A 56966-nucleotide genomic window follows, 5' to 3' on the forward strand; every position below is an offset into this window, starting at 1 on the left:
GTGACCGACGTCGGGCTGGATGATGTCCACGGCCTGGCTCTCGAAGAGCTCGCGGAACTCGATGCGGTCGTGGATGCGCTCACCGGTCGCGACCGGGATGTCCACCTTGGCGGCGACCTTCTCCAGGGCCTTCAGGTTCTCCGGCGGGACCGGCTCCTCCAGCCACGCGGGCTTGAAGGGCGCGAGCTCGCGGGCGAGCCGGACGGCGGTGGAAGGGGAGAACCGGCCGTGCATCTCCAGCATCAATTCGGCCTCGGGGCCGATCGCGTCGCGCACGGCCTCGATCAGCGAGACGGAGTAGAGCGTCGCCTCGTGGTCGAGCTCGAAGTGCCCGGTCCCGAAGGGGTCGATCTTCAGTGCCTTGTACCCGCGCGCCACGACCTCCTGGGCGGCCTTGTGATAGGCCTCCGGAGTTCGCTCGGTCGTGTACCACCCATTGGCGTAGGCCTTGACCCTGTCGGTGACCTTGCCGCCGAGCAGCTGCCACACGGGGACGCCGAGCGCCTTGCCCTTGATGTCCCAGCAGGCCATCTCGATGACCGCGATGCCGGACATCACGATCTCGCCGGCGCGCCCGTAGTCGCCGTACTTCATCCGTCGGACGAGGTCCTCGACAGCGAACGGGTCGGAGCCGAGAATGTGATTGGCCTCCGCCTCCCGCAGATAGCCGATCAGTGCGTCGGTGTGGCCCAGCATGCGGGTCTCGCCGACTCCGGTCAGGCCCTCGTCGGTGTGCACCTGGACGTAGGTCAGGTTGCGCCAGGGCGTCCCGACCACGTGTGTGCTGATTCCCGTGATGCGCACGGCAGTTGCCCCCTGTGCTCTTGCGGCTCTGTTCGAAATTTCGTCACACGTTCGAAATGCTGGCGTGACAGTAAGGACGTGGCCCCTGGAGTGTCAATGGGTCGAACGGAACGGTCGGCGACGGATTTTGCCGGTATGCCTCGGCTCGTCGCGCGCGCGATGCTGTGAACGGCGAGCGCGGCGCGCCGGAACAGGCAGTTCCCTACATAACTTTCACAGCTGTGACTATGCACGTTACCTGTGAGGAACTTAGTCTTCCGGCGTCATGGACTACTGCGACCCGTGCCGACGGCACCTCAACGGCGCCCTTGCCTGCCCGGGGTGCGGCACCTCAGCCGAACAGCTCCGCACGCATGCGGACCAGACCGACATGCGTGCCGGAACGGGCGCGGGGGCGGTCGATGCTGGTGTCGACTCGTTGTACGAGGGCGACAACGACGACGATGAAGATCCCGACGACGAGGACGAGGGCGAGGACGGCGAGGAGGAGCGGTCCGGACGGGCCGCTGCCCGGCGGCGGAACCGTGGGCGCGGGCGAGGCCGGGGCCGGGACTCGGAGGGGCCCGGCGGTGCGAGCCGGCGGGACCGGAAGGCCGCGGCGCATCGTCGTCGGCGGCGTCGGGTGCTGCTCATCGCCGCGGGGTTCGTGCTGGCGGCGGGTGGGCTGAGCCTCGCCGAGCTCGGCATAGACGGGCCTGGGTTGCTGCCGAAGCCGGCCGCGGCCGAGGGTGAGTCGGCGGACGGGTCGGCGACCTCGGACGCGGGGACGGCGCGGCCGACGGGGGGTTCGTCCGGGGTTACGTCGGCCGCGACGGCCTCTCCGGACGCGTCGGCGTCTCCCTCCGCTTCCGAGTCCGCCAAGGGTGACAAGTCCAAGGACGACAAGAAGAAGGACACGCAGGAGCAGTCGGCGACGGCGGGTACCGGTGTGGTGCCGTCCGCGACGTCCGGCCCCGTGTCCTCCACTCCGCCGAAGTCGTCCCCCAGGCCGACGGCCGCGCCGACCTCGGCCGCGCCGTCGCCATCGCCTTCACCTTCACAGTGCAACCGTTTCCTGTGGTGGTGCACGTAGGGGGTTCCGTGGGTTTGTCGGCTGCGGGTGCGTGAGGGTTGCTCGCGCAGTTCCCCGCGCCCCTGAAAACTCGGGGCGAAGCCCCGTCTTGGGGGCGCGGGGAACTGCGCGGCCGGCCCCCACCGGCCCGCAGCCGAAAACTACGGCGTGAGCATTCTCTGCAGGAGGTCCCGGAGGGACAGGCGCTCCTCGGCGGAGAGGCCCGCCAGGGGCTCGCGGGCGAAGTTGAGGGCGTCGCGGAGGGAGCGCGCGACACGCCGACCCTCCTCCGTCGCCGCGGCCAGCTTCACGCGGCGGTCGGACGGGTCGGGACGCCGCTCGACCAGGCCCCGCGCCTCCAGCCGGTCCACGATCCCGGTCACGTTCGACGGCTCGCACTTCAGCTTCTGGGCGAGTCGCCGCATCGGCAGCGGCTCCAGGGACAGCAGGCTCAGAAGTCGCGCCTGCGCCCCGGTCAGCGCGTGCTCGGCGGCAGCGTCCTCGTACTCCTCGTGATAGCGGGCCACGACCGTGCCGATGAGGTCCACGACCTCGAGGGTCAGCGGGTCGATACGGGTTGTTCTTTGCGTGGCCATGGTCTCCAGACTACTCCGTTACTTGACATCATGAAATATTGAGGAGCATGGTTGTTTCAGGTACTGAAGTATTAGAGCCGTAGTCGCACGTACCCGTGCATGCACGTAGGAAAGGCACCCCCTCATGACCGAGACCCAGCTCCCCGCCGTCAACCGCGAATGGCACCTGGTCAGCCGCCCGGTCGGCTGGCCGAAGCCCGAGGACTTCGCCCTGGTCGAGGCCGAGGTCCCGCAGCCGGGGGAGGGCCAGGTCCTCGTACGGAACGCGTACGTGTCCGTCGACCCGTACATGCGCGGCCGCATGAGCGCCGCCAAGTCCTATGTCGCCCCCTTCGAGCTGGGCAAGGTCATGCAGGGCGGCGCGGTCGGTGAGGTCATCGCCTCCAACGCCGAGGGCGTCGAGGTCGGCGACCACGTCCTGCACTTCTTCGGCTGGCGCGAATTCGCCGTCGTGGACGCCAAGCAGGCCGTCAAGGTGGACCCGCAGGCCGCGCCGCTGTCGACGTACCTCGGCGCCCTCGGCATGACCGGTCTGACCGCCTACGCGGGCCTCCTGCGCACCGCCTCCTTCAAGGAGGGCGACTCCGTCTTCGTCTCCGGCGCCGCCGGCGCGGTCGGCAGCCAGGTCGGGCAGATCGCCAAGCTCAAGGGCGCCTCGCGCGTCATCGGCTCCGCCGGCTCCGACGAGAAGGTCAAGCTGCTCGTCGAGGAGTACGGCTTCGACGCCGCCTTCAACTACAAGAACGGCCCGGTCAGCGAGCAGCTGCGCGCCGCCGCCCCCGACGGCGTCGACGTCTACTTCGACAACGTGGGCGGCGACCACCTGGAGGCGGCCATCGGCTCCCTCAACCGGGACGGCCGCATCGCCGTCTGCGGCATGATCTCCGTCTACAACAGCACCGAGCCCGTCCCTGGCCCGAAGAACCTCGCCCGCCTCATCCAGACCCGCGGCCGCATCGAGGGCTTCCTGGTCGGCGACCACTACGACCTGCAGGCGCAGTTCGTGCAGGAGGTCGGCGCCTGGGTCCGCTCCGGCGAGCTCAAGTACAGCGAGACGGTCGTCGAGGGCATCGAGAACAACCTGGAGGCGTTCTTCGGCGTCCTGCGCGGCGACAACGTCGGCAAGATGATCGTCAAGCTCTGACCCTCCGGTTCTCCGGTTCTCCGGTCCTCCGGCTCTCCGGAGAGGCTGTCGCTGGACTTTCGGCATACGGTAACTTCTTTCCGAAACTGTCGCGATCGTGGGCGCGAGTCGCGGCGGACCAAGGAGGAACGCACCGTATGTCCATCCAGCAGACCGATGTCCTCTACACCGCCGTCGCCACCGCCGAGAACGGTCGCGACGGCCGGGTCGCCACCGACGACGGCAGGCTCGACGTCGTCGTGAACCCGCCCAAGGAGATGGGTGGAAGCGGCGCCGGGACCAACCCGGAGCAGCTCTTCGCCGCCGGGTACAGCGCCTGCTTCCAGGGCGCCCTCGGCGTCGTCGCCCGCCAGGAGAACGCCGACGTCTCCGGCTCGACCGTCACCGCGAAGGTCGGTATCGGCAAGAACGAGGACGGGTTCGGCATCATCGTGGAGATCTCCGCGACGATCCCGAACGTCGACGGGGCCACCGCACGGGACCTTCTCGAAAAGGCCCACCAGGTCTGCCCCTACTCGAAGGCGACCCGCGGCAACATCACCGTGACGCTCGTCTGACGGCGCTCGTTGTACACGGCGGAGGCCGCGCCCTAGGACGTGGGGTGCGGCCTCCGCCCTGTCGTGAAAGACGGACGGCACTGTCCTACGAGACGGTCAGCAGCGCCCTTCCCACCTGCGGGAACTCTCCCTTCGGATGATCACGGAAGAGCGGCTCCGTACCGAAGAGCACGGCATGCGGACCGCTGACGACAGCGGCCTGGCCGCCGGCGGCCGTAGGCCCTCCCGTCCCGTCGGCCAGCGGGCGCCAGTGCCCGGAGACGAGCGGATCGCCCGGCGCGTACGCCTGCTCGACACGCACCCCGGGGCCGAGATCGGTGAACCAGACGGGCGCGTAGACGAAGCCGTGGTCGGGCGCGTTCGCGGTGAGGGGTCCGCCCGAATTCACCACCCGCACCACACCGTTGGCGTCACCGTTGCCCTCCACCGGCCGCACCGCCAGCAGCCCGGCCGCCGAGTTGAGCGCGGCTCCGACGGCTCCGCGGCCGACGAGACCGTGGGTGTGGAGGAAGGCGTCCAGCGCCGCCTGCGCGCCCGCGTTCAAATGGGCGTGGTCGAGCCCCGACGACACGAACAGCACGTCCACCGCGGACCAGTCGAAGCCCGCGTTCAGGACGGCCGTCGACACCGGCACCACGTCGAAGTTCATCTCCCGCAGCGCGAAGAGCTCACCCGGCGTGACGGCCGCGGCGACGCGGACGCGGTGCAGGGGTGTTCCCGGGCTGCCTTCGGTCGTCCTGGTCTGTCCGGTCGCGTCGAACGCCACGTCGTACGTACGGGCGAGAGCGGCGGCCCGCGCCCGCGCCGACCCCGGCACGACGACACTGCCGTCCGCGAGCGGCCGTACCGAAACCCCCTGCTCGAGAAGGGAGTTGAGGGCGGCGATCTCCTGCGGGGTGTCGAGACGCAGACGCAGATCGCCGCGCGGGGCGACGTACCCGACCCGCGCGGCGGCTTCGACCCGGCGGGCGGCCACGGCCGACAGCCCCCCGCTCCGTACGGGCACGACCGTCGCACCCCACAACCGCCCCAGACTCCAGCCCGAGATGTCGTACATCACCGACACCTTGTCACTGATGTCCCGCCCGTCGGCCAGCATCACATTGGCCAGACCGCGTTTGGGCTGGTGCAGGTCGACGACGTACGAGCCCTTCGCGTACGACCGTCCGGCCAGCCGGAAGTCGCGGGTCGTGCGGGTGACGCGGACGTCGTTGGCGAGGAGATGGTCGACGAGGCGGGCGGCGGCCGTCGCCGAACGCTGGGCGCCGCCCGCCGGGATCACGTAGGCACGCGGGAAGTCGGTCGTGTACACGTCCTCGGGACCGATGCCCGGCACCCCCGGCACCGTTTCCGCCGAGACCGGCACCTGGGCCGCGCCCGTCGCGCCGCGCCGGAAGACCTCGATCTGGTCGGCGATGATCGAGGCGCGGTGGGTCCGGGCGTAGGCGAGGGTCGCGCGCATGGCCGCGCCGGCCACGTCCACGTTGATGGCGGACCTGCGCCGGAGTTCGGCCACGGGCAGGGTGTCGTACTCCGAGTTGTTCACCGCCAGCGGGATCTCCACGGTGTGCGCGGCGACCGCGCCGTGGAACGCCTGGTACTGGGGCGTGAAGATCGGCGGCCAGTCGTCCCAGCCCTCCTGCTGGTCGCGGAAGGGGATCTGGACGGGCTCGACCCCGTCCTTCGCGGGGGTGTGGCCGAGGCCGTTGACGGCGGCCTCCATGCCGAGGGCGTTGGCGTAGGTGTTCTTGAGGAAGAGGTCGTACTCGTAGTTCTCGCCGTGCGGCGGGGTCGTCGGCTCGATGAGGGTGCCGTTGACGTACCCGTGCAGGTCGAGCATCACGGCCGGCTGCTTGTCGATGGCGATCTGGCGGATCGCGCGCGCCTCGGGCTGCGAGGCGGTGATGAAGTCCCGGTTCAGATCGAAGCCGTTGGCGTTGGCGCGGGTGCCCGCGATCCGGCCGTCCGGGTTCGCCGTGATGTTGAAGTAGAGACGGCTGTGGGCGAGGAGGTCGGTCGTCTGCGCGTCCTTCGCGCGCGCGAGCCGCTCGACGAGCTCGAGGGCGGCGTCGGTGCCCTCCCACTCGTTGCCGTGGATGTTGTTGTCGAAGAAGACCGGCGTCTTGTACGACGCCTTGACGGCGGGGTCCTTCGCCGCCGCCTGCGGCGCGTTCTCGATCAGCTCGCGCATCCGCTCCTGGTCGAGGGACTCGCGGGCGGACTCCGGGGCGGTGACGGTGACCAGATAGAGCCGGTGACCGCCGGCCGAGCGGCCCGCGACCTCCACGCTGACACGGTCGCCGAGCCGTTGGAGGGCGTTCAGCTTCGGGGCGATGGCGTGGTACGGGGTGAGGCCCAGCTTGATGGACTTGTCCGCCGGGTTCTCCGGGTCGGGGGAGAGGACCTGCTCACGCGGATAGCCACGGCGGGGGGCGGCGAGGCCGGAGTCGGACAGGTCGGTGACGGGGCTGGTGAGGGCATTGCGGGCGGCGTTCGCCGGGGTCCTGGCGGCACCCGTGGGCTGGTCCGTCCCTTCACGGCCCGCCCCTTCACGGACAGGGGGTTCGCGGTCCGCGGTGGCGCTGTGCGGGGCGAGGAGAAGCGATCCGGTCGCGGCGGTGAGGACAGTGGCGATCAGGACGGGTCTCGGTAGGCGCACGCGTCGTACCTCCGGTGGGGGGCCTGAGATCGGTACGGGTGGGTGGGGCACGGGTCGGTGGGGCACGGTTCGGTAGGGCGTACAGGTCGGTAGGGCGAGGTGTACCTGTTCGACTCTTCCTCAACAAGAGGGCCTGGGGGCCTCGGTGGCCCCCCTGCACGCCATGGATGCCACGGATGGTGCATCGCCGACGGGCTGAAGGGGGCATGCTGAGGCCATAAGACGCCGTAGGGGGCCAGCGGACGGGTCCATGTGGCGAGGTGCCGTGCGTGGCGAGGAGGGCTCATGTCCCCGATTCCGTCGCTCCCCAGCATCCCCAGCAGGGATGACGTGCTGCGTATGGCGCGCAGCACGACCGACATCACCGGCCAACTCCTCGACACGGCCGGGAACATCACCAGAATCGCCCTCAACACCTTCGACCCCCGGGACGGGTCGGGGGCGGAGGCGCTGCGTGTGCTCCGGGAGACGACGGCGGGGCTGGCCGAGGCGAGTGCGTCTCCGCAGGCGCAGGAGGCGTTCTACCGGATCGTGGACACGCTGACGCGGCTCGGGACGACCGGGGCGCCGCTCGCGGTGCATCCCGTGAGCGGGCCTGCGCAGGCGTTGCTGGCCGCGCTGGGGGACAGTCTGCTGCCGATCCTCGACGCGGTGGAGCCCGCGGTGCAGGAGGCGGCGGACGCGTTGGGGGACTTGCTGGAGGCGGGGTCGCCGTTGCTGCCCGCGGTGGCCGGGGTGGCGGCGGGGGCGTTGCTCGCTTTGACGCCGGTGATACGGGCGGCGGCGGATGTGTTGCGCGACTCGTCGCCCGAACTCCGGCGTATCGCTGACGCGTTGACTTCGGCGCTGGCTCCGTTGCTGCCGCTTCAGCTGGCGCTGGCCGAGCGGGCGGCCGCGGCGGGGGTGGGGGTGGTGCGGGCCGCGCTGCCGCCGCTCGCCGACCTCACGGAGGCGGCGGCGGCCACGACGAACGCAGTCCGGCCGGTGCTGATCGCCGGCGAGGAGTTCCTTGTCTCCGGCCTCGAACACCTACAGCCCCTGCTCCTGGCGTCGGCGTCGCGGACGGGGCGGGTGGCTCGGGCGGTGGCGGTACGGGTCTCCGCGGCGGTGTCGCCTACGGCGGAACGGGGGCTTGTGGTGGCGGTGACGCCGACCTAGCCGAGTCTCCGCCTCCCGCCTCCCGCCTCCGGCCACGGACCGGTGAGGGCGGGGGCTGCGCCCCCGCATCCCCCGCCCGCCCGAATTCGTTCGACTGCGGACCGGTGGGGGCTGGTCGCGCAGTTCCCCGCGCCCCTAAAGGCCTCGGGGCGTCCGGGGTTCGAGGCCAACGCCGAAGACGGCACCGCACCCACCCCGTCCCGCACCATTCAGCCCGTCCGGCGTTTGAGGGCGGGGTCGGAGGCCGAGCCTCGGCCACGCCACGTCCATCCCACCCACCCCGGCCCGTATCACTCAGCCCGTCCGGCGTTTGAGGACGAGGCCGTTCAGGCCGATGGGGGTCCGGGGCGCAGCCCCGGTGGGGTGCAGGGGCGGAGCCCCGCGGGGGTGCAGGGGCGGAGCCCCCTGGCGGGGTTGAAGGGGCGGAGCCCCTGGGGATGGGGCGGGTAGGGGCGGCGGGGGCAAGGGGAAAGGGGCGAGCCCCGGTAAAGTTCGGGCCATGCGTGATCTCGGGGCGGGGTTCGGTTATCTCATACAGGGCCAGCGATGGGCCGCACGGCACGGGAAGCAGTACGGGTTCGGACTGCTGCCGGGCCTGATCACCCTCGTGCTGTACGCGGCAGCGCTCGTCACCCTCGCCCTGTACGGCGAGGACTTCGTCACCTGGTCCACCCCCTTCGCCGACGACTGGTCCAGCCCCTGGCTGGGCCTCTTCCGCGGCTTCCTCACCGCCGTACTCTTCGCCCTCGCCCTCCTCCTCGCCGTCCTCACCTTCACCGCCGTCACCCTCCTCATCGGCCAGCCCTTCTACGAGTCCCTCTCGGAGAAGGTCGACAGGGACGTCTCCCCGGACGGCACGGCCCCGGAGTCCGGCCTCCCGCTCTGGCGCGAGCTGTGGATCTCCGCGCGAGACAGCCTCCGCATCCTCGTGCGGGCCGTCGTCTGGGGCGTCCTCCTCTTCGCCCTCGGCTTCCTCCCGTTCATCGGCCAGACCGTCGTCCCCGTGATCGGCTTCTTCGTCACCGGCTTCTTCCTCACGGAGGAACTGACCGCGGTAGCCCTCCAGCGCCGGGGTGTCGACCTCCGCGACCGCCTCACCCTGCTCCGCTCCCGCAAGACGCTGGTCTGGGGCTTCGGCACCCCGCTGGGCCTCGCCTTCCTGGTCCCGTTCGTCGCCGTCTTCCTGATGCCGGGCGCGGTCGCGGGCGCCACACTGATGGCCCGCGACCTGCTGGACGAGGAAACGGACGAGCCGGACGACGACCACGGCGACCACGGCGGTCACGACAACCACGACGACCACGGACAACGCGCCGCCGCGTGACCGAGACCCTCGCCGTGGCCGTCGTCACGGTCCTCGCCGCTATCGCCCCGTCCCGCTGACGGCCACCGTCACGATCGCCCGCACCTGGGCGATGATGTCCAGCCGGTTCTGAACGAACTCGGGGTCCGTGACCGTCCCCGTCGCCGGGTCAGTGTTGCCGGTGCCGAACTGCAGTACGGGTGTGTGGACATGCCCGCCGGGCAGGCTGTCGTGCAGACCGAGGCGGTCGCGCAGCAGCGTCGCGCGGTAGGCGATCTCATTGGAGAGGTAGTCCCCGCCGCCCCCGGCACGCGCCGTCGAACCCGGGGTCGGCCCGTCGGGGCGTACGACCGGATCGGTACCGCCCGCCGGGATCTCGGTCACCGAGGTGTGGTCGTACACGGGGAAGCGGCCCGTGGGCGCGGCCACGATCCGCGCGTACGGGAGCGTCGTCGACGTCCATTGCGGCTGCGAGGCCGGGTCGGTGACGGGGACCGTCTCGGTGCGGGAGACGTTCTCGTTGTCCGGGAAGCCGCCCCGCCAGGCCCCGTTGGTCCGCTCCACGTCGAAACGGCCGACGCGGCCCTGGCTCACCGTGGTGAACAGATCCACGCGCGGGAGCTGGCGGCGCAGCGTCCGCTCCACCGTGCCCTGGGCGAAGTCCTGCCAGCGGACCGGGAACACGGCCGTCTCGATGCGCGCCGGGCCATCCGCGGTCCGGATCGTCGTGCCGTCCAGGGCCAGGGCGGTGGCTCCGGACGGGTTGGATATCCGGACGTCCCGGTCCAGCGTGAACGGGTCGAACCCGGTGAGCAGGATCCGCTTCACGCCCTTGGCGTGCGGATAGCGGATGGTGTTCTCGCCGCGCGAGTTCTCCTCCAACTCGTCGAGCAGTTTGGCGCGTTGCGTGTCCGTGAGACCGAACTCCGGCTCCCACTGCCGCACTTCGCGCGTCATCCCCAGCCGCGCCCAGTACAGCGGCCGGTCGTCGTCCCGGCTCAGGTCGCCGCCCGCCGGGCCCCGTCCCTGCGCCCGGTCGACGGCCCGCTGCCACAGCCGCGCCCCCTGCCGTACGACGACACGCTCGGCCTGCCCGAACGAGCCCGCCCGCTCCAGCGCCCGCGCGAACCCGGGGGCCACCGTGTCGAATCCGGAGCGCCGCAGGATCTCCTGGGGAGCGGCCTGGTCGAGGCGCTGCTCCTCGACGGTGGCGGGGGCCGCCGCTGCCGCCGACGCGGTGGGCGCCGCGGCCAGGCCGCCCACCAGGGCCAGTCCGAGTACGCCTGCTCCGAGCCGAACGCGTATGTGAGTCAAGGGAGTTCATGCCTTCCGTCGCCGTGGGGTGCTGCCGGACGGCCGCAGTATCGCGTGACGGAGGGGACGTACGCCATGAGGTGTGGCACCGGCAGCCGAAGAGGCCGGGGTGGCGCGGGCGGCGGGTCGCTCAGGTGGGCAGGTGGGTCGCCGCCTCCCGCAGTGCCCCCAGGAACGCCCGCGCCGCCGGTCCCAGTGACCGGCCCCGCACCGTCGCCGCGTACACCGCCCGCGCCGGCGCCTCCTCGTCGCGCACCGCGAGCAGCGCGATGTCCGGGCGTACGGACTCGGCGGCGAGCGCCGGGACCAGGGTCACCCCGAGCCCGGCGGCGACGTACCCCTGCTTGGCCGTCCACTCGGCCACGACATGCGCGACGCGCGGCCGGAAGCCGTGCCGCAGGGCCGCGTCCAGCAGGGTGCCCTCGGGGCGGGCGGAGCCGGATATCCAGTCGGCGTCGGCGAGTTGGGGGAGGCGGACGGAGGGCTCGGCGGCGAGCGGATGGTCAGCGGGGACGGCGACGTACAGGGACTCGTCGAGGAGGTGGTGCAGGGTGTACGGGTCCAGCGGGGCGCGGCCCGTCGTGGAGACGATCGCCAGGTCGAGGCCGCCCGCGGAGAGCCGCTCCAGGAGCACGGGCGTCAGGCCTTCTTCACGGGTGAGCCGCACCCCCGGATGGCGCACGCGGAACGCGGCGATGGCGCGGGGGACGAGCGCGGCGTCGGCCGTGGCGAACGCGCCGAAGCGCAGCCGGCCGCCCGCGACCCGCCGCAGCGCGGCCAGTTCGCGGTTCGCGTCGTGCAGCCGCTCGACCATCGCCTCGGCGTGCGGCACGAGGACCCGCCCGGCCTCCGTCAGCCGTACGCCCCGGGGCAGCCGGTCGAAGAGCGGGGCTCCGCCGAGCGCCGACTCCAGCGAGGCGATCTGCCGCGACACCGCGGACTGCGTCCAGCCGAGGGTCCGCGCGGCCACCGTGAACGAACCGTGCCGGGCGACCTCCAGGAAGACCCGCAGCCAGGTGCTGGAGAGGTCGGGTACGGCATGCGGGTTGAGCATGAGAGCCATGCTAGACATTCGCTTGTCGCATCACGTGGGCCCGCCTAGCGTCGAAGGCATGGAAAAGATCGCATTCCTCGGGCTCGGGCACATGGGCACCGCGATGGCACGCCGACTTCTCGCCGCGGGATTCCCGATGACCGTCTGGAACCGCACCGCCGAGAAGGCCGAGCCGCTGGTCACCGAGGGCGCCACCCTCGCCGCGTCCCCGGCCGAGGCCGTGAGGGACGCGGACGTGGTGATCACCATGCTCGCCAACCCGGCCGCGCTCGACGCGGTCGCGGACGCCATCGTGCCGGAGCTGCGCCCGGGTACCACCTGGGTGGAGATGTCGACCGTCGGGCCCGACGTGGTCAAGGAACTCGCCGCCCGGCTCGGGGAGGGCGTGACGTTCCTCGACGCGCCCGTGGCGGGCAGCACCGACAAGGCGGCCGCCGGGCAGCTCGGCATCCTCGCGGGCGGCGACGCGTCGGGCGTCGAGCAGGTGCTCGCCCACCTCGGCACCGTCACCCGCACCGGCCCGCTGGGCTCCGGCGCCGCGCTCAAGCTCATCGTCAACACGGCCCTGCTCGGCGGGGTCGCCCTCGTCGCCGAGACCATGGCCCTCGCGGACCGGCTCGGCATCGACGAGAACGTGGCGCGCACCGCGCTCGCGGGCGGCCCGCTCGGCGGCGCCGTCGGCCGCGCCTTCGCCGAGAACGTGTACTTCGCCACCGCGCTCGCCGCCAAGGACGTCGCCCTCGCCACGAAGGTCGCCGAACTCCCCGTGCTCGAAGCGGTGTCGGAGCGCTACAAGAGCGCCGCCGCCGATCCCGTCGTCGCCGGCGCGGACATCGCGAAGGCCGTCGAACACATCCGCCGCTCCGCCTGAGAGGGCCTCCCATGCAGATCACGCTCGACAACCCGCCCTCGGCGCCGGGGCCCGCCAACGGCTACTACTCCCAGGTCGCCCGGGTCGAACTGCCGGGTGCGGGCGCCCTGTTGTACCTCTCCGGACAGGTCGCGGACGGTGCCGACCTCACCGAACAGAGCCGCGGGGTCTTCGAGACCATCGACGCCCTGCTGAGGGCGCACGGGGCGGGCCTGGCGGACATCATCAACATCCGTACGTATCTGACGGACATCACCCAACTCCCCACCTACGGTGCCGTACGCGCCCAGTACCTCACCGGTGCCCCGCCCACCAGCATGACCTTCGAGGTCTCCCGCCTCTTCAAGCCGGAGGCCCTGATCGAGATCGAGGTCGTGGCCGCCGTACCGGCCCCGCGTGACGCACACGGGCCGGAGTGATCCCTTCCGGGTGATACTGCCGCCCATGAAGGCAGCGAACCTGGGCGTCCTCTTCCTCATCGAACTCGGCGCCCTCGCGGCCGTCGGGTACTGGGGCTTCACCCGCGCCGCGGCGACGCCGCTGATCTGGCTCCTCGGCCTGGGCGCCCCGGCCGTACTCGTCACGCTGTGGGCGCTGTTCGGCTCGCAGAAGGCGTCGTACAAGACGCGCGGCGCGGTCCGCGTCGGTTTCGAACTGCTCTGGTTCGGGGCCGGCGTGGCCGCGCTGGCCTTCGCCGGGGCCTACGGGTGGGCGATCGCCTTCGCCGCCGTCTGCGCGGTGAGCAAGACGCTGGCCGTGATCTGGCACCAGTAGCGCGGGCGGTGGCAGGGGCGGTGGTGGTCGGGTTCAGTCCTCGCCGAGCAGCGCGAGGAAGTCCCGGAACGCGCCCGGCATGTCCACCGACTCCGGGTCCAGGAGCCACTGGAACTGGAGGCCGTCCATCACCGCCACCAGCAGCGGAGCGGTGCGCTCCGGCGTGAGCCCGTTCGGCAGCCGCTCCCCGTACTCGGCGCGCAGCACCGCCGCCATGCTCGCGCGCACCCGCGCGTACCGCTCGGTGAAGTACTCGCGCGCCGGGTGCCCCTCGGTGACGCTCTCGCCGAGCAGCGCCGAGAACGTCTGGATGATCCCGGGCCGCATGGCGTTGTACTCGACCAGTGAGGCGAGCAGGTCGACCCGCCACTGGGTGTCGGGCACGGCGTCCCACTGGTCCCGCTCCTTGAGCACCGCGACGAGCAGCGCGTCCTTCGTCGGGAAGTAGTGCAGCAGCCCCTGCTGGGTCAGCCCCACACGTTCCGCGACCGACGCCATGCTCGCGCCCCGGTAGCCGCGCTCGGCGATCACCTCCAGGGCCGCCCGGACGATCTCGGCGCGCCGCTCCTCGCTTCTGGCCCTGGTGCTCATGGCGTCACCGTACGGCATGCGTACCCATGGAATGTAACGAAGAAATAACGAAACCTACTGCTCTACAGGTATCGGATGCAGGATGGACGCGCAGAGCGGATTCAAGGGCTCACGGATTCCCGGGCTCACGGATTCGCGGATTCACGGACTCAATGAGGAGGCACCGCGATGGCGGGAACGCGCACACCGGCCGACGAGGCCCGCGAGGCGGTCGTCGAGGCGGCCCTCGGCAAGCTGGACCTGGACGCGAAGACGAGGCTGCTCGCCGGGCAGGACATGTGGTCGCTGCCCGCGCTGCCCGAGATCGGCCTCAAGTCCCTCGTCATGTCCGACGGCCCGATCGGCGTACGCGGTGTCCACTGGACCGCCGACGACCCGTCGATCGCGCTCCCCTCGCCGACCGCGCTCGCCGCCACCTGGGACCCGGCCCTCGCCCGCCGGGCGGGCACCCTGCTCGCCCAGGAGGCCCGCCGCAAGCAGGTCCACGTCCTCCTCGCGCCCACCGTCAACCTGCACCGCTCCCCGCTCGGCGGCCGCCACTTCGAGGCGTACAGCGAGGACCCGTACCTGACCGGAGAGATCGGCTCCGGCTATGTCCAGGGCGTCCAGTCGGGCGGCGTCGGCACCACCGTCAAGCACTTCGTCGCCAACGATGCCGAGACCGACCGCTTCACGGTGAACAACCTGCTCTCCGAACGCGCCCTGCGCGAGCTGTACCTGGCCCCCTTCGAGGCCATCGTCGCCCATGCCCACCCCTGGGGCATCATGACCGCCTACAACACGGTCAACGGCACCACGATGACCGAGCACCACCACCTCGTGAACGAGATCCTGCGCGGCGAGTGGGGCTTCGACGGCTTCAACGTCTCCGACTGGACCGCCGCCCGCGCCACGGTCGGCGCCATCGAGGGCGGTCTCGACGTCGCCATGCCCGGCCCCCGGACCGTGTACGGGGAGGCGCTCGCCGCCGCCGTCCGCGCGGGCGAGGTCGAGGAGGCCAAGGTCGACGAGGCCGTCCGCAACGTCCTGCGGCTCGCCGCCCGCGTCGGCATCCTGGAGGGCGCCGAGCCGGTCGTCACCGAGCTGCCCGCCACCGTGGACGGCGAGGCCCTGGCCCGTGAGATCGCCCGCCGCTCCTTCGTCCTCGTGCGCAACCAAGGGGCTCTTCCGCTCGGGGGAGGGCACGGGGAAGGGCACGGGCAAGGGCGAGGCGAAGGGCACAAGGTCGCCCTGATCGGCGCCGCCGCCCGCGACGCCCGTGTCCTCGGCGGCGGCTCCGCCACCGTCTTCCCCTCCCGGGTCGTCCCGCCCCTCGACGGCCTCACCGCCGCCCTCCCCGAGGGCAGCCTCACGTACGCCGTCGGCGCCGACCCGAACGAGGAACTCGCCGTCGCCGACCGGGGGTTCACCCTGCGGGCCGTCTGCCGCGACCGGGACGGCGCGGTCATCGGCACCGGCTCGGCCCCCAACGGCCAGATCCAGTGGATGGGTGACGACCTCCCCGAGGGCGTCACCCACGCCACCCTCCACAGCGTCGAACTGACCGGCACCTTCACCCCGCGCGAGAGCGGCACCCACACCCTCGGCATCAAGGGCCTCGGCGCGTTCACGCTCACCGTCGACGGCACGGTCCACTTCGACGACATCCAGCGCAGCACGAAGGACGACCCCTTCGAGGCGTTCTTCGGCGCCCCCGTCGAGCGCGCCCAGGTGGATCTCGTCGCCGGTGAGACCTACGAGGTGGCGCTGCGGCACGTCATCGTCGTCCCCGAGGGCGCGCCGCTGAAGGTGGTCGGCTTCGCGCTCGCCCACCTGGACCCGCGCCGCGACCCCGACGAACTCATCGCCGAGGCCGTCGAAGCCGCCCGCGCCGCCGACACCGCCGTCGTCGTGGTCGCCACCACCGACCGCGTCGAGTCCGAGGGCTTCGACCGTAAGGACCTCCAGCTGCCCGGCCGTCAGGACGAGTTGGTGCACGCCGTCGCCGCCGCCAACCCGAACACCGTCGTGGTCGTCAACGCCGGCTCCCCGGTCGAGCTGCCGTGGCGCGAGGAGGTCGCGGCCGTACTGCTCAGCTGGTTCCCCGGCCAGGAGGGCGGCGCCGCCCTCGCCGACGTCCTCACCGGCGCCCACGAGCCCGGCGGCCGGCTGCCCACCACCTGGGGCTCCCTCACGGCCGCCCCGGTCACCCAGGTGGTCCCGGACGACGGCGAACTCCCGTATACCGAGGGCGTGTTCATCGGCTACCGCGCCTGGGAGAAGGAGGGCAGGACCCCCTCGTACGCCTTCGGACACGGCCTCGGCTACACCGACTGGACGTACGAGTCGATCGAGCTCGGCGGCGACGGCGGTGCCGGTTCCGGTTCCGGTGCCGGTTCGGGTACGACGGTCACGGTCCGCGTCCGCAACTCCGGTACGCGGGCCGGGCGCGAGGTCGTCCAGGTCTATCTGGCGCCCGTCGAGGCCGACGCCGAGCGTCCGGCCCGGTGGCTCGCCGCCTTCGCGGGCGTCGAGGCGGGCCCCGGCGAGAGTGTCGACGTCGTCCTCGTACTCCCGCGCCGGGCCTTCGAGGTCTGGGACGAGAGCACCGGAGCCTGGGTGTTTGTGAAGGGTTCGTACGAGATTGCTGCGGGTCGCTCGATCGTCGACCGTCGGGTCGCGGCGACGATTAACGTCTGACGTGGGACGAGTCCACCCCGAGCAGCCCCGGTCCGGAACCTGACATCCGGATCGGGGCTCGTCGGTTCTCGGCCACCTGAGGCAGACTCGCGGGCCGGAACACGCCGGTTCGGGGGAGAACAACGCATGTACCCAGGTCAGCAGCCAGGCCCGTACCCGCCGCAGGGGCCGTATCAGGGGCAGCAGCCCTATTACCCGCCTCCGCAGCAGGTCCCGTACCCGCCTCAGTACCAGCAGCAGCCCCAGGCCCCCCAACAGCACCTGGGCGAGGGCGAGATGCGGCTGGATCCCCACCTCACCCCCGACCAGCGACAGCTGGTGCTGCGCATCCAGCAGCAGGCGAAGACGTACGCGTACGGCTTCGTCCTCGGCATCCCGCTGACCTTCGGCGGCGCCCACTACGGCATCACGCGGACACCGATCGGCTTCGCGGCCACGGCCGTCGGACTGGTCGCCGTGGCCGTCGGCCTCTTCGCCATGACACGGATGCGGGCCCTCAAGCAGCAGCTGCGCCTGATCACCCCGGACGCCTGGCGCTCCCCGGCCGCGCATCTGCCGGGCGCCCGCAAGGCCGCCACCCTTGCCGCGTACCTCAACGGCGTACTCGTCCTGCTGTCCCTCGGCGCCGCGGGCTATCTGCTCTACAAGGGCGCCGGATGGGGCGCGTACGGCAACTCGTTCGGCTTCGGCGCCCTGGTGCTCGGCGCGTTCATCCCGTTCGGCATGGGCATCGCCGCCGCCACGACCATCCCGCAGCTGCTGCGGGTGATCCCGGCCGGCGCCAAGGTCGGCCGGAGCCTGTACTCGATCATCATGGTGCTGGCCACCACCGTGCTCGTGGAGGGGATCAAGGGCAAGTCCCCGCTCCCCGCGCTGATCGGCGCCGTGGTGGTCGCGGTCTGCCTCGGCGCGATGACCCTGCTGGGCAGGGCCGCCAAGCGGATGCGCGGCGAGAGCGTCTGACGGTCGGTCGTCCGTCGTCGGTCGCCGGTCGTCGGCTACTGGCCGCGGACGCCGAACCCGTACACGGTCTCCGACCGGTACACCCCGCCCGGCCGCAGTTCCGTGCTCGGGAACTCGGGCCGGTTGGGGGAGTCGGGGAAGTGCTGGGTCTCCAGCGCGACGCCGTCCCCGGGGGCGAAGGGGTCGCTCAGATGCTCCGCGGTGTACAGCTGGAGCCCGGGTTCGGTGGTCGCGACCGTCAGTGTCCGCCCGGAGGACGGGTCGTGCAGCTCGGCGACCTCGACCGCGGTCTCCGTGAGCCCCTTGTCGAGGACGAGGTTGTGGTCGTAGCCGGCGCCGACCTTCCGCGCCGTACGGAAGTCGAACCGCGTCCCGTCGACGGCGTCCAGCGCCCCGGTGGGGATCAGATCGGCGTCCACCGGCGTCAGCCGCGAGGCGTCCAGCCGGAGTTCGTGGCCGCCGGCGTTGCCCGTACCGGCCAGGTTCCAGTACGTGTGGTTCGTCAGGTTCACCACGGTCGGCGCGTCCGTGACCGCCTCGTACGCGATCCCCAGCGCGCCCGCCTCGTCCAGCGTGTACGTCGCCGAGACCTCCAGACGGCCCGGGAAGCCCTCCTCGCCGTGCGGGGAGACCCGGGTCAGGCGCAGCCCGTGATCGACCGGCTCCGCGTCCCACACCCGCTTGTCGAAGCCGCGCTCCCCGCCGTGCAGGGAGTTGGGCGGGTTGTTCTGCGCCAGGTGACAGGTGAGGCCGTCGAGGAGGAAGCGGCCCCCGGCGATCCGGTTCGCGTACCGCCCGACCAGCGCCCCGAAGTACGGCCCCGTGTGCGTCAGATAGCCGTCGAGGTCGGAGAACCCCAGCACCACGTCCGCGCGCGCCCCGTCCCGGTCCGGGACCTCGACCGACTGGACGATCCCGCCGTACGTCAGGATCCGCACCCGCACCCCGGCGCGCTCCAGCGTCCAGCGGTGGACCGGGGTGCCGTCGGGAAGAGTGCCGAAGAATTCGCAGTGCATGATCGAAAGCCTAGGCCAAGGATCCCAACGGCAGGTCCTAGCTCACCGGCTTCGTCGCCGTCACCACCCGATAGGCCATCTCCGCGAGCCGCGCCTGCCCGTCCCTGCTCGGGTGGAACCAGTCCCAGTGGCTCAGCTGGTCCGTGCCGAAGCGGTAGTCGAAGACCGCGCCCCCGTCGAAGCGGCAGTGCTGGTCCTTGGCGCACACTTCCTTCAGGACCTGGTTGTACGCCTCCACCCGGTCCTGCACCGTCGTGCGCCGCCGCATCGCCGCCGTGGTCAGGGAGTCCGCGTCGCCCAGCATCGAGGGGCAGATGCCCAGCTTCCAGATCTGCTTGCCCAGCGGGTTGCTCCGCCCCTCGGACCACAGCCGCTTCAGATCCGGCACGCTCGACACGTACACCTGGGTCTTGGGCAGCGCCTTGCGCAGCGTGTCCATGGCGTCCTCGAACTCGGCGCGGAACTCGGCGACGGGGGTCATCGCCGATACCGACGAGCGGCAGGCGTCGTTCGCGCCCGCCATCACGGTCACCAGCTCCGGCTTCTTCGTGACGGCCTGTGCCATCTGGTCGGGGAGATCCACCATCCGGGCCCCGGTCACCGCGTAGTTCCAGCTGCGCTCGGCGGCCCCGGCCTGCCCGAGCAGCCGTACGGCGAGGCTCTTGACCTTCGTGTCGCTGCCGGTCGCCCAGGACACCTCCGGACAGTCGGACAGCACGGTGCACGCGTCGAAGCCGCGGGTGATGGAGTCCCCGACGGCGGCCATCGACGTCGGGCTGCGGTCCCAGGTGGGGGTCGGCTTCGGGAACGCCTTGGCCGTCGTGCCCCGGGGCGCCGGGGAGTTGTCACCGACGGCGTCGCAGCCGGCGACGGCGACGCCCAGGAGAGCCGCCGACGCGATGGCGAGGGCGGCCCGAGAACGGTGACTCCTGTGACGCATCCCCTGGTCCCCTCGTTCGTCAAGCACGATTGCTCAGCACCATTGCTCAGCACCCATGCGACACGGTTGGCCGACACCCCGCAGTACACGACCGGTCGCACCGCGTCCCCTTGGGTGAAACCTCAATGTTTCTGGGCGCTGGGACCGACGGTACGTCACACTCCTTGCGCCGCCGCACGGTAGCCTCGCCACGTGGCCGCCCTGCCACTGCCTTTCCGCTAAGTTACAAGATGTCTCGCTCTGTCCGGAGGCCCCAGTGACGACACGTGGAGTTCTCTACGTGCACTCCGCGCCCCGCGCGCTGTGCCCGCACGTCGAGTGGGCGGTCGCGGGCGTGCTCGGTACCCGCGTCAACCTCGACTGGATCCGGCAGCCCGCCGCGCCGGGCACCTGGAGATCCGAGTTCTCCTGGAAGGGCGAGGTGGGCACCGCCTCCAAGCTGGCCTCCGCGCTGCGCGGCTGGCAGATGCTGCGCTTCGAGGTCACCGCCGAGCCCTGCCCCACGGCCGAGGGCGAGCGCTACAGCTGCACCCCCGAACTGGGCATCTTCCACGCCGTCACCGGAATCCACGGCGACATCCTGATCCCCGAGGACCGCCTGCGCGCCGCCCTCCTGCGCTCCCAGCGCGGCGAGAGCGACCTGGAGTCCGACCTCGCCAAACTCCTGGGCAAGCCCTGGGACGACGAACTGGAACCCTTCCGCTACGCGGGAGAGGGCGCCCCGGTCCGCTGGCTCCATCAGGTGGTCTGACCTGACAAACGGGCGTGAGGGGAAGCTTTTAGGGGCGCGGGGAACTGCGCGCCCAGCCCCCACCGTCCCGCACCCGACGAACAAGCAAATGTGGCCCGGACTCCGACAGGGAGTCCGGGCCACACGCCGGTTCAGTACACCTACGGCCGAATTCAGATCGTACGGAACGCCAGCACCACGTTGTGCCCACCGAACCCGAACGAGTCGTTCAGCGCGGCAATGCGGCCCTCGACAGGCAGCTTGCGAGCCTCCCCGCGCACGATGTCGGCGTTCGCCTCGGCCTCGGGGTCGAGGTTCTCGACGTTGATGGTCGGCGGAGCGATCCGGTTGTACAGCGCCAGCACCGACGCCACCGACTCCACACCCCCCGCGCCACCGAGGAGATGACCGGTCATCGACTTGGTCGCGGAGACCGCCATGTGGTCGGCGTCGTCGCCGAACACCTTGCGCAGCGCCTTCAGTTCCGCCACGTCACCGGCGGGCGTCGAGGTCGCGTGCGCGTTCACGTGCACGATCTCGGCCGGGTCCAGGTCGGTGTTGTCGAGCAGGTTCTGCAGGGCGTGGGAGATGCCACGCCCCTCCGGCTCCGGCTGCACGATGTCGTGGCCGTCGGCGGAGATGCCCTGGCCGACCGCCTCCGCGTACACCCGGGCCCCGCGCTTGGCGGCGTGCTCGGCGGACTCCAGGACGAGGACGCCGGCGCCCTCACCGAGGACGAAGCCGTCACGGGCGACGTCGTAGGGGCGCGAGGCACCCTGCGGGTCGTCGTTGTTCTTGGACATCGCCATCATGTTGCCGAACGCGGCGATGGGCAGCGGGTGGATCGCCGCCTCCGTACCACCGGCGACGACGACGTCGGCGCGCCCGGTGCGGATCATCTCGATGGCGTAGCCGATGGCCTCGGCGCCCGAGGCGCAGGCGGAGACGGGGGTGTGCACGCCGGCGCGGGCGCCGACGAGCAGGCCCACGTTGGCGGACGGGCCGTTCGGCATGAGCATGGGAACGGTGTGCGGGGAGACGCGGCGGACGCCCTTCTCCTTCAGCACGTCGTACTGGTCGAGCAGCGTCGTCACGCCACCGATGCCGGAGGCGATGACGGTGCCGAGCCGGTCCGGGTCGACGGAGGCGTCGTCGCCGGCCTTGTCGGTGAAACCGGCGTCCGCCCAGGCTTCCTTGGCGGCGATCAGGGCGAACTGCGCCGAGCGGTCGAGACGGCGGGCCTGCGGGCGGGGGATGACCTCGCCCGGCTCCACGGCGATCTGCGCCGCGATTCGGACCGCCTGGTCGGCGGCCCAGTCCTGCTCCAGGGCGCGGACACCGGACTTGCCGGCGACGAGGCCCTCCCAGGTAGAGGCTGCGTCGCCACCCAGCGGTGTGGTTGCGCCGATACCGGTGACGACCACGGTGCGATTGGTCGAGCTCACGGGAATTCTTTCTCCAAATACGAGGATTCAGCGGCGCCACCGCCGGGTGGCGGGGCAACGGACTGATCGGTGGACCGGGCCGGGCGAACCGGGCCCGATCGCTGGATCAGGCCTGGTGCTTGAGGATGTAGTCGGTCGCGTCGCCGACGGTCTTGAGGTTCTTGACGTCGTCGTCCGGGATCTTGACGTCGAAGCGCTCTTCGGCGGCGACGACGACCTCGACCATGGACAGCGAGTCGACGTCCAGGTCGTCGGTGAAGGACTTGTCCAGCTGGACGTCCTCGGTGGGGATCCCGGCGATCTCGTTCACGATCTCGGCGAGACCTTCGACGATCTCTTCCTGAGTGGCGGCCATGTCAGGCGCTCCTTCGGTGTGTATCCAGAGAGGGTTGGCGGTATTCCGTACGGACCGGATGATCCGGCACGGAGTGCCTAGGGGAGAGTAACGACCGTCGCGGCGTACACGAGACCCGCCCCGAAGCCGATGACGAGCGCGGTGTCGCCGCTCTTCGCCTCGCCGGTCGCCAGAAGCCGCTCCATCGCGAGCGGGATCGAGGCGGCCGAGGTGTTGCCGGTGGTGCGTACGTCACGCGCGACCGTGACGTGCTGCGGCAGTTTCAACGTCTTCACCATCGAGTCGATGATCCGCTCGTTGGCCTGGTGGGGAATGAAGACGTCCAGGTCGTCCGCGGTGATTCCGGCCGCGTCCAGCGCCTGCTGGGCGACCTTCGCCATCTCGAACACGGCCCAGCGGAACACCGCCTGGCCCTCCTGCGTGATCGCAGGGAACTTGATCTCGCCCTTGGAGTCGAGCGGAAGCTCCGACACGTCGCCGATGCGGAAACGGTCCCACGGCACGGTCTGCTTGATCGTGCCGGCCTTGTCGCCCTCGCTGCCCCACACGGTCGGGCCGATGTGCGGCTCCTCGGAGGGGCCCACGACGACCGCGCCCGCGCCGTCACCGAACAGGAAGGCCGTCGCACGGTCCTCCAGGTCGGTCAGGTCGGACAGCCGCTCCACGCCGATGACGAGGACGTACTCCGCCGAACCCTCGACGATCATGCCCTTGGCGAGCGTGAGGCCGTAGCCGAAGCCCGCGCAGCCGGCCGAGATGTCGAAGGCGGCGGCCTTCTTCGTGCCGAGCTTGTCGGCGATCTCCGTCGCGACGGCCGGAGTCTGGCTGAAGTGCGAGACGGTCGAGACGACCACGGCGCCGATCTGGTCGGCGTTGATCCCGGCGTCGGCGATGGCCTTGCCGGACGCCTCGATCGACATCGCGGCGACGGTCTCCTCGTCGGAGGCCCAGTGCCGGGTCTCGATGCCGGAGCGCGAGCGGATCCACTCGTCGGAGGAGTCGATCGTCTCGAGGATCACCTCGTTCGGCACGACCCGGACAGGACGGTAGCCGCCCACACCCAGGATCCGCGCGTACGGGGCGCCCTTGCTGGGCCTGATCTTCGACATGCTCTGTCGGCTCCTTTAGGCGGAGGCGTGCTCGGCGATGAGCTCGCGAGCCGCGTCGAGGTCGTCGGGGGTCTTCAGCGCCAGGGTCTTCACACCCGGCAGCGCACGCTTGGCGAGCCCGGTCAGGGTGCCGCCCGGGCAGACCTCGATCAGCGCGGTCGCGCCGAGCTCCTGGAAGGTCTCCATGCATAGGTCCCAGCGGACCGGGTTCGCGACCTGGCCGACCAGTCGCTGCACGACCTCGGCGCCGGTCGTGACGGCCTTGCCGTCCTTGTTCGAGACGTACGCGATCTTCGGGTCCACGGGGCTCAGGGCCTCGGCGGCTCGTGCCAGCGTCTCGACCGCGGGCGCCATGTGGTGCGTGTGGAACGCGCCGGCGACCTTCAGGGCCACCACGCGGCGGACGCCCTCGGGCTTGTCCGCCTCCAGGGCGGCCAGCTGCTCCAGCGTGCCGGCGGCCACGATCTGGCCCCCGCCGTTCACGTTCGCCGGGGTCAGACCGAGCTTCTCCAGGTGCGGGACCGTGGTCTCGGGGTCCCCGCCGAGCAGCGCCGACATACCGGTCTCGGTGATCGCGGCGGCCTCGGCCATCGCCAGACCCCGGGTGCGCACGAGCTTCAGCGCGGCCGTGGCGTCGAGCACGCCCGCGAACGCGGCGGCGGTGATCTCACCGACGCTGTGACCGGCGACGGCACCGGGGCCGAGCTCGGCGACGTCACCGAGTGCGGCGGCGGAGAGGAGACCGGCGGCGACCAGGAGCGGCTGCGCGACAGCCGTGTCCCGGATCTCGTCCGCGTCTGCCTGGGTGCCGTAGCGGGCAAGGTCGAGCCCGATGGCGTCCGACCACGCGGCGAGGCGGTCGGCGGCACCGGGGAGATCGAGCCAAGGGGTCAGGAAGCCAGGCGTCTGAGCGCCCTGGCCGGGAGCGACGAGTACGAGCACTCTCACACTCTCTCTTGTGGACGGCCACGGCCGCCCGTGGGGACAGGGACGAAGAACACGAAGGGGAATTGTAGAGCCCCGACAAAAGCCTAGGCTTGAGGATCCCCATCGGCCAGACGCCCCAGGATCAGCGCGATCCGTAGTGTGAACGCGGATCGTACATCCGAAGGCGACCAACCGGTGACGTCAGTCACACGTCGGAGCCGGTAGCGCACGGTGTTGGGGTGAACGAAGAGCATCCGGGCCGCGCCTTCGAGACTGCTCGCCTGTTCCAGATAGACACTGAGCGTTTCCAGCAGCGCGGAGCCGGCTTCTTCAAGCGGTCTGTAGATCTCCTCCACCAGTTGCTCGCGGGCCGAGGGGTCTCCGGCGATCGCGCGCTCCGGCAGCAGATCGTCCGCCAGAACCGGGCGCGGGGCGTCCTGCCAGGCGAAACACGCCTTCAGTCCGGCGGCGGCGGCCTGCGCGGAGCGGGTCGCGGCGAGCAGATCGGGCACGATCGGCCCCGCGACGACGGGCCCGGCGGCATACGGCCCGATCAACGACTTCGCGACCCCGAGCGGATTGTTGTTACCCCCCGCGATGACCACGAGCCGGTCCCCGAGCACACCGGTGAGCACCTGGAGCTTGGCGTGCCGGGCCGCCCGCCGGATCGCCTCGACCGTCAGCTCGCTGTCACCGTCGGGCGCCGTACCCAGCACCACGCAGACATGTTCGGGCGAGTTCCACCCGAGGGCGGCGGCCCGGCTGACGGCACCCTCGTCGGCTTCGCCGGAGAGCACGGCGTTCACGACGAGCGATTCGAGGCGGGCGTCCCAGGCGCCCCGGGCCTCGGCGGCCTGCGCGTACACCTGGGCGGTGGCGAAGGCGATCTCCCGGGCGTACACGAGCAGCGCCTCGCGCAGTACGGACTCGTCGCCCGGGGCGGCGACCTCGTCGATCGCGCTCTCCATGACCTCGATGGTCGTGCGCACCATCTCCACGGTCTGCCGCAGGGTGATCGCCCTGGTCAGCTCGCGTGGCGCGGTCCCGAACACATCGGTGGAGATGGCCTGCGGGGCGTTCGGGTGCCGGAACCACTCGGTGAAGGCCGCGATACCGGCCTGAGCGACGAGCCCGATCCAGGAACGGTTTTCCGGTGGCATGGCCCGGTACCACGGCAGCGTCTCGTCCATCCGCGCGATGGCCTGGGCGGCGAGACTGCCGGAGGACTTCTCCAGCCGCTTCAGGGTCGCGGAGTGCGCGTGGATGTCGTGCGCTGGGCGCTCGGTGTTGCTGGATTCGGGTTCGGGCACGGGACAAGACTGCCTTATCAGGACGGAGGCGTGCGGCGGCGGGTCGCAAGTAGGCGGGGGGAGGGCCTGGGGCGGGGCTACGGTGTCCGTTGTGACGGACGTACGGCGACGACGGCGGAACGAGCGGATCTGATGGACGTACGGCGCGCGGACGAGCGCTACCACGGAGGTGACCCGGACGCCGGGATCACCTCCTTCCACGCCTTCTCCTTCGGACCGCACTACGACCCCGACAACCTTCGCTTCGGTGCGGTGATCGCCTGCAACGAGGAGTGGCTCGCGCCCGGCGCAGGCTTCGACGAGCACCCGCACAGTCACACCGAGATCGTCACGTGGGTGGTGGAGGGGGAGCTGACCCATCGCGACTCGGCGGGCCACGAGTCGGTGGTCCGCCCCGGAGACGTCCAGCGCCTCAGCTCCGCGGGCGGCGTCCGCCACGTGGAACGCAACGACGGCTCGGTCCCCCTCGCCTTCGTCCAGATGTGGCTGGCCCCGCTGTCACCCGGCGGCGAACCGTCCTACGAAGTCGTCCACGGCATCGCCGACTCCACGCCGTACGCCGTCCCCGAGGCCGGGGCGATGCTTCATGTGCGGAGGCTGGCGGCGGGGGAGCGGACGGCGGTGCCGGACGCCGGGTTCGTGTACGTCCATGTCGTCCGCGGCGAAGTACTCCTGGACGGCGAGGAGTTGGGCCCCGGCGACGCGGCCCGCATCACCGAGGCCAAGGACCTGGAAGCGGTGGCGGGAGCCCCCGCGGAGCTATTGCTGTGGGAGATGACCCCCTCGACCTGAAACTCCGGCCGGCCCGAGGCTTTCAGGGGCGCGGCGAACTGCGCGACCAGCCCCCACCCACCCACAGCCGAAGAACCGGTGGGATCAGGCTCGTAGGGCTGTCAGTACGGCATCCGTGAACGGGGGCCAGGACTCGACCGCCCAGGGGCCGAACGCGCGGTCCGTGAGGGCGACGCACGCCGCGCCCGCCACCGGGTCGATCCACAGGAACGTACCGGACTGCCCGAAGTGACCGAAGGTCCGCGGGGAGGAGGAAACCCCCGTCCAGTGGGGGGACTTGGAGTCGCGGATCTCGAAGCCGAGCCCCCAGTCGTTGGGGTTCTGGTGGCCGTACCCCGGCAGCACCCCCTTCGTACCGGGGTACTGGACGGTCATGGCCTCCAGGACCGTACGCGGATCGAGCAGCCGCGGCGCCTGCACCTCGGCCGCGAAACGCACCAGGTCCGCCACCGTCGACACCCCGTCCCTCGCGGGCGAGCCGTCCAGCGACGTCCTCGTCATCCCCAGCGGCTCCAGCACCGCCTGCCGCAGATACTCCCCGAAGGGGATGTCGGTCGCCTTGGCGACATGGTCCCCGAGCACCTCGAACCCGGCGTTGGAGTACAACCGCCGCTCCCCGGGCGCGGCCGTCACCCGGTGCTCGTCGAACGCGAGCCCGGAGGTGTGCGCGAGGAGATGACGAACCGTCGACCCGGCCGGCCCGGCAGGCTCGTCGAGCTCGATCGCCCCCTCCTCGTACGCGACGAGCGCGGCGTACGCGGCCAGCGGCTTGGTGACCGACGCGAGGGCGAAACTCTGATCGACAAGGCCGTGGGACCCGAGCACCGCCCCGTCCGCGCGGACGACGGCCGCGGCCGCCGTGGGAACGGGCCAGTTCTCGATCGACGCCAGGACGCTCTGCAAAGACATGCCTACGAGCCTAAGCGGCTCACAGCTCCAGCCGCATCGACGGGTCGGCCTTGCGGACGAATCCGAGCGAGGCGTACAGCGGCTCGGCCGCGGCGGACGCGTTGAGGTCGACCTGGAGGACGTTCCGTTCGCGGAACCAGTCGAGGAGCGTCTCCATGCACGCCCGCGCGTACCCCCGCCGCCGTGCGTCCGGATCGGTCGCGACGCTGAAGACGTGCCCGACCGCGCCGTGCGGATTGCCCGCGCGCCCGATCCGGTACTCGATGGTCCCCGCGACGAGCGCCGCGAGAGCGCCGGGCCGGTCGGGGTGGTCCGGGTGGTCCACGACGAAGGCCACGAAGTCCCCGTCGGGGTCGGCGAGCCTGCCGCGTACGGTCGGGAGGGATTGGACGTGCCACTCGGTGGACGAGGGGCCGGCGGAGGCGAAGACCGAGTCGATCATCACCTGGCGCAGTCGCAGTACTTCCTCGGCGTCCTCGGGCACGGCACGGCGTACGAGACTCATGATCCGCACGGTAGTCAGGGTGCCCCGCGCACGTCTCCCTATTTTCGGCGGGCGCCCGTCAGACGTCGCCGGGCGGGTTCTCACCCGAATTTGCTTGCTTCGAGTGCACTCGAAGGTTTTAGCGTGGAGGTCATGACGGTGATGGAGACCACGGCCGAGGCCGCCGAGACCGGCACCAGTACGCGCACCGGGGACTGCGCCGCCCCGCCCCATCGGCACCGGCGCCCGGACGGCCAGGACAACTACACGATCAGCGAGGTCGTCGCCTTCACCGGCCTCACCGCGCACACCTTGCGCTGGTACGAGCGGATCGGGCTGATGCCGCACATCGACCGCTCGCACACCGGCCAGCGCCGCTACAGCAACCGCGACCTGGACTGGCTCGACCTCGTCGGCAAGCTCCGACTGACCGGTATGCCGGTCGCCGACATGGTCCGGTACGCGGAGCTGGTGCGCGAGGGGGACGACACCTACATCGCGCGCTTCGAGCTCCTGGAGGCGACCCGCCGCGACGTCAAGGCGCGGATCGCCGAGCTCCAGGACACCCTGGCGGTTCTCGACCACAAGATCAGTTTCTACGCGGACGCCGGGCGTGCCCTGGCGTCGGAGAGGTCCCGATGACGGACAGCAGGATCGCGAACGTGGAGCTGGGCACCGGCGGCCCCGAGGTCGGCGTACAGGGCCTCGGCTGCATGGGCATGAGCGCCGCGTACGGGCCCACGGACGCCGACGAGGCCCGGGCCACCCTGGAACGGGCGCTGGAACTCGGCGTCACGCTCTTCGACACGGCCGACGTGTACGGCCTGGGGGAGAACGAGAAGTTCATCTCGCCCTTCGTCAAGGCGCACCGCGACGAAGTCGTCCTCGCCACGAAGTTCGGCATCTTCCGTGATCCCGCCGAGCCGACGAAGCGGACCATCCGCAACGGCACGCCGTACATCCGCCAGGCCGTCGAGGGGAGCCTGCGGCGGCTGGACGTCGAGGTCATCGACCTCTACTACATGCACCGCCGTGACGTGAACATCCCCATCGAGGAGACCGTCGCCGCGATGGCCGAGCTGGTGCGCGAGGGCAAGGTCAAGCACCTCGGGCTGAGCGAGGTCACCGGCGGGGAGCTGCGCGCCGCGCACGCCGTGCACCCGATCGCGGCCGTGCAGTCGGAGTGGTCGCTGTTCAGCCGGGACATCGAGGCGGGCGTGGTGCCGGCGGTCCGTGAGCTGGGCGTCGCTCTGGTGCCGTACTCGCCGCTCGGGCGCGGATTCCTCACCGGTTCGTTCGTCCACGCCGAGGATCTGACCTCGGACGACTTCCGCCGTACGATGCCGCGTTTCACCGGCGACAACGCGGCCGCCAACGCCGCGCTGCTGGAGCCGGTGCGTGCGGTCGCCGAGGCGCACGGGGCGTCGCCGGGGCAGATCGCGCTGGCCTGGGTGCAGCAGCAGGCGTCGTTGCTCGGGTTGCCGGTGGTGCCGATTCCGGGCACGCAGAGGCGTAGCCGGGTCGAGGAGAACACCGCGGCCACGCGGATCGTCCTGACGGAGGACGAGTTGGCGGTGCTGGAGCCGATCGCCTCGAAGGTGGCCGGGGAGCGGTACGCGGACATGTCGTTCTCGTCGGCGGGGCGGGAGTAGAGCTCTGCGGGGCGGGAGCAGAGCCGCGCCCGCAGACGACATCAGAGCTCGGCCAGCAGTTCCGCCTTCTTCGTCGTGAACTCCTCGTCCGTGACCAGGCCCGCCTGGTGGAGTTCGCCGAGGTGGCGGATGCGGTCGGCGATGTCGGCCGGGTCGCGGCGGGGAGCCGCGGTCACCGGGGTGGGACTCGAGGCTCGTACGGCCGCGAGGACCGAGGCGGCGAACGGGAGGGACTCGTGGACGGGGCCGTAACCGAGACCGAAGACGACCGCCGCCGGGTCCTGGTCCGCCTGGGCGGGCTGTGCGGTGGCGGGCTCGCGCCGCAGGAGCCGCAGATGGCCCTCGAAGGCCTCGGGGGAGCGCCACTCGACCCCGCTGAGGCCGGTGACGGGGAAGCTCTGGTCGCCGGCCTTCCACTTGGCGGAGGACGCGCCCGTCCAGAACCAGCGGAAGGACACCGCCTTGCCGTCGAAGGAGGCCTTCCCGTCGTACGCCTTGAAGTGGAGCGGCGCCTCGGGCGGCGCGACGAGGTAGCGCTCGGGCGGTTCGGCGTCCTCGGTGAGCGCGGCGCGCAGTTCGTCCGCGTAGTACTCGGCGAGGGTCTCCCGGTCGGCCGGCATCACCAGCCGATAGGGGTCGCCCCCTTCCTTCAGCTGTCCCGCGGCGGCCTCCATCAGCGGATCCGCGCCCGCTCGCGGCACGGCGTGCAGGACGACCGTTCCGCGCTTGCCCGGCGTCAGTGTGACCCCCGCTATCGCCTCCAGGGGGATACGCCGTTCGCCGAGCGCCTGGAACAGCTTCGGCGTACGGATCCCCCGTTCGAAGCGGATGAGCACGGAGTCGGACTCGAACTCCCAGGCGGCATGAAATCCGGCCAGTACGTCACCCATGCGGGCCATCGTAAGCGGCTCGCACGTCTGCGTCGCCTCCCTGGGCGAACCGCAGTTCTTCGTCCTCTACGCGCGTCCCGCCGCCGGGGCGTCGGACAAACCTTGTCGGCACGCGTCATCCTCGTGTGCGCACTGCACCGCCTGGTACGCGCCAATGCCGATCTCGGCGAAGTTGCGCAGGCTCTCGGTGCCCGGCTCGAAATAGCCTCCGTGGCCGTTCGCGCCCCGCGCGGACAGCACCCGGGCCCCGAACGCCTTCGACACCGGGTCGGCGCCGTGTCCGAGCCCGCCGAATTCGAGGTAGGGCACGTCCTGGATCCAGTCGCCGGAGTCCCGCATCGCCCAGACCCGGGCGGTGGTGTGCAGCGAGGACGCCTTCTGGGCCCGCATGCCGGGGCTGCCGGCGACCGCTATGTCGGAGACCCGGGAGGGCATGGTGCGGGCGGCGAGGCCGCACAGCACGGAGCCGTAGCTGTGGCAGTAGAGCGCGACGGGCGCACGGCCGGGCAGGGCGCGCAGCAGCGCGTTCAACCGGATCGCGCCCTCCTCGGCGCGGCTGCCGGTGGCGGCGTCCATGCCGAGTCCGCTGGGCGTGGTGTAGTCGGCCCAGGCGATCACGGCCGTACGGGCCTGGGGGGCGGCGGCGTGCTCGGCCCCGTACAGGGCCTGTGCCATGCCGACCGGCGCCGAGTACTTCTTGTTGGTGCGCTGGAACGTGAGCAGATCGGTGTCGACGCCCGGCACCACGATGGAGATCCGCTCGGCCCGGTCGAGGCTTCCGAAGACCTCGGCGACCCGGCCCGAACCCATGGGGTCGAAGGCGAGGAAGTCGCGCCCCTTCTGCAGCATCGCCTCGTAGCGGTGCATACGGCGCCCGGCCTGCTGCTGTCCCAGGGCCGAGAGCCGGTTGTCGTGCATGCGCTTCTTCTCGACCTTGCGCTGCTGGTCGATGGCGACGCGGTTGGCCTCGTAGCGCAGGGTCACGGGCGCGCCGTTCATGTTGCCGACCGCGAGCGGATAGCGGTGGGCGAGACGGGTGCGCTCGTGGACGTCGAGGGACGCGAAGAAGCGGGCGAGGCGGCTCGGCGTGGTGTCCGGGTCAGGCAGTCGCTGTCCGGCGACGCTGCCGTGCTCCCACGCGGAGCGGGACGCCTGGAGAGGGGTTGCCCCTCGATGGCCCTGGAGTGCGGTCCAGCCACTGGTGGCCAGCATCACGAACACCACGGCCAGCGCGAGCAGTGCGCGCCAGACGTTCAGTTGGGGGGATGAGTCGAAGGAAGTCACTGAGAAGACACCCTAGGAGAAGGTTGGCGCCTCCCGTTAAACGAGTGACTGGTATCACGTTTCTCGCAGGGTAATTGGGGCAAACCGGGTTCAGTTTCAGATAAATAGTGACGCTGTGTGCGCGGAGTTGATCGTTCCGTGCGTCGCTCCAGGCGTCATTCCGCACGCCGTTGCGTGCGTCACTCCACACGTCATTCCGTGCGCCATTTCTCCGCCAACGCGGGCCCCACCTGGTCGAGGTAAGCGGTGGTCAACTCGCGGATCGCCGGGATGCTGTGGTCGGCCCCCTCGCTCCACAGGCGGCCCGTGATCCGCATCACTCCGCCGAACACGGCCACCGCGACGCGCGGTCTCGGGTCCGCGTCCACGTCGAGTCCCTCGCGCTCGGCGATGACCCGCGCGATCTCCTCCTCCAGTTCCGCCGAGCGGCGCAGATAGGCGGCGAGGAGGGCGGGTGTCGACTCGATCAACTGGTAGGCGCGCATGTGCAGTTCGAGCGGCACGACGGACTCGATCGACTCGCCGATGGTGTCCCAGCCCTCCAGGACGGCGCGGCGCAGCGCCTCCAACGGGGCTTCCTGGGGCGGGCGTTCGCGTACGGCGTCGAGGAAGCGCGCCTCCGCGACCCCCTGGGTGAACAGGGCGACCTCCTCCTTGCCCGCGAAGTACCGGAAGAAGGTGCGCTGCGAGACGTCGACGGCCTCGGCGATCTCGTCGACGGTCGTCCACTCGTAACCCTGGGTGGTGAACAGTTCGAGGGCGGCCCGCAGCAGCGCCTCCCGGGTGCGCTGCTTCTTGCGCTCGCGCAGGCTCGCCGGGGGCGACGTCTGGGCGGCTGTCGTCTCCATGAGGTCCTCTTCTGTTCTTTCAGCCCAGCTCAGCGTACTGGTGGGTGACGTGACAGTTACCGACTTGTGAATTGGTTTGTCAACTGTCAGTGGCTGTCACTAGCCTCGAAGGTATGACTAGTCAGACCACCATCGACACGACGGGTTCGGGGGACAAGGCTCCGGTCACTCCGTCGGACAAGGCGCCGTCCGACGGACTGCGCGGCCATCCGTGGTTCACCCTGTTCACCGTTGCCGTCGGCGTCATGATGGTCGCCCTGGACGGCACCATCGTGGCCATCGCCAACCCGGCCATCCAGAAGGACCTGGACGCGAGCTTCGCCGACGTCCAGTGGATCACCAACGGCTACTTCCTCGCGCTCGCGGTCACCCTGATCACCGCGGGCAAGCTCGGTGACCGCTTCGGCCACCGCCAGACCTTCCTCATAGGCGTGGTCGGTTTCGCCGCGGCCTCCGGCGCGATCGGCTTCTCCAGCAGCATCGCCCTGGTCGTCACCTTCCGCGTCTTCCAGGGCCTGTTCGGCGCGCTGCTGATGCCGGCCGCGCTCGGCCTGCTGCGGGCCACCTTCCCGGCCGAGAAGCTGAACATGGCGATCGGCATCTGGGGCATGGTCATCGGCGCCTCCACCGCGGGCGGTCCGATCCTCGGCGGTCTGCTGGTCCAGCACGTCAGCTGGCAGTCGGTGTTCTTCATCAACGTGCCGGTGGGCATCATCGCGCTGGTCCTCGGCCTGATGATCCTCCTCGACCACCGCGCCGAGAACGCCCCCCGCTCCTTCGACGTCCTGGGCATCGCGCTGCTCTCCGGCGCCATGTTCTGCCTGGTCTGGGCGCTCATCAAGGCCCCGACCTGGGGCTGGGGCGACGGCCTGACCTGGACGTTCCTGGCTGCCTCGGTGCTCGGCTTCGTGCTCTTCGCCCTGTGGGAGAAGCGGGTCGAGGAGCCGCTGATCCCGCTGGGGCTGTTCCGCTCCGTGCCGCTGTCGGCCGGTGTGGTCCTCATGGTGCTGATGGCCATCGCCTTCCTGGGCGGCCTCTTCTTCGTCACGTTCTACTTGCAGAACGTGCACGGCATGAGCCCGGTCGACGCCGGTCTGCACCTTCTCCCGCTCACCGGAATGATGATCGTGGGCTCACCGCTGGCCGGCGCCCTGATCACCAAGACGGGCCCGCGCATCCCGCTGGCGGGCGGCATGGCCCTCACCGCGATCTCCATGTACGGCATGTCCACGCTGGACACGGGCACCAGCGGCGCCGTCATGTCGCTCTGGTTCGCCGGTCTCGGTCTCGGCCTCGCGCCGGTCATGGTCGGCGCCACCGAGGTCATCGTGGGCAACGCGCCGATGGAGCTCTCCGGTGTGGCCGGCGGCCTCCAGCAGGCCGCGATGCAGATCGGCGGCAGCCTCGGTACGGCCGTGCTGGGCGCCGTGATGGCCTCCAAGGTCGACGGCGACCTCGCGGGCAACTGGGCCGACGCCAAGCTGCCGCCGCTCACCCCGGCCCAGCTCGACCAGGCCTCCGAAGCCGTCCAGGTCGGCGCCGCGCCGGTCGCCCCGGGCACCTCGGCCGCACTCGTCGAGAAGATCACGACCGTCGCCCACGACACGTTCATCTCCGGCATGAGCCTGGCCTGCCTGGTCGCCGCCGGGGTCGCCGTCGTGGCGGTCTTCGTCGCGCTTCTCACCAAGCGGGGCGACAACGCCGAGGCGGCGGGGGCGGGCGCGGGCCATATCTGAGTCTGCGCGTCTGACCAGCCCTGTTTTGCGCAGGTTTCACCTATCCGGGTGACACCGCTGAAGATCCCTCCCACCCGGCAGCCGTCGCACCTCACAGTGGGTCAAGTCCTCCGCACGACATGGGAGGACGACCGGAGCTGCGGCGCGCTGCCGGAGGGGGGCAGCGCGCCCGCAGCCCGAAGGGGCGGGTGGGGCGCCCCGCCAGGGCGCCCCTTCAGGGGCGCGGGGAACTGCGCGCCCAGCCCCCACACTCCCGCACCCGAAGAACACCCCCGTTAGCGCGAACGCTCCTCCGCACCCCCTGGCACCGGGTGCCGAACCCCACCAGCCAGCGCAGCCACCTCCGCCCGGAGCGCCCGCACCTCCTCCGTGAGCGACTCGATCGCCGCCGTCTGCCGCCGCTCCTCCACGTCGTCCTTCTCGAACCGCGAGATGAACCACGCGGCGATGTTCGCGGTCACGACACCGAGCAGCGCGATCCCGGAGAGCATCAGCCCGACCGCGATCATCCGCCCGAGACCGGTGGTCGGCGCGTGATCCCCGTACCCCACCGTCGTCATCGTGGTGAACGACCACCACACGGCGTCACCCAGCGTCTTGATGTTCCCGTTCGGCGACTCCCGCTCCACCGACAGCACCGCGAGCGAGCCGAACATCAGCAGTCCGACGACCGCGCCCCCGACGTAGGTCGTCAGCCGGATCTGCTGATCCATCCGGGCCCGCCGCCCGACCAGCGTGAGCGTCGCGACGAGCCGCAGCAGTCGCAGCGGCTGGAGGATCGGCAGGATCACCGCGCACAGGTCCATCCAGTGCGTACGGACGAAGTCCTTGCGGTCCCGGACGAGTATGAGGCGCACCAGATAGTCGGCGGCGAACGCGCCCCAGACCGTCCACTCCACGGCCGTGCACGCGCCGGTCAGGCCACGGCTCGCGTCGCTGTCCACGATCGGCACGGCGTAGGCGACGGCGAAGGCCACCGCGAGTCCCAGCAGGGGCCGCTGCGTGCGCTGCTCCCAACGGACCTGCACCGATTGCTCGTTCATGTCCGCATCGTAGGTGCACACAGCACACGCAAGGGGCGCGGAAATCTGGGTGTCCCAGCTCCCCGCGCCCCTAGGGCCACCGGCGCTCGCGCCGAGCGCCTACGCGTCGCCGCCCGCGGCTCCCGGGTCGGCCGATGACACGTCGAGCAGCTGATAGCGGTCGATCGCCTGCTTCAGCACGGACCGGTCGACCTTGCCCTCACGGGCCAGTTCGGTCAGCACCGCGACCACGATCGACTGCGCGTCGATGTGGAAGAAGCGCCGGGCCGCGCCGCGCGTGTCCGCGAAGCCGAAGCCGTCCGCGCCCAGCGACTGGTACGTGCCCGGCACCCACCGCGAGATCTGGTCCGGAACCGATCGCATCCAGTCGGAGACCGCCACGAACGGACCCTCGGCGCCGCTCAGTTTCTGCGTCACGTACGGGACGCGCTGCTCCTCCTCGGGGTGCAGCAGATTGTGCCGCTCCACGTCGACGGCCTCGCGCCGCAGCTCGTTCCAGGAGGTCGCCGACCAGACGTCGGCGCGCACGTTCCACTCCTCGGCGAGGATCCGCTGCGCCTCGACCGCCCACGGCACGGCGACGCCGGACGCCAGGATCTGCGCCGGGACGGAACCCGAAGTTCCTTCCGCGTAGCGGTGGATGCCCTTGAGGATGCCGTCCACGTCGACGTCCGCGGGCTCGGCCGGGTGCTGGATCGGCTCGTTGTAGACGGTGAGGTAGTAGAAGACGTCCTCGCCGTGGGGGTGTTCGTCGGACGAGCCGTACATCCGGCGCAGACCGTCCTTGACGATGTGCGCGATCTCGAACCCGAACGCCGGGTCGTACGCGACACAGCCCGGGTTGGTCGAGGCGAGCAGCTGCGAGTGGCCGTCCGCGTGCTGAAGGCCCTCACCGGTCAGAGTCGTACGCCCGGCGGTCGCACCGAGGACGAAACCGCGCGCCAACTGGTCGGCCATCTGCCAGAACTGGTCACCGGTGCGCTGGAAACCGAACATCGAGTAGAAGACGTAGACCGGGATCAGCGGCTCGCCGTGCGTGGCGTACGCCGAACCCGCGGCGATCAGCGAGGCCGTGCAGCCCGCCTCGGAGATGCCGTCGTGCAGCATCTGACCGGTCGGCGACTCCTTGTAGGCCAGGAGCAGATCCCGGTCCACGGACTCGTACTGCTGACCGAGCGGGTTGTAGATCTTCGCGCTCGGGAAGAACGAGTCCATGCCGAACGTGCGGTACTCGTCGGGCGCGATCAGCACGAACCGCTTGCCGATCTCCTTGTCCCGCATGAGGTCCTTCAGCAGTCGTACGAACGCCATGGTCGTGGCGATCGACTGCTGACCGGAGCCCTTCTTCACACCCGCGTACGCCTTGTCGTCCGGCAGGGCCAGCGGCTGCGACCGTACGACGCGCGTGGGGACGTATCCGCCGAGTCCCTTGCGGCGGTCGTGCATGTACTGGATCTCTTCCGAGTTCCGGCCCGGGTGGTAGTACGGCGGCGCGCCGGACTCCAGCTCCTTGTCGGAGATCGGCAGGTGCAGACGGTCCCGGAAGCCCTTGAGGTCGGCGACCGTCAGCTTCTTCATCTGGTGCGTGGCGTTGCGGCCCTCGAAGTTCGGGCCGAGCGTCCAGCCCTTGACCGTCTGCGCCAGGATCACCGTCGGCTGGCCCGCGTGCGCCTTGGCCGCCGAGAACGCCGCGAAGATCTTCTTGTGGTCGTGACCGCCGCGCCCCAGGTGCAGGATCTGGTCGTCGGTCATGTTCTCGACCATCGCCCGCAGCCGGTGGTCGTCACCGAAGAAGTGCCGGCGGATGTAGTCGCCCGTCTCGGTGGCGTACGTCTGGAACTGGCCGTCCGGGGTGGTGTTCAGCTTGTTGACCAGCACGCCGTCGCGGTCCTGCGCGAGCAGCGGGTCCCAGGTGCGGTCCCAGACCAGCTTGATGACGTTCCAGCCGGCGCCCCGGAACTGGGACTCCAGCTCCTGGATGATCTTTCCGTTGCCGCGTACCGGGCCGTCGAGGCGCTGGAGGTTGCAGTTGACGACGAAGGTCAGGTTGTCCAGGCCCTCTCGAGCGGCGATGGACAGCTGTCCGAGCGATTCCGGCTCGTCCATCTCGCCGTCCCCGAGGAACGCCCAGACGTGTGACTTAGAGGTGTCCGCGATGCCGCGCGCCTCCATGTAGCGGTTCATCCGCGCCTGGAAGATCGCGCCGAGCGGACCGAGGCCCATGGAGACGGTCGGGAACTCCCAGAATCCCGGCATCAGGCGGGGGTGCGGGTACGAGGACAGACCGTACGGAGCCTTCGACTTCTCCTGCCGGAACGCGTCGAGCTGCTGCTCGGAGAGCCGGTCGAGGAGGAAGGCGCGGGCGTAGATACCGGGGGAGGCGTGCCCCTGGAAGAAGATCTGGTCGCCGCCGTCGCCCTCGTCCTTGCCACGGAAGAAGTGGTTGAAGCCGACGTCGTAGAGCGAGGCGGAGGAGGCGAAGGTGGCGATGTGACCGCCGACGCCGATGCCGGGACGCTGGGCGCGCGAGACCATCACGGCGGCGTTCCAACGGGTGGCGTTGAGGATCTTGCGCTCGATCTCCTCGTTGCCGGGGAAGAAGGGCTCGTCCTTGGTGGCGATCGTGTTGACGTAGTCCGTGCTGCGCATCTCGGGCACGGCCACGCGCTTCTCGCGGGCCCTTTCGATCAGCCGCAGCATCAGATAGCGGGCGCGCTCACGGCCGCGCTCGTCGACGGCGGCGTCGAGGGAGTCGAGCCACTCCTGGGTCTCTTCGGGGTCGAAGTCCGGGACCTGACTGGGAAGGCCGCCAATGATGATCGGATTGCGATCGGATCCGGAAACCACGCTGTTCCTTCACTGTCAGAGGGGCGTGTGAGGGCTGCCCGAGGGGTTGTCTGGGAGGCTGTCTGAGGCGGTTTTTCGGTCTGTCTGCACCGTTCCCCATCGTGTACCTCGGGAACGGAATCGTCATCTCTACCGAGAGGTAACCAACACATTCCTGCAGTTCGTTGGGACGTGCCCGACCAAAACGCAACGATACGCTCACTCCGTGACGCGTTCCGCAAAGTCGTTCGGGTCTCGTACGCTCCAAGGGTTCCGAAATTCATAAATGGGGCAGAAGGGTGTGGTGTGCGTCACTTGTGGCCTTGAATCCACGCCTGGGGTTGCGCCGACACCGCCGGGATCGTCACCGTTTCGGCGGTCTCGACGGCCGGGTACTTGCGCGATCCGCCCCGCCCGTGTGGACTACGGCCAATGCTTCGCGTACGCGCGTGGCTGAGACATCTACCGAAACATGATCAGGAGGCAAGCCGTGAGCGCGACCGCGGACCACGCGGAGGAGCGGACCAACCCGGCCGGCAGGCTGGGGTTCGAGCCCGGACAGGTGGTCCAGGAGATCGGCTTCGACGACGACGTTGACCACGAGCTCCGTGAAGGTATCGAATCGTTGATCGGCCAGGACCTGGTCGATGAGGACTACGACGACGTCGCTGACGTCGTGTTGCTGTGGTTCCGCGACGAGGACGGCGACCTTACGGACGCTCTGGTGGACGCCATCGGTCTCCTTGAGGACGGCGGCATGATCTGGCTGCTGACCCCGAAGACCGGCCGGGACGGCTACGTCGAGCCCAGCGACATCAGTGACGCCGCCCAGACTGCCGGCCTCTCCCAGACGAAGAGCATCTCGGTCGGGAAGGAGTGGTCGGGCACGCGTCTGGCCACGCCCAAGTCGAAGCGCTGAGCTCTCGCTCCGTCTGCCGCACCAAACCACCCAAGAGGCCCCCTTCGGCGTCCCGCCGTCGGGGGCCTCCCCCATGCCCCGGCCGTCCCAGGCGGCCGCCGGGGGCTCCGCGACCGGGCCTGTGGCGGCGCGCGAGCACCACCCACGCCGCACCACCGCACCGCCACACCCCACCCGGGCCCGGACCCCGAGGCGGGCCGGCACCCACCCGGATGGCGGCAGCCCCCCACGAGACGTTGCACCCCGGGCGTGCGCCGCGTCGGGATGGGGGGCGCGTGGGACGCGTGGTCGGGGTGCGGCCGGTGGGGTGGGGGTGCTGCGTAGGGTGGGGTTCACCCGAACAGACCCTTGGAAGGGGAGCGTGTGACTATGGCGATCGAGGTCGGCACCGAGGCACCGGACTTCGAGCTCAAGGACAACCACGGCGCCACCGTGAAGCTGTCCGACTTCCGCGGTGAGAAGAACGTGGTGCTGCTCTTCTACCCGTTCGCCTTCACCGGCGTGTGCACCGGCGAGCTGTGTGCCCTGCGCGACGAACTGCCGAAGTTCGTCAACGACGACGTCCAGCTGCTGGCCGTCTCCAACGACTCCATCCACACCCTGCGCGTCTTCGGCGAGCAGGAGAGCCTGGAGTACCCGCTGCTCTCCGATTTCTGGCCGCACGGCAACACTTCGCGCGCGTACGGCGTCTTCGACGAGGACAAGGGTTGTGCCGTTCGCGGCACCTTCATCATCGACAAGGCGGGCGTCGTCCGCTGGACCGTCGTCAACGGTCTGCCGGACGCGCGTGACCTGAACGAGTACGTGAAGGCGCTCGACACTCTGTGAGCCCGACACCCTGTGATTGTTCGGTCGCAGGGCCTGCAGGGTGCGGGAACCCGTCACTAGGATCGACACGTTGATCCGATACCAACGCACGACGGGGCTCCCCGCCCCTGGACACCATTGGGAGGACTCGTGGGAGTCAGCCTCAGCAAGGGCGGCAACGTATCGCTGACCAAGGAGGCCCCGGGACTGACCGCGGTCATCGTCGGTCTGGGATGGGACGCCCGAACCACCACCGGCGTCGACTTCGACCTCGACGCCAGCGCCATCCTCACGAATGCGGACGGCAAGGTGAGCACCGACCAGAACTTCGTGTTCTTCAACAACCTGAAGAGCCCGGACGGTTCGGTCGAACACACCGGGGACAACATCACCGGTGAGGGCGAGGGCGACGACGAGCAGATCAAGGTCAACCTCGCCGCCGTGCCCGCCGACGTCCAGAAGATCGTGTTCCCGGTCTCCATCTACGACGCCGAGAACCGCCAGCAGTCCTTCGGCCAGGTCCGCAACGCGTTCATCCGCGTGGTGAACCAGGCCGGCGAGGCGGAGATCGCGCGCTACGACCTCTCCGAGGACGCCTCGACGGAGACCGCCATGGTCTTCGGCGAGCTGTACCGCAACGGCCCGGAGTGGAAGTTCCGCGCCATCGGCCAGGGCTACGCCTCGGGCCTGCGCGGCATCGCGCAGGACTTCGGCGTCAACGTCTGACACGACCGTCGGACGGGCCCGCGTCGGACGCGAACGTTTGATCTGAACGCTTGACGCGACCGTCCGACGTGAACGTCTGAGCCGTACGGCCTTCGGCTCCAGGCCCGGCGCCGCACGCTTCATGTGCGGCGCCGGACCCGCTGGACCACCGCGCGCAGGCCGCGCGGAACAACTGAAAGTTTGACCTCGGGGAGGACCAGCATCATGGGCGTCACGCTCGCCAAGGGAGGCAATGTCTCCCTCTCCAAGGCCGCACCCAACCTCACGCACGTGATGATCGGGCTCGGCTGGGACGCGCGCTCCACCACCGGAGCCGATTTCGACCTCGACGCCAGCGCCCTGCTGTGCAATTCCGGCCGGGTGCTCGGCGACGAGTGGTTCATCTTCTACAACCAGCTCAAGAGCCCGGACGGCTCCGTGGAGCACACCGGTGACAACCTCACGGGTGAGGGCGAGGGCGACGACGAGTCGATCCTGATCGACCTCTCCAAGGTGCCGGCCAACGTCGACAAGATCGTGTTCCCGGTCTCCATCCACGACGCCGACAACCGCGGTCAGACCTTCGGCCAGGTCAGCAACGCGTTCATCCGCGTGGTCAACCAAGCCGACGGCCAGGAGCTCGCGCGCTACGACCTCTCCGAGGACGCCTCGACGGAAACAGCGATGATCTTCGGCGAGGTCTACCGCTACAACCAGGAGTGGAAGTTCCGAGCGGTCGGACAGGGGTACGCGTCCGGTCTGCGCGGCATCGCGCTCGACTTCGGAGTCAATGTTTCCTAGGGCCCGCCCGAGTCAGCCGAAGGGGCGGCCCTCTAGACTTCGTGGTCAACAGTAGGTAAAGCCGAGTACGGCGCGGGGGAGACCCGTACATACACGATGATTGGGTAGCCAGTGCTTCTGAAAACCTTCGGCTGGTCGTTTGCGGTCACCGCGCTCGGCTTGGTCGCAGCGGTGATCTACGGGGGGTGGACCGCCTTTGGCATCGTGGCGATCCTGGCCATCCTGGAGATCTCGCTGTCCTTCGACAACGCGGTGGTCAACGCCGGGATCCTGAAGAAGATGAATGCCTTCTGGCAGAAGATCTTCCTCACGGTGGGTGTGCTGATCGCCGTCTTCGGCATGCGACTGGTCTTCCCCGTCGTGATCGTGGCGGTCACGGCCAAGAAGGGCCCGATCGAGGCGGTCAACCTCGCGCTGACCGACAAGGACCAGTACCAGCAGCTGGTCACGGACGCCCACCCGGCGATCGCCGCCTTCGGTGGCATGTTCCTTCTGATGATCTTCCTCGACTTCATCTTCGAGGACCGGGACATCCAGTGGCTGCGCTGGATCGAGCGCCCGCTCGCCAAGCTCGGCAAGGTCGACATGCTGTCGGTCTGCATCGCCCTGGTCGTGCTGCTGGTCTCCTCCATGACCTTCGCGGTCCACGCCCACCAGCACGGCGGCGCGCACATCGACAAGGCGCAGACGGTGCTGATCGCCGGCATCGCGGGCCTGATCACGTACATGGTCGTCGGCGGACTCTCCGGCTACTTCGAGGACAAGCTCGAGGAAGAGGAGGAGCGGGAGCACGAGGAAGAGGAGGAGGCCGCGCGGACCGGCAAGAAGAAGCCGGCCGTCGTCCTCGCAGGTCAGGCCGCGTTCTTCATGTTCCTCTACCTCGAGGTCCTGGACGCGTCCTTCTCCTTCGACGGTGTCATCGGCGCCTTCGCCATCACCAACGACATCGTGCTGATGGCGCTCGGCCTCGGCATCGGCGCCATGTACGTCCGCTCGCTCACGGTCTACCTGGTCCGCCAGGGCACCCTCGACGACTACGTCTACCTGGAGCACGGCGCGCACTACGCCATCGGCGCCCTCGCCGTGATCCTCCTGGTCACCATCCAGTACCAGATCCACGAGGTCATCACCGGTCTCGTCGGTGTCGTCCTGATCGGCTGGTCCTTCTGGTCCTCGGTGCGTCGCAACAGGGCGCTCGCGGCGGCCGAGGGAAAAGCGACGGCCTCGGACGACAAGACTGAGGTCTCGTCCGGGGTGTGAGTCCGGGAGCGTGATTCCGGGAACGCTCTGAGCGGGGCGGCCGTCGAGGACGAGTCCTCGTGGCCGCCCCGTCGCATATCCAGGCAACGTGGGGGCGGGACAAGGCAATGGGCTTCTGGGACGACCTGTGGCGCGGACGCTCGACGGACTTCGACTCCGGCAGTGCCGCCACCAATTCCATAGAACTGACCAAGCGGAACCACACGGTCTCGCTCACCAAACAGGGCGCGGCCACCGGCAACCTGCGCATCAACCTGTCATGGCGCATGCGCACGTCGGACATCGGCGGCGGCCAGCAGCGGGGCAGCCTGCTGCGGCACCCCTTCAAGACCTTCAAGCCGGACGTGGTCCAGGCGCACACCCAGAGCATGGTGAACGTCGACCTCGACCTGGGCGTCATGTACGAGCTCGCGGACGGCTCCAAGGGCGTGGTGCAGCCCCTGGGCAACTTCCTCGGCGACATCAACGACCCGCCGTACGTGAAGCTCAGCGGTGACGACCGGTTCGGTTCCGCGTCCGGCGAGACGGCCTACGTCAACCTCGACCACCGCGACGACATCAAACGGCTCCTGGTCTTCGTGTACATCTACGACCAGACGCCCGCCTTCGACCGTACGCACGCCATCATCACGCTCTACCCGAGCAACGGGCCCCGGATCGAGATCGGCCTCGACGAGCGGCATCCGCAGGCCCGCTCCTGCGCGGTGGTGATGATCGAGAACAACAAGGGCGAGATCACCGTGCGGCGTGAGGTGAAGTTCGTGTACGGGTTCCAGGCGGAGCTGGACCGGTTGTACGGGTGGGGGTTGCAGTGGGGGCGGGGGTACAAGTCCAAGGCCGACCGTTGACGGTTCGCTTTCCTAGCGTCCGACGAACTGTGGCCCCTGTGGCGGCAGCCTGAAGTCCGGGTCGGGGAGGGAGCCGACCGCCTGCGGGAAGCCGTAGGCCGGCTGGACGGCCGGGGCCGTCTGGGGCTGCGGGTAGCCGTAGGCGGGCTGGCTGGTCGGCTGGGGGTAGCCGTACGCGGGCTGGGCGGGGGCCGTCTGCGCGGGCCCCGGATAGCCGTACGCGGGCTGCTGGGGCACCGGGGCGGCCTGCTCGGGCGGGAGTGGCACCGAGGTCTCCGGGGAGGCCGCGGGGTCCGCCCAGGCGGTGGCGTCGGGTACGGGCGCGACGGCCTCGGGCTCGGATTCGTCCACCGTGATCCCGAAGTCGGAGGCGAGCCCCTCCAGGCCGTTCGGATAGCCCTCGCCGAGCGCCCGGAACTTCCAGCCCTGACCGCGCCGGTACAGTTCGCCGCAGATCAGCGCGGTCTCCGTGCCGGTCTCCGGTTTGATGTCGAAGTAGGCCAGCGGCTCACCGTCGGACCCCGTCGTGCCGGTCGTGGCGGACGCGTCGTACAGCAGAATGCGTAGGGCGCGTACCTGGTCGAAGGTGACGCCGTCCGCCGATGCGACCAGCAGAATCTGTCCGACACTGGACTCGACACCCGCCAGATCCGTCTGGATGGTGTCGGTGAGGCCCTCGGCGACGCGTTTCTTGCCAAGTCGCCACACCTTGCCCGAGGGATGGCGTGGCTGGTTGTAGAAGACGAAGTCCTCGTCGGATCGCACACGACCGTCGGGACCGAGGAGCAGCGCCGAGACATCGACATCGGGGACACCCTGCCCGGGCGTCCAGCGCAGCACGGCACGTACCGCTGTGGCGTCCAGCGGGACGTTAGACCCCTTCAGCATCGCGTGCGTCATGCGGTCATCCTGCCCTCTCGGTCCTGGTCACGACAACGCGGGGGTAAGGATTCCCCCTCGGGATGTGCGGGCAACCGACATGGCCGAGTTACCTGAACTTCACGCCTGGTGGGAACGACTGACATGGATTTGTACGTACTATTACCGGCCACATCACGTAGGTCCGCCTAGCCGCAACGGGGGAGTTTCATGCGTCATTTCGGGCATATCGCCCCTGAAGAGCGGCAGCGTCTCTTCTACCGGGAGCCGTGCGTCTTCACCGCCGACTCGCCCGCCCGCGTGCTCGCGGCGGCCCTCGGCGCCACCCTGTACAGCCCCGCGACCAGACCCCACCTCGCCGACGACGTCGTCAAGCAGGCCGGACGCGGCGTGGTCTCCATGGTCCTGTGCCTGGAGGACTCGATCGACGACGCCGAGGTCGTGGGCGCCGAGGAGAACCTGGTCCGCCAGTTCGCCGACCTCGCCGGACGGCCGGAGACCGACGGGCTCCCGCTGCTGTTCGTACGGGTCCGTGAGCCCGGGCAGATCCCGGACCTCGTCCGGCGGCTCGGCGCGTCCGTACGGCTGCTGTCCGGGTTCGTCCTGCCGAAGTTCACCGAGGAGCGGGGCGTCCCGTTCATGGAGGCGCTCGCCGCGGCCGAGTCCGCGAGCGGCCGGCGGCTGTTCGCGATGCCTGTCCTGGAATCGCCCGGGCTGCTGTACCTGGAGAGCCGCCGGGAGACCCTGGAGGGCATCTCCCGGGTCGTCGACAAGTACCGCGACCGCGTCCTCGCGCTGCGCCTGGGCGTCACCGACTTCTGCTCGGCGTACGGGCTGCGCAGGGCGCCCGACATGACCGCCTACGACGTCCAGATCGTCGCCTCCGTGATCGCGGACGTGGTGAACATGCTGGGGCGCTCGGACGGCACCGGGTTCACGGTCACCGGGCCCGTGTGGGAGTACTTCCGGGTCCAGGAGCGCATGTTCAAGCCGCAGCTGCGCCGCAGCCCCTTCCAGGAGGGTGAGGTCGAGGAGCTGCGCCAGGCGCTGATCGAGCACGACCTGGACGGGCTGCTGCGCGAAATAGCCCTAGACCGGGCCAACGGCCTGCTCGGCAAGACCTGCATCCACCCCTCGCACGTCCCGGCGGTGCACGCGCTGTCCGTGGTCAGCCACGAGGAGTACAGCGACGCGCAGGACATCCTCAGGCCCGAGCGGGGCGGCGGGGGCGTGCTGAGGTCGGCGTATACGAACAAAATGAATGAAGTGAAGCCGCACCGCGCCTGGGCCGAGCGCACCCTCCAGCGCGCCGAGGTGTTCGGTGTGGCGAACGAGGACATCGGCTTCGTGGAACTGCTCGCGGCCGCCCTGCCTGCGTGAACCGCGCCGGCCCGACCGACCGACCAACAAGGAATCGATGAAGAACGTGGTGTGGACGGGGACCTGGGTCGCCGAGCGACTGGGTGTCGAACTCGTCGGTGACGAGAAGCTGAGCGACCTGCTGGGGCTCGCGCTGCGGCGCAACCCCCGCCGGGCGCATCTGCTCGTGTCGAACGTGCTCGGCAAGCACGTCCCGCAGTCGCCGTCCGTGGTGTACGGACACGGGTTCGCGCTCGGCCGGCGGGTGCGGGAGCTGCTCGGCGCCGAGGGCGCCCGCGCGGCCGTCGTCCTCGGGTACGCGGAGACGGCCACCGGCCTCGGCCACTGCGTCGCCGACGGCGTGGGCCTCGCGCCCTACCTCCACTCGACCCGCCGCCCCGTCCCCGGCGTCGACACGGCGGGCGGCTTCGAGGAGTCCCACTCCCACGCCACCTCCCACCTCCTGCTGCCGGAGAACCCCGCTCTGCTGGCGGGGGCGGGCCCCCTGGTCCTCGTCGACGACGAGTTCTCCACCGGCAACACGGTCCTCAACACCATCCGCGACCTCCACGCCCGCTATCCGCGCGACCGCTATGTGGTCGTGGCCCTCGTCGACATGCGCTCGGCCGCGGACCTGGGCCGTCTGGCGGAGTTCGCGACGGAGATCGGCGCACGGGTGGACCTGGTCGCCGCGGCGAGGGGCAGCGTGAACCTCCCGGAGGGTGTCCTGGAGAAGGGCCAGGCACTGGTGGCGGAACACGAGACCACCGATGCCACCGAGATCACCAAGACCACCGAGCGCGCCGAGGCCGCCGACAGCCGTCGCGGGTACGCCGGTGCCGCCCGGGTCGAGCTCGGCTGGCCCCGGGGTCTGCCCGACGGGGGGCGGCACGGCTTCACGCCCGGGCAACGAATACGGCTGGACGCGGCGCTGCCCGCGATGGCCGCGCGGATCGCCGTAGCGCTGCCGGAGGGGGCGCGGCGCGTCCTCGTGCTCGGCTTCGAGGAGCTGATGTACGCGCCGCTCAGGCTGGCCAGGGAGCTGGAGCAGGTGGTGTCCGCCGAGGTGCGGTACTCCACGACCACCCGCTCCCCGGTGCTCGCCCTCGACGACCCCGGTTACGCCATACGGACGCGCCTCGTCTTCCCGGCCCACGACGACCCGGACGACGGACCGGGTGAGCGGTACGCCTACAACGTCGCGGGTGCCGGTTTCGACGCGGTCGTGGCCGTGGTCGACTCCGCCGCCGACACACCCGCCCTGCACGCCCCCGACGGCCTGCTGGCCCAGCTCGCGGAGCACACCCCGAGCGTTCTGCTCGCCGTCGTTCCGTCGTACGTCCCCGCACGGCCGTCCACCGAAAGGCCCTCCATGCTCCCCGAGCCCCTCCGCGGCCCCGCCTTCTCCTCGTACGCGCCCGACGAGGTCGGCTGGCTGCTGCAGGACCTCTCGGACGTGACGCTGGAGGCGCCGACCGAGGAGCGCGAGGAGGCGATCCAGAGCGGCGGCGCCCACTACGCGGAGTCGCTGCCGGTCGAGTACCAGCCGAGCCCCCAGTACCAGGAGCTGTTCCAGGCGGCCCTCGGCACCTCGGCCGCCCGGATCGCCCAGGCCGTCGGCGCCGTCACCGAGCTGGTGCTCGCCGAACGCTCTCCGCACCCCGTACTCGTCTCGCTGGCCCGCGCGGGCACCCCCGTCGGCGTCCTGATGCGCCGCTGGGCCCAGCACCGGCACGGCCTCGACCTGCCGCACTACGCCGTCTCCATCGTCCGTGGCCGCGGCATCGACGCCAACGCGCTGCGCTGGCTGGCCGCCCACCACGACCCGGCCGACGTCGTGTTCGTCGACGGCTGGACCGGCAAGGGCGCCATCACCCGCGAACTCACCGAAGCCATCAGGGAGTTCGAGTCCGCCGAGGGCATCACCGGCTTCGACCCGGAGATCGCGGTCCTCGCCGACCCGGGCTCGTGCGTACGGACGTACGGCACCCGCGAGGACTTCCTCATCCCCTCCGCCTGCCTCAACTCGACGGTCTCAGGGCTGATTTCGCGCACGGTCCTGCGCTCGGACCTGGTCGGCGAGTACGACTTCCACGGCGCGAAGTTCTACCGCGAGCTCGCCGGCTCCGACGTCTCCGTCGACTTCCTGGACGCCGTCGCCGCCCACTTCCCCGACGTCGCCGACGAGGCCTGCGCCCAGGCCAAGGAGCTCCTCGCCACCGACCGCACCCCCACCTGGGAGGGCTGGGCGGCCGTCGAGCGGATCAGCGAGGAGTACGAGATCCACGACGTGAACCTCGTCAAGCCGGGCGTCGGCGAGACCACCCGCGTGCTGCTGCGCCGCGTCCCCTGGAAGATCCTGGCGCGCGCCGGAGCAGGCACCGACCTCGACCACGTACGCCTGCTCGCCCAGCAGCGCGGGGTGCCCGTCGAGGAGGTCGACGAACTCCCTTACACCTGCGTGGGGTTGATCCACCCGAAGTACACGCGCGGCGCGACCGGCGCCGACGGCAAGGCGGTGACGGTCTGATGTCCGCGCCCAAGGTGCTCGTCGCCAGCGATCTCGACCGTACGCTGATCTACTCCTCCGCCGCCCTCGCGCTGACCATGCCCGACGCGCGGGCGCCCCGGCTGCTCTGCGTCGAGGTGCACGAGGCCAGGCCGCTGTCGTACATGACCGAGACGGCCGCCGCGCTGCTCACCGAGCTCGGCGACACGGCCCACTTCGTGCCCACCACGACCCGCACCCGCAAGCAGTACCAGCGCATCAACCTGCCGGGGCCCGCCCCCGAGTACGCGATCTGTGCCAACGGCGGGCATCTGCTCGTCGACGGTGTCTCCGACCCCGACTGGCACGCGGCCGTGACCGCGCGGCTCGCCGACGAGTGCGCGCCGCTGGCCGAGGTGCGGGACCACCTCGCGACCACCGCCGATCCGGTCTGGGTCCGCAAGCACCGGGTCGCCGAGGACCTGTTCGCCTATCTGGTGGTGGAGCGCGAGCTGCTGCCCGAGGAGTGGGTGAAGGAGCTCGCCGTCTGGGCGGAGAGCCGCGGCTGGACGGTGTCGCTGCAGGGCCGCAAGATCTACGCCGTGCCGAAGCCGCTCACCAAGAGCGCGGCGGTGCGCGAGGTCGCCCGCCGCACCGGCGCCCTCCTCACGCTCGCCGCCGGTGACTCCCTTCTCGACGCCGACCTGCTGCTCGCCGCCGACCGCGGCTGGCGGCCCGGCCACGGGGAACTGGCCGAGGCCGACTGGACGGCGCCGGCGATCACCGCCCTCCCGGAGCGAGGGGTCGCGGCGGGGGAGCGGATCCTGCGGGAGTTCACGCACGCCTGCCGACCGGGCGCGGTCTGAGGGCGAGCCGGGCGCGGTCTCAGCGGGAGCCGTGCCCGGCCTGTGCGGGGGCCACGTACGGCCTGAGAGCGCGACACGCCCGGGCCGCACGGAGGATTCGGGCGAAGAAAAGCTGAAGACTTCCTGAAAAATCCTGGTCGATCAGCCGCAGCACCCGCCGCCGCAGCACCCGCCTCCGCCCCCTGCGGACGGGCCCGGGGCGGGCGCGGACGCCGACCCGCCGGTGGCGACCGCGACGGTCGACAGGAGTTTCACCGTGTCGTCGTGCCCGGCGGGACAGTCCGCCGGAGCGGCGGATTCCGCCATCGGGCGGCTCAGTTCGAAGGTGTCGCCGCAGGTCCGGCAGCGGTACTCGTAGCGAGGCATACGCACAGGTTAGCGGCCGGGAGCCGACGATCGAAGCCTTCCGCGGCCCGGTCGCGCACCGGGTCGCGCCGTGATCCGGAACCCGGACCTCCTCGATTCCTCCCCGATTCCCGCCCGGTGCCTTCAGAGGGCCGACTTGACCTGCTGAACATTTCTGTCTGGTTCCTGGGCGAGGAGATCGTATTAGTCGCTGATAATTTAAGGGGGCCGCGACGAGCCGCAAGGTCGGGGAGGGGGGCTCGCAGCCGCATGTGCGGCAGCTGCATCTACCCGCGCGCGCAATTCCGAAGTGCGGAGGGAGACGCAGTCGTGACCGAGGCATGGCATCGAACAGATGCCCCGCATCCCCTGGGCCGTCCACGCGCCGGAGCCCGCCGTGGCTAGCGGGGAGGGCGACGACCGCCGGAATCGGCGCGGGCTCGGTCCGCAACGGCCCGCGAGCCGTCGCACGGAAGACCCTGCGAGCCGTCGTGGGGAAGACTCCGCGAGCCGTCGTGCGGAAGACACGGAGAACGAGACTCCCGCCGAGCGAACCACTCAGCTCCGCCTCCCGCCCGGCATCGAGGAGACCACTCAGCTCCGCCTCCCGCCCCGCGCCGAGGAGACCACTCAGCTTCGCCTCCCGCCCGGCGCCGAACGTCCCGCCGAGAAGACCACTCAGCTTCGCGTACCGACTCCTGCCGAGATCGAGGCGCGCTCAGGCGCGGAGGACCCCGCACGACGCGCCGATCGAGGGACGGCTTCCGGCCATCGCGGCACCCGTCGTAAACCGGCCATGCCCTCCGCGCTCGCCGGACGCTGGGCGCGCATCGCCCGCCGTGTGAAACCGGCGTACCCGCGCCCCGGCCGCACCGGCTGGCGACGCTGGATGCCCTCCTGGCGCCAGTGGCTGGGAGCCTGGGGCCTGGCCATCGGGCTGAGCGGAACGTTTCTGGTGATCGCCTACGCCGCGACAGACATACCCCAGAACCTCAACACGTACGCCACCCAGCAGGACAACGTCTACTTCTGGTCCGACGGGACGCCCATGGCCCGTACCGGATGGGTGCGGCGGCAGGCGATGCCGCTGAAGGACATACCCCAGGACGTGCGCTGGGCGGTGCTGGCCGCGGAGAACCAGAGCTTCTACTCCGACCCGGGCATCTCCTTCAAGGGCATCACCCGCGCCCTGGTGCGCACGATCGGCGAGGGCAACACCGAGGGCGGCTCGACGATCACCCAGCAGTACGTCAAGAACGTCTACCTGAACCAGAACCGCTCGGTGAGCCGCAAGTTCACCGAGGCGATGATCTCCCTCAAGCTCGACCAGAAGATGAGCAAGGACAAGATCCTCGAGGGCTACCTCAACACCAGCTGGTTCGGCCGCGGCACGTACGGCATCCAGCGCGCCGCCCAGGCGTACTACGGCAAGGACGTCGGCGAACTCAACGCCAGCGAGGCCGCGATGCTCGCGTCCCTGCTGAAGGGCGCGGGCCTGTACGACCCCACCCTGAGCCAGGCGAACCACAAGCGCGCCGTGGAGCGCTGGTCCTGGATCCTCGACCGCATGGTCAAGATCGGGAAGCTGTCGCCGGCCGAGCGGGCCAAGTACACGAAGTTCCCCGAGCCGACCACGCAGTCCCAGACCTTCGACACCGGCAAGCAGAGCGACTACCTGGTGGAGCTCGCGACCCAGTACGCCAAGAAGGCCGCGCACATCTCGGACCAGCAGTTCGACCTGGGCGGCTACCAGATCTACACGACCTTCGACCGGAAGCGGGAGACGGCGCTCGCCGACGCCGTGGCCAAGGCCCGCAAAAAGGCCCTGAAGGACGACCCCAAGACGGCGAAGACCGCCCACTACGGGGCCTCCTCGGTGGCCGCCGACGGCAAGATCCTCGCCGTCTACGGCGGCCCCGACCACCGTACGCAGGGCTACAACGAGTCCAACGCGACCACCGTCCCGGCCGGTTCGGCGTTCCTGCCGTTCGTCTACGCGGCCGGGCTGGAACACGGCGTCCACAAGACCCGCGACAGTACGGCGACACCGGTCACGCCGGAGACGCTCTACAACGGTGACGACAACATCCCTGTCACCACCCCCGAAGGGCCTTACTGGGACCGCGCCAACAAGAAGGTCGCCGCCCACAACGACGGCAACAAGTCCTGGGGGCAGATCAGCCTGCGCAAGGCGCTGGCCGAGTCCGTGAACGTGCCGTTCATGCAGCTCGGCATGGACACGGGCCTGGACAAGGTGCGGCAGACCGCCGAAGCGGCCGGGCTGCTCTCGTCGACCATGGGTCCCCAGGTGCCCGCGCTGTCCCTGGGCAACTCCACGCCCAGCGCGATCCGGATGGCCAACGCCTACGCCACCTTCGCCGCGGGCGGGTCGCACACCGAGCCGTACTCCGTGCGACGCATCACCCGCAACGGCTCCCAGGTCGCCCTGGACACCCCCCGTCCCAAGCGTGCGGTGAGCCCCGAGGTGGCTCGCGAGGTCACCGAGGGGCTCACGGACGCCTTCGGCACAGCGCACCCCACCGCGGCCCAGAGCGCACCGGACACGGCCGGGAAGGCCGGTACCACGGCGGACGACACCGCCGCCTGGTACGTCGGAACGAACCGTTCCGTGTCGACCGCGATCGTCCTCTACCGCATCGACCTGACCAAGAGCCTCGAACCACTGCCGCTCAAGGGACTCGCCGGCGCGTCCGCCGACGACGTCCCGTACGGCATCTGGGCCGGCGCCATGAGTCCGCTCGGCTGACCGCGACGGCCACGAGGCCGCCCACCCCGACGGCCGAGAGGCCACCGCGCATCCCGATGGCCGAAAGGCCCCCGCCCGCTCCTTCCACCCCCCTCGCAGAATGTGCCCCGTATGAACTCGAAGCACAGCGGTCACCGCCGCCGCGAACCCGCGCCCGCTCCCGGTTCCGCCCGCCAGGGTTTCGTGGCCATGGCGGCCTTCCTCGTCGTGACGTCGACGACCGCCACCTACCTGGCCCTGAACCACTCGGACAACACCACACCGGCCGCCTCGGCCGGCGGTCCCCGCTCCGGGGCCAGCGCCACCAAGACGACCAAAGAACCCCCGTGGGACGGTAAGACGAAGGTGCTCGGGGACGGCTCCACGTCCTACACCGGGCCGCAGAAGGGCCAGTTGAAGCCCGTCCCGCTCAAGCCGGGTGAGAAGCCGCCCCAGTTCGTCGTCTTCTCCTGGGACGGCGCCCTCCAGGGCGACGACAAACTCTTCACGCACTACCAGGAGTTGGCGAAGCAGTACAACGCCCACATGACGTTCTTCCTGACCGGCATCTATCTGCTGCCCAAGGACAAGAAGACGCTCTACAAACCGCCGATGCACGCGCCGGGCGCCGCGGCGATCAGCTACGCCACCGACCAGCACATCCGCGACACGCTGGAGGAACTCGGCAAGGCGTACAAGGAGGGCAACGAGATAGGCACCCACTTCAACGGTCACTTCTGCGAGGACAAGGGCGGCGGGGACTGGAGCGTGGAGGAGTGGGAGAGCGAGATCAACCAGTTCTTCTCGTTCGTCGAGAAGTGGAAGACCAACACCGGCTACACCGACCTGCCGGCCCTGCCGTTCGACCCCACGAAGGAGGTCAACGGCGGGCGCGCGCCCTGCCTGGAGGGTCAGAAGAACCTGCTCAAGGCCATGAAGGCGACCGCCAAGGACTACGACTGGCGCTACGACGCGAGCTCCTCGGGCAACCTCCAGATATGGCCCAACAAGAAGGAGGGCGTCTGGGACTTCCCGCTGCAGCTGCTCCCCTACGAGGGCGGCAAGTTCCAAGGTCTGTCCATGGACTTCAACTTCCTCGCCAACCAGTCCGGCGACTCGACCGAGGGCGACCCGGCCAAGTACCCCGAGTGGGAGCAGGAGACCGTCGCGTCGTACATGGACGGTTTCAACCGCGTGTACTACGGCAGCCGCGCACCGCTGTTCATCGGCAACCACTTCGAGAACTGGAACGGTGGCATCTACATGAAGTCCATCGACCAGGTCGTCAAGAACGTGTGCACGAAGAAGGGCGTTCGCTGTGTGTCCTTCCGTGAACTGGCCGACTGGCTCGACGTGCAGAAGCCCGAGACCCTGGAGCGCCTGCGCAGTCTGGATCCCGCGCAGTCCCCGGACTGGTCGACGGTGGTGAAGTAGCCGTGAACGGCACCCTGACTTTCGGTGCGTCAACTTACCCTTTTCTCAAGGGAGTTGACCTGGGCGTGCATGAAATCCCCCCGGGTTCACCACAGTTGAGGAGGACGTGTAAAGATTCCCTCCCCGGCATCTGATCGGGTGTAAGGAGATCATCAGTGAGATCGAAGATGTTGAGCCGATGCTCGACCCTGACGGCGATCGCCGTCTCCGCAGTCCTGCTGCCCCTTTCCTCCGCCCACGCGGCGACCGCTTCCGGCACCGTGAACCGGGCGACGGCCGACGCGTTCGGCCGGATGGCGGACGCCGTGCTCACCGACCGCACGGCGGCCCTCCTCGACAAGAGTCAGGCGGCACCCCGCACGGCCCTCGCGTCGAAGTCGACGGGAGGCGTCAAGCTGACCGCCGCGCTGACGAAGACGGAGGACACCGCGGTGACCTCCCTGCGCGGCACCCGCTCCCGCCTCGCGGCGCTGGGTGAGGCCTACACCGCCGCCGACACCAAGGTCACCGTCGACAGGACGCGCAGGTGGGGCAAGGTGGCCACCGCCTGGGTCACCGAGACCACCGTCCTCACGTACAAGAAGATCCGCGGCGACGAACCCGACACCACGGGCTTCAACGCGCACCACGTGCTGACCTTCGCCGCCCAGCCGGACGGCACCTGGAAGCTCTCGGGCCTGCGTACGACCGACAAGGGCGCCCGCCAGGTCAACGAACCCGTCACCGCCGCCCCCGCGCGCAGGACCCCGATGGCCGTTGTCGACGCCCCCCCGGCAGCGACCACGTATCCCGCGCCCGCCAACCCCAAGAAGCTCACCGGAGGCGCGTACGACTACGCGGCGATGGCGACCTACGCCGAGAAGTACTGGAAGAACTACAACGCGGCCTACCGGAAGTTCAACGGGGTCGGCGGCGACTGCACCAACTTCGTGAGCCAGAGTCTGCTGGCGGGCGGCTGGCAGCCGATCAGCACCGTGACCCCGGAGGAGTACGACACCTGGTACTACGTCGCCAACGGTCAGTCCGACTCCTGGGCGGGCGTGAACGAGTGGTCCTGGTTCACCCAGACCGCCAAGCGCACCACGCCGCTGGCGAACGTTTACCAGATGGACGTCGGTGACGTCATGCAGATGGACTTCGACAGGGACGGGGCCAAGGACCACACCATGATCACGTCCTACCGCAGCTCCAGCGGCATGCCGTACCTGACGTACCACGACGCCGACACCTACCGCCGGTCGCTGTCGAGCATCATCGCGTCGTACCCGACCTCGGCGTACTACGCGTACCGCACCTGATCACCTGATCACTGAGGTGACCTAGGGGTCCGTGGTCCTGGGCGGCTCGGCGGTCTTGGTCTCCGATGCGTTGGTCTCCGGGGCCTTGGATTCCGCTGTCTTGGTGGTTTCCGATGCCTCGGTGGCTTCCGCTGCCTTGGTCTCCGTGCCGCCCACGGCCTTGGGCGTCGGCGCGGTCCTGTGCGACTGCTGCAGGGCCGTTGCCGAGGCCGACTCCCGCAGCGCCCGGATCCGCTCCGCCCGTTCGGCCTCCTCGGGGTGGCGGGCTTTGTAGTACGGGTTGTCGTGCGGCAGGGCCGAGCCGACCCTCCCGTACATCCCGAAGAACATCAGCAGGACGCCGACCACGAAGCTGAACAGCACGTTCTGGATGTGGAAGGCGAGGAAGTTGTAGCGGCCGTCCAGCAGCGCCAGGTTCAGGAAGCCGTTGAGGATGAACAGGACGCCGAAGACCATGTTGAGCGTCGAGGCGAAGTTCCCGCCGATCACCATGCCCACGAACAGCAACAGCCCCACGCAGATGGACAGCACGCTGAGCGAGCCGTTGGTGTTCAGCCCTATGACCGTGTCCCCGTGGGTGGTGAAGAAGCCGACCTTGTTGGTCAGGCCCAGGATGCCGAAGGCGAGCAGGAAGAGGCCCATCAGGCCCGCGCCGATCCGGTAGAACGTGTTCAGCCGGTGATCGACCGGCAGATGGTCGTCGAAGGCGATGCGTCGTCGGGTTCCGGGACGAACTACGTGCGTGGCCATGTCCGCCTCCCTCTTCCGCTAGCGGAGGCCGTACGTACATCCCAGCATCCGCCCGGAGGCCGGGGACCGCCAACACCGGGGACCGGGATCGCCGGTACTCGGGGACTGGGACCGCCGGTACCGGAGGCAGGGACGACCGGTACCGGAGGCAGGGACGACCGGTACCGGAGGCAGGGACGACCGGTACCGGAGAAGCTCAGACCGGGCCGCCGCGCTCCTCGCGGATCTGGGAGACCACCCGGGCGGCCGTCGCCCGTACCGCCTCCGTCTCGGTCAGGAAGTGCCAGTAGTCGGGGTGGCGCCCCTCCAGCGCGGCGATGGCACGCTCCAGCCGGGCGACGGAGTCGTCGAGCGGGCGGGCGTGCCGCGGATCCGGGGTGTTGCGGCCGGCCATGGCCAGGCGCTGAGCGTCCCGGATGGCGAAGCGGGTGCGGTCGATCTCCTGCTGGGGGTCCTTGGACACGGCGTTCAGCCGTCGCAGCCGGTCGCCGGCCGCCGACACGGCCTCGTCGGTACCGTTCAGCAGCGCGCGCACCGTGGACAGCAGCGAGGTGGCGTCCGGCCAGCGCTGCGCGTCGCGCGCGGCCTGCGCCTCCTTCAGCTTCAGCTCGGCCTGCCGTACGTTCTCGGTGGCCTGCTCCGGTACGTGCTGCAGGTCCTGCCAGCACGCGGCCGAGAACCGGCGCCGCAGCTCGCTCAGTACCGGCTCCACCTGCCCGGCGCGGGTGGTCAGCGCCTGGGCGCGGGTGCGCAGCGACACCAGCCGGTGGTCGATCTCCGCGGCCCGCTCCGGCAGCCGCTCGGCCTCCGCGCGCACCGCTCCGGCCTCCCGGGAGACCCGCTCGGCGCGCTCCAGCGTCTCCGGTACGCCGTGCTGTCCGGCCCCCTGGTTGAGCTTGGTCAGCTCGGGCCCGAGCGCGGCGAGCCGGCCGGCCAGATCATCGGCTCTGAGCCCTGTCTTGCGTACGTCATCAAGGGCGTTCGAGGCGGCGAGCAGGGCCTGACGGGCGCGTTCGACGGCGGGCGCGAGCCGGGCGAGCTGCGTCTCGGCCTTCCCGAGCAGCGGCGCGAGTCCCTGGCCGAACCGGTCCAGGTCCTGTTTGACCCGCCCCAGCTGGTCCTTGGCGGCGGTGAGTTCGGCGCGGGCGCGGGTGGCGACCGACGCCTCCAGCTCGTCCCGGTCGAGGTCGTGGGCGTCGACGGCCTCGATGTACTTTCCACTGGCCTCGTCGATGCGCCGGCCCAGCGCCTCGAAGTCGGAGACGGCGCGGCGGGCCGCGGGGGAGTCGTCGACGGCGATGATGGTCTCGATCGAGATCCGCAGATCACGCTGGGCGGTGTCCAGCTCGTAGAACGCCGCCGCGGCGGCGTCCTTCGCGGCCTGCGCCTCGGCCCGCTGACTCTCGGCGCGCCCGCCGAACCAGCGCCGGGTGCCGCCACCGGCGAAGGCCGCGGGCAGGACGAGGGCGGCGAGGAGCGGGAGGGTGACGAGGGTCAGCACGTCCCGGTGTCGATGGGGCTGACGGCGTACCGACTGCGCGCGTGGCGCAAACGGCGTGTACGGCTCTGAAGGTGTCGCCGTCACATCCCTCTCCCGTGCTGTCATCCGCCTTGCCCGGTTCATTCTCCCACCGGTTAAGGACGAAC

Annotated in this window: 51 protein-coding genes (1 of these 51 running past the window's edge); 27 read left to right on the plus strand and 24 right to left on the minus strand. The window is 70.2% G+C overall.

The genetic code is table 11. From position 1 onward, the window contains the following. A protein-coding gene (locus KVT44_RS01525) for a mandelate racemase/muconate lactonizing enzyme family protein (protein ID WP_054233607.1) crosses the window boundary here: on the minus strand, positions 1-804 show its 5' portion. It extends 354 nt beyond the left edge of the window; 804 of the gene's 1158 nt are visible here — the first part of the coding sequence; its start codon is at positions 802-804; its stop codon lies beyond the left edge, outside the window. A 370-nt stretch (positions 805-1174) separates the two neighbouring features. On the opposite strand from KVT44_RS01525, the gene KVT44_RS01530 reads away from it, so the two are divergent. Then, complete coding sequence (locus KVT44_RS01530) at positions 1175-1876, plus strand: hypothetical protein (RefSeq protein WP_254648798.1); 702 nt, start codon at positions 1175-1177, stop codon at positions 1874-1876. 140 nt (positions 1877-2016) lie between these two features. Here KVT44_RS01530 and KVT44_RS01535 read toward each other — a convergent pair whose 3' ends face one another. Beyond that, a complete protein-coding gene (locus KVT44_RS01535) occupies positions 2017-2451 on the minus strand; it encodes a MarR family winged helix-turn-helix transcriptional regulator (RefSeq protein WP_099922854.1) in 435 nt (144 codons plus the stop codon). 124 nt (positions 2452-2575) lie between these two features. Here KVT44_RS01535 and KVT44_RS01540 point away from each other — a divergent pair, with 124 nt between their 5' ends. Both KVT44_RS01540 and KVT44_RS01545 read left to right on the plus strand, forming a co-directional pair. Beyond that, positions 2576-3595, plus strand: coding sequence for an NADP-dependent oxidoreductase (locus tag KVT44_RS01540; protein WP_060899263.1), 1020 nt, complete (start codon positions 2576-2578; stop codon positions 3593-3595). A gap of 137 nt (positions 3596-3732) precedes the next feature. After that, a complete protein-coding gene (locus KVT44_RS01545) occupies positions 3733-4152 on the plus strand; it encodes an organic hydroperoxide resistance protein (RefSeq protein WP_060899264.1) in 420 nt (139 codons plus the stop codon). 85 nt (positions 4153-4237) lie between these two features. Here KVT44_RS01545 and KVT44_RS01550 read toward each other — a convergent pair whose 3' ends face one another. Further along, positions 4238-6811 (minus strand): M14 family zinc carboxypeptidase, encoded by a 2574-nt coding sequence (locus KVT44_RS01550; protein WP_217565781.1) that lies wholly within the window; start codon positions 6809-6811, stop codon positions 4238-4240. A gap of 285 nt (positions 6812-7096) precedes the next feature. On the opposite strand from KVT44_RS01550, the gene KVT44_RS01555 reads away from it, so the two are divergent. Both KVT44_RS01555 and KVT44_RS01560 read left to right on the plus strand, forming a co-directional pair. Then, entirely contained in the window at positions 7097-7969 is an 873-nt protein-coding gene (locus KVT44_RS01555; protein WP_229888772.1) for a hypothetical protein, read from the plus strand. Between the two features lie 499 nt (positions 7970-8468). Further along, positions 8469-9293: an EI24 domain-containing protein gene (locus KVT44_RS01560; protein WP_217565782.1), complete on the plus strand. Its 825-nt coding sequence runs from the start codon at positions 8469-8471 to the stop codon at positions 9291-9293. Positions 9294-9332: 39 nt separating this feature from the next. Here the strand turns inward: KVT44_RS01560 and KVT44_RS01565 are convergent, their stop codons facing one another. Together KVT44_RS01565 and KVT44_RS01570 are read right to left on the minus strand one after the other, a co-directional pair. Next, the gene (locus tag KVT44_RS01565) at positions 9333-10586 is read right to left on the minus strand and encodes a pyroglutamyl peptidase (RefSeq protein WP_217565783.1); all 1254 of its coding nucleotides are present in this window, start codon (positions 10584-10586) and stop codon (positions 9333-9335) included. 130 nt (positions 10587-10716) lie between these two features. Then, complete coding sequence (locus KVT44_RS01570; RefSeq protein ID WP_254648799.1) at positions 10717-11649, minus strand: LysR family transcriptional regulator; 933 nt, start codon at positions 11647-11649, stop codon at positions 10717-10719. A 49-nt stretch (positions 11650-11698) separates the two neighbouring features. On the opposite strand from KVT44_RS01570, the gene KVT44_RS01575 reads away from it, so the two are divergent. From KVT44_RS01575 to KVT44_RS01585, 3 genes are read left to right on the plus strand one after another with little or no spacing between them, the layout of a single operon-like run. Further along, the gene (locus KVT44_RS01575) at positions 11699-12511 is read left to right on the plus strand and encodes an NAD(P)-dependent oxidoreductase (RefSeq protein ID WP_217565785.1); all 813 of its coding nucleotides are present in this window, start codon (positions 11699-11701) and stop codon (positions 12509-12511) included. An 11-nt stretch (positions 12512-12522) separates the two neighbouring features. Continuing rightward, positions 12523-12930 carry a RidA family protein gene (locus KVT44_RS01580; protein WP_217565786.1) on the plus strand — a complete coding sequence of 136 codons (408 nt, stop codon included), beginning with the start codon at positions 12523-12525 and terminating at the stop codon, positions 12928-12930. 25 nt (positions 12931-12955) lie between these two features. Further along, entirely contained in the window at positions 12956-13285 is a 330-nt protein-coding gene (locus KVT44_RS01585; RefSeq protein WP_217565787.1) for a YrdB family protein, read from the plus strand. Positions 13286-13318: 33 nt separating this feature from the next. Here the strand turns inward: KVT44_RS01585 and KVT44_RS01590 are convergent, their stop codons facing one another. Further along, on the minus strand, positions 13319-13894 hold the full coding sequence (locus KVT44_RS01590) for a TetR/AcrR family transcriptional regulator (RefSeq protein WP_095854879.1): 576 nt from the start codon (positions 13892-13894) through the stop codon (positions 13319-13321). Between the two features lie 150 nt (positions 13895-14044). Here KVT44_RS01590 and KVT44_RS01595 point away from each other — a divergent pair, with 150 nt between their 5' ends. Both KVT44_RS01595 and KVT44_RS01600 read left to right on the plus strand, forming a co-directional pair. After that, positions 14045-16555, plus strand: a complete 2511-nt coding sequence (locus KVT44_RS01595; RefSeq protein WP_217565788.1) for a glycoside hydrolase family 3 protein — start codon at positions 14045-14047, stop codon at positions 16553-16555. Positions 16556-16681: 126 nt separating this feature from the next. After that, positions 16682-17518 (plus strand): hypothetical protein, encoded by an 837-nt coding sequence (locus KVT44_RS01600; protein ID WP_217565789.1) that lies wholly within the window; start codon positions 16682-16684, stop codon positions 17516-17518. 35 nt (positions 17519-17553) lie between these two features. Here KVT44_RS01600 and KVT44_RS01605 read toward each other — a convergent pair whose 3' ends face one another. Further along, on the minus strand, positions 17554-18534 hold the full coding sequence (locus tag KVT44_RS01605) for an aldose epimerase family protein (protein WP_217565790.1): 981 nt from the start codon (positions 18532-18534) through the stop codon (positions 17554-17556). A gap of 37 nt (positions 18535-18571) precedes the next feature. Then, positions 18572-19474, minus strand: a complete 903-nt coding sequence (locus KVT44_RS01610) for an SGNH/GDSL hydrolase family protein (protein WP_190168685.1) — start codon at positions 19472-19474, stop codon at positions 18572-18574. A gap of 256 nt (positions 19475-19730) precedes the next feature. Between KVT44_RS01610 and KVT44_RS01615 the strand changes: the two genes are divergently transcribed. Next, positions 19731-20225: a DUF3145 domain-containing protein gene (locus KVT44_RS01615; protein WP_067369479.1), complete on the plus strand. Its 495-nt coding sequence runs from the start codon at positions 19731-19733 to the stop codon at positions 20223-20225. A 152-nt stretch (positions 20226-20377) separates the two neighbouring features. On the opposite strand, the gene fabF is transcribed toward KVT44_RS01615, so the two are convergent. The 5 genes from fabF to fasR form a co-directional block, all read right to left on the minus strand. Beyond that, on the minus strand, positions 20378-21649 hold the full coding sequence (gene fabF / locus KVT44_RS01620; protein ID WP_054231011.1) for a beta-ketoacyl-ACP synthase II: 1272 nt from the start codon (positions 21647-21649) through the stop codon (positions 20378-20380). A 106-nt stretch (positions 21650-21755) separates the two neighbouring features. Further along, positions 21756-22004: an acyl carrier protein gene (locus tag KVT44_RS01625; protein ID WP_028800941.1), complete on the minus strand. Its 249-nt coding sequence runs from the start codon at positions 22002-22004 to the stop codon at positions 21756-21758. 77 nt (positions 22005-22081) lie between these two features. Next, entirely contained in the window at positions 22082-23113 is a 1032-nt protein-coding gene (locus KVT44_RS01630; RefSeq protein ID WP_217565791.1) for a ketoacyl-ACP synthase III, read from the minus strand. A gap of 15 nt (positions 23114-23128) precedes the next feature. Continuing rightward, on the minus strand, positions 23129-24055 hold the full coding sequence (locus KVT44_RS01635) for an ACP S-malonyltransferase (RefSeq protein WP_075026664.1): 927 nt from the start codon (positions 24053-24055) through the stop codon (positions 23129-23131). A gap of 89 nt (positions 24056-24144) precedes the next feature. After that, on the minus strand, positions 24145-25350 hold the full coding sequence (gene fasR / locus KVT44_RS01640; RefSeq protein ID WP_054231008.1) for a fatty acid biosynthesis transcriptional regulator FasR: 1206 nt from the start codon (positions 25348-25350) through the stop codon (positions 24145-24147). Positions 25351-25482: 132 nt separating this feature from the next. Between fasR and KVT44_RS01645 the strand changes: the two genes are divergently transcribed. Further along, positions 25483-26142 (plus strand): pirin family protein, encoded by a 660-nt coding sequence (locus KVT44_RS01645; protein ID WP_099922868.1) that lies wholly within the window; start codon positions 25483-25485, stop codon positions 26140-26142. An 84-nt stretch (positions 26143-26226) separates the two neighbouring features. Here KVT44_RS01645 and KVT44_RS01650 read toward each other — a convergent pair whose 3' ends face one another. Further along, positions 26227-27051, minus strand: coding sequence for a serine hydrolase (locus KVT44_RS01650; protein WP_217565792.1), 825 nt, complete (start codon positions 27049-27051; stop codon positions 26227-26229). 19 nt (positions 27052-27070) lie between these two features. Continuing rightward, positions 27071-27556, minus strand: coding sequence for a GNAT family N-acetyltransferase (locus tag KVT44_RS01655; RefSeq protein WP_217565793.1), 486 nt, complete (start codon positions 27554-27556; stop codon positions 27071-27073). A gap of 132 nt (positions 27557-27688) precedes the next feature. Between KVT44_RS01655 and KVT44_RS01660 the strand changes: the two genes are divergently transcribed. Both KVT44_RS01660 and KVT44_RS01665 read left to right on the plus strand, forming a co-directional pair. Then, on the plus strand, positions 27689-28177 hold the full coding sequence (locus KVT44_RS01660; protein ID WP_099922869.1) for a MerR family transcriptional regulator: 489 nt from the start codon (positions 27689-27691) through the stop codon (positions 28175-28177). Beyond that, positions 28174-29187: an aldo/keto reductase gene (locus KVT44_RS01665; protein WP_217565794.1), complete on the plus strand. Its 1014-nt coding sequence runs from the start codon at positions 28174-28176 to the stop codon at positions 29185-29187. The genes KVT44_RS01660 and KVT44_RS01665 overlap by 4 nt, the downstream gene beginning before the upstream one ends. 41 nt (positions 29188-29228) lie before the next feature. On the opposite strand, the gene KVT44_RS01670 is transcribed toward KVT44_RS01665, so the two are convergent. From KVT44_RS01670 to KVT44_RS01680, 3 genes are all read right to left on the minus strand, one after another. Next, a complete protein-coding gene (locus tag KVT44_RS01670) occupies positions 29229-30077 on the minus strand; it encodes a DUF4429 domain-containing protein (protein ID WP_217565795.1) in 849 nt (282 codons plus the stop codon). A 66-nt stretch (positions 30078-30143) separates the two neighbouring features. Then, the gene (locus KVT44_RS01675; protein ID WP_217565796.1) at positions 30144-31361 is read right to left on the minus strand and encodes an alpha/beta hydrolase; all 1218 of its coding nucleotides are present in this window, start codon (positions 31359-31361) and stop codon (positions 30144-30146) included. A gap of 191 nt (positions 31362-31552) precedes the next feature. Continuing rightward, positions 31553-32209 carry a TetR family transcriptional regulator gene (locus tag KVT44_RS01680; RefSeq protein ID WP_217565797.1) on the minus strand — a complete coding sequence of 219 codons (657 nt, stop codon included), beginning with the start codon at positions 32207-32209 and terminating at the stop codon, positions 31553-31555. A 113-nt stretch (positions 32210-32322) separates the two neighbouring features. On the opposite strand from KVT44_RS01680, the gene KVT44_RS01685 reads away from it, so the two are divergent. Further along, the gene (locus tag KVT44_RS01685; protein ID WP_217565798.1) at positions 32323-33945 is read left to right on the plus strand and encodes an MFS transporter; all 1623 of its coding nucleotides are present in this window, start codon (positions 32323-32325) and stop codon (positions 33943-33945) included. Positions 33946-34220: 275 nt separating this feature from the next. On the opposite strand, the gene KVT44_RS01690 is transcribed toward KVT44_RS01685, so the two are convergent. Next, positions 34221-34988, minus strand: coding sequence for a potassium channel family protein (locus tag KVT44_RS01690; protein ID WP_099922874.1), 768 nt, complete (start codon positions 34986-34988; stop codon positions 34221-34223). A 99-nt stretch (positions 34989-35087) separates the two neighbouring features. Then, positions 35088-37835 (minus strand): pyruvate dehydrogenase (acetyl-transferring), homodimeric type, encoded by a 2748-nt coding sequence (gene aceE, locus KVT44_RS01695; protein WP_190168678.1) that lies wholly within the window; start codon positions 37833-37835, stop codon positions 35088-35090. Positions 37836-38304: 469 nt separating this feature from the next. Here aceE and KVT44_RS01700 point away from each other — a divergent pair, with 469 nt between their 5' ends. The 6 genes from KVT44_RS01700 to KVT44_RS01725 all read left to right on the plus strand — a co-directional run bounded on the left by KVT44_RS01700 (position 38305) and on the right by KVT44_RS01725 (position 43154). After that, the gene (locus KVT44_RS01700; RefSeq protein WP_054231000.1) at positions 38305-38733 is read left to right on the plus strand and encodes a DUF3052 domain-containing protein; all 429 of its coding nucleotides are present in this window, start codon (positions 38305-38307) and stop codon (positions 38731-38733) included. Between the two features lie 369 nt (positions 38734-39102). After that, on the plus strand, positions 39103-39561 hold the full coding sequence (locus KVT44_RS01705) for a peroxiredoxin (RefSeq protein ID WP_060896037.1): 459 nt from the start codon (positions 39103-39105) through the stop codon (positions 39559-39561). A gap of 129 nt (positions 39562-39690) precedes the next feature. Continuing rightward, positions 39691-40266, plus strand: a complete 576-nt coding sequence (locus KVT44_RS01710; RefSeq protein WP_054230998.1) for a TerD family protein — start codon at positions 39691-39693, stop codon at positions 40264-40266. Positions 40267-40470: 204 nt separating this feature from the next. Continuing rightward, entirely contained in the window at positions 40471-41046 is a 576-nt protein-coding gene (locus tag KVT44_RS01715; RefSeq protein ID WP_054230997.1) for a TerD family protein, read from the plus strand. Positions 41047-41157: 111 nt separating this feature from the next. Then, positions 41158-42306 (plus strand): DUF475 domain-containing protein, encoded by a 1149-nt coding sequence (locus KVT44_RS01720; RefSeq protein ID WP_099922877.1) that lies wholly within the window; start codon positions 41158-41160, stop codon positions 42304-42306. Positions 42307-42413: 107 nt separating this feature from the next. Next, positions 42414-43154, plus strand: a complete 741-nt coding sequence (locus KVT44_RS01725; protein ID WP_060896039.1) for a Tellurium resistance — start codon at positions 42414-42416, stop codon at positions 43152-43154. A 12-nt stretch (positions 43155-43166) separates the two neighbouring features. Here KVT44_RS01725 and KVT44_RS01730 read toward each other — a convergent pair whose 3' ends face one another. Beyond that, complete coding sequence (locus KVT44_RS01730; protein WP_217565799.1) at positions 43167-44054, minus strand: TerD family protein; 888 nt, start codon at positions 44052-44054, stop codon at positions 43167-43169. Positions 44055-44243: 189 nt separating this feature from the next. On the opposite strand from KVT44_RS01730, the gene KVT44_RS01735 reads away from it, so the two are divergent. From KVT44_RS01735 to KVT44_RS01745, 3 genes are read left to right on the plus strand one after another with little or no spacing between them, the layout of a single operon-like run. Next, entirely contained in the window at positions 44244-45413 is a 1170-nt protein-coding gene (locus KVT44_RS01735; protein WP_217565800.1) for an HpcH/HpaI aldolase/citrate lyase family protein, read from the plus strand. Positions 45414-45450: 37 nt separating this feature from the next. Beyond that, complete coding sequence (locus KVT44_RS01740) at positions 45451-47922, plus strand: phosphoribosyltransferase (RefSeq protein WP_217565801.1); 2472 nt, start codon at positions 45451-45453, stop codon at positions 47920-47922. Beyond that, complete coding sequence (locus KVT44_RS01745) at positions 47922-48746, plus strand: HAD family hydrolase (RefSeq protein ID WP_217565802.1); 825 nt, start codon at positions 47922-47924, stop codon at positions 48744-48746. The genes KVT44_RS01740 and KVT44_RS01745 overlap by 1 nt, the downstream gene beginning before the upstream one ends. Positions 48747-48887: 141 nt before the next feature. Here KVT44_RS01745 and KVT44_RS01750 read toward each other — a convergent pair whose 3' ends face one another. Further along, positions 48888-49112 carry a zinc ribbon domain-containing protein gene (locus KVT44_RS01750; RefSeq protein ID WP_099922882.1) on the minus strand — a complete coding sequence of 75 codons (225 nt, stop codon included), beginning with the start codon at positions 49110-49112 and terminating at the stop codon, positions 48888-48890. 775 nt (positions 49113-49887) lie between these two features. Here KVT44_RS01750 and KVT44_RS01755 point away from each other — a divergent pair. From KVT44_RS01755 to KVT44_RS01765, 3 genes are all read left to right on the plus strand, one after another. Continuing rightward, positions 49888-51858 carry a transglycosylase domain-containing protein gene (locus KVT44_RS01755; protein ID WP_254648800.1) on the plus strand — a complete coding sequence of 657 codons (1971 nt, stop codon included), beginning with the start codon at positions 49888-49890 and terminating at the stop codon, positions 51856-51858. Between the two features lie 111 nt (positions 51859-51969). Beyond that, complete coding sequence (locus KVT44_RS01760; RefSeq protein WP_099922884.1) at positions 51970-53271, plus strand: hypothetical protein; 1302 nt, start codon at positions 51970-51972, stop codon at positions 53269-53271. Positions 53272-53438: 167 nt separating this feature from the next. Further along, positions 53439-54569 (plus strand): amidase domain-containing protein, encoded by a 1131-nt coding sequence (locus KVT44_RS01765; RefSeq protein ID WP_217565954.1) that lies wholly within the window; start codon positions 53439-53441, stop codon positions 54567-54569. A 21-nt stretch (positions 54570-54590) separates the two neighbouring features. On the opposite strand, the gene KVT44_RS01770 is transcribed toward KVT44_RS01765, so the two are convergent. Both KVT44_RS01770 and KVT44_RS01775 read right to left on the minus strand, forming a co-directional pair. After that, positions 54591-55319, minus strand: a complete 729-nt coding sequence (locus tag KVT44_RS01770) for a DUF4383 domain-containing protein (RefSeq protein ID WP_217565804.1) — start codon at positions 55317-55319, stop codon at positions 54591-54593. Positions 55320-55515: 196 nt separating this feature from the next. Beyond that, the gene (locus KVT44_RS01775) at positions 55516-56904 is read right to left on the minus strand and encodes a hypothetical protein (protein ID WP_190168671.1); all 1389 of its coding nucleotides are present in this window, start codon (positions 56902-56904) and stop codon (positions 55516-55518) included. Between the last annotated feature and the right edge of the window lie 62 nt (positions 56905-56966).

It is taken from the genome of Streptomyces sp. GbtcB7 (genome assembly GCF_019091445.1).
GTDB classification, from domain to species: domain Bacteria; phylum Actinomycetota; class Actinomycetes; order Streptomycetales; family Streptomycetaceae; genus Streptomyces; species Streptomyces mirabilis.

Bases quoted from the DNA above. Each gene is read 5' to 3' on its own strand.
- KVT44_RS01715 (WP_054230997.1), top strand. From the start codon at position 40,471: ATGGGCGTCACGCTCGCCAAGGGAGGCAATGTCTCCCTCTCCAAGGCC.
- KVT44_RS01690 (WP_099922874.1), bottom strand. From the start codon at position 34,988: ATGAACGAGCAATCGGTGCAGGTCCGTTGGGAGCAGCGCACGCAGCGG.
- KVT44_RS01670 (WP_217565795.1), bottom strand. From the start codon at position 30,077: ATGGGTGACGTACTGGCCGGATTTCATGCCGCCTGGGAGTTCGAGTCC.
- KVT44_RS01595 (WP_217565788.1), top strand. From the start codon at position 14,045: ATGGCGGGAACGCGCACACCGGCCGACGAGGCCCGCGAGGCGGTCGTC.
- KVT44_RS01650 (WP_217565792.1), bottom strand. From the start codon at position 27,051: ATGTCTTTGCAGAGCGTCCTGGCGTCGATCGAGAACTGGCCCGTTCCC.
- KVT44_RS01600 (WP_217565789.1), top strand. From the start codon at position 16,682: ATGTACCCAGGTCAGCAGCCAGGCCCGTACCCGCCGCAGGGGCCGTAT.
- KVT44_RS01645 (WP_099922868.1), top strand. From the start codon at position 25,483: ATGGACGTACGGCGCGCGGACGAGCGCTACCACGGAGGTGACCCGGAC.
- KVT44_RS01665 (WP_217565794.1), top strand. From the start codon at position 28,174: ATGACGGACAGCAGGATCGCGAACGTGGAGCTGGGCACCGGCGGCCCC.
- KVT44_RS01745 (WP_217565802.1), top strand. From the start codon at position 47,922: ATGTCCGCGCCCAAGGTGCTCGTCGCCAGCGATCTCGACCGTACGCTG.
- KVT44_RS01605 (WP_217565790.1), bottom strand. From the start codon at position 18,534: ATGCACTGCGAATTCTTCGGCACTCTTCCCGACGGCACCCCGGTCCAC.
- KVT44_RS01660 (WP_099922869.1), top strand. From the start codon at position 27,689: ATGACGGTGATGGAGACCACGGCCGAGGCCGCCGAGACCGGCACCAGT.
- KVT44_RS01685 (WP_217565798.1), top strand. From the start codon at position 32,323: ATGACTAGTCAGACCACCATCGACACGACGGGTTCGGGGGACAAGGCT.
- KVT44_RS01755 (WP_254648800.1), top strand. From the start codon at position 49,888: ATGCCCTCCGCGCTCGCCGGACGCTGGGCGCGCATCGCCCGCCGTGTG.
- KVT44_RS01705 (WP_060896037.1), top strand. From the start codon at position 39,103: ATGGCGATCGAGGTCGGCACCGAGGCACCGGACTTCGAGCTCAAGGAC.
- KVT44_RS01750 (WP_099922882.1), bottom strand. From the start codon at position 49,112: ATGCCTCGCTACGAGTACCGCTGCCGGACCTGCGGCGACACCTTCGAA.
- KVT44_RS01770 (WP_217565804.1), bottom strand. From the start codon at position 55,319: ATGGCCACGCACGTAGTTCGTCCCGGAACCCGACGACGCATCGCCTTC.
- KVT44_RS01545 (WP_060899264.1), top strand. From the start codon at position 3,733: ATGTCCATCCAGCAGACCGATGTCCTCTACACCGCCGTCGCCACCGCC.
- KVT44_RS01535 (WP_099922854.1), bottom strand. From the start codon at position 2,451: ATGGCCACGCAAAGAACAACCCGTATCGACCCGCTGACCCTCGAGGTC.
- KVT44_RS01580 (WP_217565786.1), top strand. From the start codon at position 12,523: ATGCAGATCACGCTCGACAACCCGCCCTCGGCGCCGGGGCCCGCCAAC.
- KVT44_RS01730 (WP_217565799.1), bottom strand. From the start codon at position 44,054: ATGACGCACGCGATGCTGAAGGGGTCTAACGTCCCGCTGGACGCCACA.
- KVT44_RS01735 (WP_217565800.1), top strand. From the start codon at position 44,244: ATGCGTCATTTCGGGCATATCGCCCCTGAAGAGCGGCAGCGTCTCTTC.
- KVT44_RS01530 (WP_254648798.1), top strand. From the start codon at position 1,175: ATGCGTGCCGGAACGGGCGCGGGGGCGGTCGATGCTGGTGTCGACTCG.
- KVT44_RS01760 (WP_099922884.1), top strand. From the start codon at position 51,970: ATGAACTCGAAGCACAGCGGTCACCGCCGCCGCGAACCCGCGCCCGCT.
- KVT44_RS01585 (WP_217565787.1), top strand. From the start codon at position 12,956: ATGAAGGCAGCGAACCTGGGCGTCCTCTTCCTCATCGAACTCGGCGCC.
- KVT44_RS01680 (WP_217565797.1), bottom strand. From the start codon at position 32,209: ATGGAGACGACAGCCGCCCAGACGTCGCCCCCGGCGAGCCTGCGCGAG.
- KVT44_RS01555 (WP_229888772.1), top strand. From the start codon at position 7,097: ATGTCCCCGATTCCGTCGCTCCCCAGCATCCCCAGCAGGGATGACGTG.
- KVT44_RS01540 (WP_060899263.1), top strand. From the start codon at position 2,576: ATGACCGAGACCCAGCTCCCCGCCGTCAACCGCGAATGGCACCTGGTC.
- KVT44_RS01575 (WP_217565785.1), top strand. From the start codon at position 11,699: ATGGAAAAGATCGCATTCCTCGGGCTCGGGCACATGGGCACCGCGATG.
- KVT44_RS01725 (WP_060896039.1), top strand. From the start codon at position 42,414: ATGGGCTTCTGGGACGACCTGTGGCGCGGACGCTCGACGGACTTCGAC.
- KVT44_RS01630 (WP_217565791.1), bottom strand. From the start codon at position 23,113: ATGTCGAAGATCAGGCCCAGCAAGGGCGCCCCGTACGCGCGGATCCTG.
- KVT44_RS01740 (WP_217565801.1), top strand. From the start codon at position 45,451: ATGAAGAACGTGGTGTGGACGGGGACCTGGGTCGCCGAGCGACTGGGT.
- KVT44_RS01625 (WP_028800941.1), bottom strand. From the start codon at position 22,004: ATGGCCGCCACTCAGGAAGAGATCGTCGAAGGTCTCGCCGAGATCGTG.
- KVT44_RS01570 (WP_254648799.1), bottom strand. From the start codon at position 11,649: ATGGCTCTCATGCTCAACCCGCATGCCGTACCCGACCTCTCCAGCACC.
- KVT44_RS01560 (WP_217565782.1), top strand. From the start codon at position 8,469: ATGCGTGATCTCGGGGCGGGGTTCGGTTATCTCATACAGGGCCAGCGA.
- KVT44_RS01765 (WP_217565954.1), top strand. From the start codon at position 53,439: ATGTTGAGCCGATGCTCGACCCTGACGGCGATCGCCGTCTCCGCAGTC.
- KVT44_RS01590 (WP_095854879.1), bottom strand. From the start codon at position 13,894: ATGCCGTACGGTGACGCCATGAGCACCAGGGCCAGAAGCGAGGAGCGG.
- KVT44_RS01610 (WP_190168685.1), bottom strand. From the start codon at position 19,474: ATGCGTCACAGGAGTCACCGTTCTCGGGCCGCCCTCGCCATCGCGTCG.
- KVT44_RS01655 (WP_217565793.1), bottom strand. From the start codon at position 27,556: ATGAGTCTCGTACGCCGTGCCGTGCCCGAGGACGCCGAGGAAGTACTG.